This is a genomic window from Flavobacterium sp. NPDC079362, assembly GCF_050267765.1.
Taxonomy (GTDB): Bacteria; Bacteroidota; Bacteroidia; order Flavobacteriales; family Flavobacteriaceae; genus Flavobacterium; species Flavobacterium azizsancarii.
The window spans coordinates 1-57671 of the sequence record NZ_JBNNFM010000019.1; the positions used below are offsets into that span (position 1 = coordinate 1).

The following is a 57671-nucleotide window of genomic DNA, read 5'->3' on the forward strand; positions in this document are numbered from 1 at the left end:
ATCATATAATGAAGAATAGGGACTAAACTGAATTTGTTGCTGTTGAATTAACATCTAAAAAGCCTTATGATTACACCCAAAAGATACAAAAAAAAAGAGTAGAAAACTTTTAGCTTCTACTCCTTTAATTAAAAATTATTCCTGAAAAGGACTTTTTCAGTGCCCTCATTTATTTATTCGGGCTTTTTTTGTTTTAATAACTTCTTGTCCTCACTTAGATTTACAAGATCAATCAAGAATTTATATTTAAAGCTTACACCAGAAGAGTGTTTTTTTTTAAAGTTCATTTGCATATTTTGTCATCTCGACAAAGGAGAGATCACAAAAGAAACTCGACGAAGATTGGCGAATATTTGAACGGAAATACTACCGTGATCTCTCCTTCGTCGAGATGACAAAGAATGTGGTTACTTTGTGTAAATAAAGACACCATAACTCTTTTTTAATCCTTAAAATCTGTGGCTAAAAACTCAGCTCTAAACTTCATAAAAAAAATCCCCGAATAATTATTTATTACTCAGGGACTTTAATTAAAATTTCAACTTATTATTTTTTCTTCTCTATAATAGGAAAATTTCTTGCACGCATTAAAGCGTCAGACTTAGGAGCTCTTCCTCTAAAGTTTTCATAAGCTTTCTCCTGATCAATAGTATTTCCTACACTAAAAATATCATCATAAAGTCGTTTTGCAACTTCTTTATCATAAGGTCCTTTTCCTTCAGTAAAAGCCTCATAAGCATCTGCATTAATAACATCTGCCCATAAATAGCTATAGTATCCGGCAGCATATCCATCTCCGGAGAAAATATGTCCGAATTGAGGAATTCTATGACGCATTACAATTTCTGATGGCATATGAAGTGCATCTAAAGTCTCTTTTTCGAATTTATGAGGATCAATAGTTTCTGTTGCCAAGTGAAGTTTCATATCAATTAATGAACTTGAAATTGTTTCTACAGTTGAGAAACCTTCATTAAAATTAGCCGCTTTTTCAATTCTGTCTACCAAAGATTGTGGCAACGGTTGATTTGTTTTGTAATGCAAAGCAAACTTATTCAATACCTCAGGAGTAGCCAGCCAGTGCTCTAACAATTGTGACGGAAACTCTACATAATCTCTCGCAACATTAGTTCCTGATAAACTAGGATACGTTACATTAGAACATAAACCATGAAGCGCATGTCCAAATTCATGAAACAAAGTTGTAGCGTCTTCCCAGGAAATTAAAACTGGCTCATTTGCAGTACCTTTTATAAAATTACAGTTATTAGATACGATAGTAAGAACTTCGCCATCCATTTTTTGCTGATCACGGTAAGCATTCATCCATGCACCAGAACGCTTTCCTGCACGTGCATAAGGATCAAAATACCACAATCCTACAACTTTACCTGTAATCTTATTAATTACCTCCCAAACACGTACATCCGGATGATATACAGGAACGTTTGTAATTTGTTTGAAACTTAAATTAAACAATTCACCGGCAACCCAAAACATACCTTCACGTAAGTTTTCTAATTGCAAATAAGGCTTCACTTCGTTTTGATCTAAATCGTATTTTGCTTTTCTAACTTTTTCAGCATAGAAACGATAATCCCAAGGCTGAATTTTAAATTTACCACCTTCAGCATCTACAATTTTCTGCATTTCGGCAACATCCTGATGCACTTTTTCTACAGCAGGCTCCCATACTGACAACATTAAATCTAATGTTTTCTTAGGATCTTTTGCCATTTTGTTCGACAAACTCCAATCAGCAAAAGTAGGAAAACCTAATAGTTTTGCTTTTTCAGTACGTAATTGCAAAATAGTAACAAGAGTTGAATTGTTATCATTTGCATTACCATTATCACCACGTTTCACGAAAATATCAAATGCTTTTTCTCTTAAATCCCTACGAGTAGAAAAAGTCAAAAATGGCTCAATAGACGAACGTGTATTTGCAACACATCCCATAACATCTAATTTTCTGCTTTTTGCCTCAGCAATTGCTGCATTTTTTACTTCAGCCGGCAAACCATCAAAATCACTTTCTACGTTTAATGCTACATATTGATTGTGCTCTTCTGCTAATAAATTTTGACTAAATTTCGTAAAAAGACTTGCCAGTTCCTGATTGATCTTAGCAACTTTTTCTTTGTCTTTTTCATTCAATTTAGCACCTTCACGAACAAAATCAGTATAATACAACCAAATTAAACGTTGCTGCTCGCTCGTTAGTTTCTTGCTTTCTTTTGAGTTGTACAAAGTTTCTATTCTGGTAAATAGTTTTTTGTTTTGTAAAACTTTGTCATTGAACGCAGATAATTTTGGAGACATTTCTGTTTCTACAGCATCGAATTCCGGAGTGCTTAATGTAGAACCATAAATCCCGTAAACAGTATAAATTCGAGACATTGTTTTACCTGAGCGCTCTAAAGCCGCAATCGTATTATCAAAAGTTGGTGCTTTTGTACTATTTGCAATAGCATCAACCTCGTTTAGTTTTTCCTGAATCGCAAATTGAAGCGCAGGCTTAAAATCCGATACTTTGTACTCATTAAATGCAGGAACTCCTCCGTAAGGTCCTGTCCATTTTTTAAGCAATGGATTGCTGGAATTAGTTTGTGCGTTTGCCGCAAATAAAGTTGTTCCCATGAGAAAAATTGTCATTAATTTTTTCATTATCATTAATTTGATTTTTAATAGAATATTGTTCCAAATGTAACTAAAAATCAGCATTCGAAAGAAAATTTTAACTTTCAAATCAACCTCAAATCCAAGTTTAATTTAAAGCTATCCTTTAGAAGTTATATAGAAATAGTTTAAATTTGGCACATCATTTACCACTCACATGTTTAAAACCCGAAAAGAAATTGTTTTTGTAGTTCTGGCAGGCATCTTTATCACTAATGCTGTTGTCGCTGAACTTATTGGCGGAAAATTAATTCAAGTTGGCCCGTTTGTAATGAGTATTGGTATTTTGCCCTGGCCGGTAGTTTTTTTAACTACGGATTTGATCAATGAATATTTTGGAGAAAAAGGTGTTAAAAAATTATCTTTTATAACAGCCTGTTTAATAGCATACGCTTTTTTAATATTGTTTATGGCTATTGTAATTCCAGCCGCAAAAGGAATTAGTCCTGTAAATGACGAACAATTTCAAGCCGTATTCGGACAAAGTATGTGGATCATTATTGGTAGTTTGATTGCATTTATGGTATCTCAGCTAATCGATGTCTGGATATTTTGGTTCTTTAAACGACGTACCGGAGAAAGAAAAATATGGCTTAGAACCACAGGATCAACTGTAATCTCGCAATTATTTGATTCTTTTATTGTTCTTGGTATTGCATTTTGGTTACCGGGGAAAATTAATTTTGACACCTTTCTTTCGTCAGCTTTAATTGGATATATTTTTAAATTATCAATAGCCATCTTATTGACTCCGCTAATTTATGCAGGACATCATATGATTAAAAAATATCTAGAAAAAGATAATGTTTCAGAGCAAAAAGAAGATGTTAACGAATGAAAAAAGAAAATATAATCTTGCTATCAATTTTACTATCATTAAGCATTTTTAGCTGTAATAAAAATGATCGGGAAAAATTACTAAAATCTACCAGCACAATTTCCGAAAAGATAAAAGACATATCAAAAAATACAGTAGAAACGATAACGGCAGTTAAAGATTCTATTGCAAAGACGATATTGCCAAACAAAATAAAAAATGATAAAAGTATTACCGGAGAAGCCAGCATTACAAAAGACAGTACAGAAATAGGAACTTTAAACAATGAAAAGATAAGAGGCTTTAGCTACTTTAGAAAACTACTTTCGACTTGTAAAACAGGTGAAACATTAACCCAAAAAGAATTAATCGAAAATCATAACATTCCAAAAGAAGGTGTCAAACTGATAAAAAGCATTACGAAAACTGCTGAAGATGAAATTGACATCAAATGGAAATCTACCTGGTTTATTGAAAAAGTATCAGATGCCAAGTTCACGGATGCACGAATGAAAATCAAATTCGAAGCCAATAAAATGTATACATCAGGAAAAGCAATCGGAATTAAATACAATAAAAAGATCTATAATGATCTAATCATCATAGGAACTTCGGCATACATTCCTTCGGTAAAAGGGTATCATTGGAAAATAGGAAAATAATGGAAAACGAAAATTTAATTCGATGCGGCTGGTGTTCTTCCAGCGATTTATACAAAAAATACCATGACGAAGAATGGGGCATTCCTGTTTATGATGATGCATCTTTGTTTGAATTTCTAATTCTAGAAACTTTTCAGGCAGGTTTAAGCTGGATTACTATTTTAAACAAAAGGGAAAATTTCAGGGTAGCTTTTGATCATTTCGATTATAAAAAAATAGCCAATTATACTGAAGAAAAAATCGAGTCCTTATTGCAAGACTCTGGGATTATTCGAAATAAACTTAAAATTCGTGCAACCATTTCAAATGCACATGCTTTTATGAAAGTGCAAGACGAATTTGGGAGTTTCTCTGATTATATTTGGAAATTCACGAACGGAAAACCCATCAATAACAATCCAAAATCCCTAAAAGATGTTCCTGCCACTACTCCACTTTCAGACGAGATCAGTAAAGATTTAAAAAAACGAGGTTTTAAATTCGTAGGTTCAACCGTAATTTACGCACATATGCAAGCCACCGGAATGGTCAATGATCATATTGAAGATTGCTTTACCCGAAAGGAAAAATAGTCTCATTCACAGTCTCCATTTTTAGTTTTTCAAAAACTTGAAACCTGAAAATTGAAACTTTTAAACAAAATTACATATATTTGCTTCACACTTTAGGGGTGTCTACTAATAAGTAGGCTGAGATTTTACCCTCTGAACCTGATCTAGTTCATACTAGCGTAGGGAAAAGTAAGATGACTTCTGCGCGCATTTTTATGCGCAATTGTAGCCATTCCTAAGGTACCTATTCAATACAGTGAATTTTTACGGTAACCTAAAAACTTAAGGAATGGAACTAAAAATCAACCAACAAATCAAACAATTCAATGCTGAATCGCTAAGCGTTCAGTCATTGCTCGATCTCGAAATTCCACACAAACAAAACGGAATCGCCGTTGCCATTAATAATACCGTTGTTCCAAAAACCAATTGGAACCAACATCTTGTGCGCGAAACTGACGAAATTCTTATTATTTCAGCAACGCAGGGAGGATAAAACTAAAATCCCAATTCAATCCCGATAACCATCGGGACCAAATTCCAACTGATATACAAAACGTAGACGCACTGCTGTGCGTCTCTACGGAAAACCTGAAACCTTAAACAAGAAAAACTTTTAAACTTCTCCATATGACTAACGAAGAAAAAATTTCCAGAACTCCTTTTCCAAACTCCAAAAAAATATATGTAAAAGGTGAAATTCACCCAATAGAAGTTGCCATGCGCGAAGTTATTCTTAGCGATACAAAACTCTCTAATGGCGGAATCGAAAAAAATCCACCGGTAACTATTTACGATACTTCTGGCCCATACACAGATCCAAACATCGAAATTGATATTCGTAAAGGATTACCACGCTTACGCGAAAGTTGGATCCTCAATAGAAATGACGTAGAAATTCTAAATGAAATATCTTCAGATTACGGTCAAACCAGATTGAAAGATGAAAGTTTAAATCACCTTAGATTCGAATATTTACATCAGCCAAAAAAAGCTAAAAATGGTGCGAACGTTACCCAATTGTATTACGCAAAACAAGGCATTATAACTCCGGAAATGGAATATATTGCAATTCGCGAAAACCAACGCATCGAACTTTTGAACGAGCAGACTAAAGCGATGAAATGCCAACACAGCGGACATAGCTTTGGTGCAAATACTCCAAAAAGTAAAATCACTCCGGAATTTGTTCGCAGCGAAGTTGCTTGCGGAAGAGCGATTATCCCAAACAACATCAACCATCCCGAAAGTGAACCCATGATTGTTGGACGTAATTTTCTGGTAAAGATAAATGCCAATATCGGGAATAGTGCTGTAACTTCAAGCATCGAGGAAGAAGTCGAAAAAGCTGTTTGGGCTTGCCGTTGGGGCGCAGACACGATTATGGATTTATCTACGGGAAAAAATATTCATGAAACCCGAGAATGGATTATACGTAATTCACCGGTTCCAATTGGTACGGTTCCTATTTATCAAGCTTTAGAAAAAGTAAAAGGAATCGCCGAAGATTTAACCTGGGAAGTTTTCCGAGATACTTTAATCGAACAGGCAGAACAAGGCGTTTCGTATTTCACTATTCATGCCGGAGTTTTATTGCGCTATATACATTTAACTGCTGATCGTGTTACCGGAATCGTTTCTCGTGGCGGATCAATCATGGCAAAATGGTGTTTATTTCATCATAAAGAAAACTTTTTATATACCCATTTCGAAGAAATCTGCGAAATCATGAAACAATATGATGTCGCTTTTTCTTTGGGCGATGGTTTGCGTCCGGGCTCTATTGCAGATGCTAACGATGCTGCACAATTTGCCGAATTAGAAACATTGGGAGAACTGACAAAAATCGCATGGAAACATGATGTTCAGGTTTTTATTGAAGGTCCTGGTCACGTACCAATGCACATGATCAAAGAAAACATGGACAAACAATTAGAACATTGCCATGAAGCTCCGTTTTATACTTTAGGCCCTTTAACTACTGATATTGCCCCAGGTTACGATCATATTACATCTGCCATTGGAGCTGCAATGATTGGCTGGTATGGTTGCGCAATGTTGTGCTATGTCACGCCAAAAGAACATCTGGGCTTACCCAACAAAAAAGATGTAAAAGATGGCGTGATCACTTATAAAATATCTGCTCATGCTGCTGATTTAGCCAAAGGTCATCCGGGAGCACAATATCGTGATAACGCCTTGAGTAAAGCACGTTTCGAATTTCGTTGGGAAGATCAGTTTAATCTATCCTTAGATCCAGATACAGCCAGAGAATTTCATGATGAAACTCTTCCTGCTGATGGTGCAAAAGTGGCTCATTTCTGCTCAATGTGCGGACCTAAATTCTGTTCTATGAAAATATCTCAGGAAATACGCGATGTCGCTGCTGCCGAAAAAGGGATGCAGGAGAAATCAGAAGAGTTTATTGAGCAAGGGAAAGAAATTTATATTTAGGAAGAGAGAATTGATTAGAGAGAAAAGAATAAAGAAAATAGAATAAAGAAAATAGAACAAAGAGAATAGAACAAAGAGAATAGAACAAAGAGAAAAGAATAAAGACTATGATTGTAATTACAAATCCTTCTGCTATTGCAAATGAAATCAGCATTATAGATTCTTTGTTTGAAGAAGGATTGTCTTTGCTTCATGTTAGGAAACCTTATTTTTCTGAGATTGAGATGGCGGAATTTATCCATCAGATAAAACTTGACTTTCGTTCTAATCTAGTTTTGCACAATCATCACCAATTAGCTGAAAATTTTGAAATTTACAGGGTACACTTTTCTGAAAAAGAAAGGAAAAATAATTTAACAATGAGTCATAACAGAAGGACATCTTCGACATCAACACATTCCATAGAAGATTTCAATGCCTTGGAAGAGAATTTTGATTACGCTTTTCTAAGTCCTGTTTTTACAAGTATTTCTAAAGAGAACTACCATCCAGGAGAAAACCTTTTTGAAGCTTTAAAATCACGAAAAAATCATCAAACTAAAGTTGTCGCTTTAGGCGGAATTGATTCTGAAAATATCCAAAAAACACTTGAAAATGGTTTTGATGATGTTGCACTTTTAGGAAGTATCTGGAATAACGAAAATCCAATAAAACAATTCAAATTATGTCAAAAAATCGCCCATTCGTAGTCAGTATAGCAGGTTTTGACCCAACTGGTGGCGCAGGTGTTTTGGCAGATATCAAAACATTTGAACAGCATGAGGTTACTGGATTTGCCATTATAACAGGCAATACCATTCAGACTGAAAATGAATTTCATGCTATTGAATGGACAGATTTAAACTTTGTAATTCGTTCGATTGATACTTTATTTCAAAACTATAAAATTGCAACTGTAAAAATTGGGATTGTTCCCTCATTACATTATCTTAACCAAATTCTTTCGAGAATAAAAACACTTTCTCCCGACGTTAAAATTGTTTGGGATCCGGTTTTAAAATCGACTACAAAATTCGAATTCATGAATATGGAAGATCAACTGGATTTAAATACAATTTTATCCAAAATAGATTTGATCACTCCTAATTATAATGAAATCGAAGTTTTATTTCCAGGTTTTATTCCAGATCATCTTGGATTGCAAAATGAAATTCAAACAAACATTTTATTAAAAGGCGGACACAATCTTTCTGAAATTGGAACTGACCGTTTATTCCTGAAAAATGAAGTTGTTGATTTACTGCCTTCTGACAATAACTGTTTTGAAAAACATGGTTCCGGTTGTGTATTATCATCAGCAATTTCCGCCAATCTGGCATTGAATCAAAATATAAAAGAGGCCTGCAAAAATGCCAAAACCTATATCGAAAAATACCTGAGTTCAACTTCAACTTTAATCGGATATCATTATGTACCATAAACTGCAATACATTTCACAAGGAAAAACAATCGAAGAACAATTGTATAATATTCATCAGGCACTTGACGCAGGATGCGATTGGATACAAATGCGATTCAAAGATCAAACTGCCAAAGATACTTTTGCTTTAGCTGAAGCTGTAAAATTTTTATGCGACGAATATCTGGCGAATTTCATTATAAACGACAATCTTTATCTCGCTCAGCAAATTGCCGCTGACGGGGTACATTTAGGATTATCAGACATGAGAATCGATGAAGCAAGAGCAATTTTAGGCAATACGAAAATTATTGGCGCAACTGCAAATACATTTGAAGACATTGAAAATCACGTCAAAAATGGTTGCGATTATATTGGATTGGGACCTTTTCAATTTACTAATACTAAAGAAAAATTAAGTCCAATTTTAGGTCTGTCAGGTTATCACGAAATTCTTCAAAAACTAATAACCAATAAAATACAGATTCCTGTTTATGCCATTGGAGGAATTACTTTAGAAGATATAAATCCCTTAATGGAAACCGGAATTCATGGTATTGCAGTATCGGGAATGATCACCAATAGCAATAAAAAAAAGAAATTAATTCAACAACTAAACGAAAAGTTATATGCAAACGTCATTGTTTAAAATTGGAGATAAAACCTTAACCTCCCGCCTATTTTTAGGAACCGGGAAATTTGGTTCTAATCGTGAAATGGAAGAAGCCATTTTAGCATCAGGAAGTGAATTAGTTACCGTTGCTCTAAAACGCATCGATTTAGAAACTGAAACCGATGCTATTTTATCGCATCTACAACATCCAAACATTCATTTATTACCTAATACATCTGGTGCAAGAAATGCAAAAGAAGCTGTTTTTGCCGCTCAATTAGCCAGAGAAGCTTTAGAAACAAATTGGCTGAAACTAGAAATTCATCCGGATCCAAAATACTTAATGCCGGACCCAATTGAAACGCTGAAAGCAACAGAAGAATTGGCTAAACTTGGCTTTTTTGTTTTACCATACATACATGCTGATCCTGTTTTGTGCAAACACTTAGAGAACGCAGGAACTTCGGCCGTGATGCCGCTAGGTTCACCAATTGGAAGCAATAAAGGTTTGAAAACTATCGATTTTCTAGAAATTATTATCGAACAAAGCAATGTTCCTGTAATTATAGATGCCGGAATTGGTGCACCGTCTGATGCTGCAAAAGCAATGGAAATTGGTGCCGATGCTGTTTTGGTCAATACTGCAATTGCCGTCGCCGGAAATCCAAAATTAATGGCAGAAGCTTTTAAGGAGGCTGTCATTGCTGGTAGAAAAGCTTTTGAAGCTAAAATCGCTAATCAGCAGAATTATGCGGTTGCTTCTAGTCCTTTGATATCTTTTCTTTATGATTAAAATATTTAACCGCAAAGTTCGCAAGGTTTTTTCGCAAAGGCCGCCAAGCTTTGCGGACTTTTTAATCAGACGTAAAAAAGACAAAGCTTAGCGGCCTTTGCGTAATTCTTAGCGCTCTTTGCGGTAAAAAAAATCAATCCAATGAATACCTTTAAAGCCATTTTTCAGCAATACGATTGGGATTCCATTCAATCAAAAATATACCAGACTACATCAAAAGATGTAGAACGTTCTTTGTCTAAAACCAAACGCAATCTCAATGATTTTCTAGTTTTAATTTCTCCTGCTGCTCAAAATTATTTGGAGCAAATGGCTCAAGAATGCCATGAAATTACTAAAAAACGTTTCGGCAGAACCATTCAAATGTATGCGCCACTTTATCTAAGCAATGAATGCCAGAACATTTGCACATATTGCGGTTTTAGTTTAGACAATAAAATCAAACGAAAAACACTTTTAGATTCTGAAATAAAACTCGAAGTCGAAGCTTTAAAAAGTCTTGGCTTTGATCATGTTTTATTGGTAACCGGCGAAGCAAATTACACCGTAAATATTAATTATTTTCTGAATGCAATTGCCTTAATAAGAGAGCAATTTTCGATTATTTCGGTTGAAGTTCAGCCACTTTCAACCGAAGATTATGAACGTTTGCATGACGCCGGCGTGTATTCGGTTTTAGTGTATCAGGAAACCTATCATCAGGAAGTATACAAAAAATACCATACTAAAGGCAAAAAATCAAATTTCGATTATAGATTAGAAACTCCTGATAGAATTGGAACTGCAGGAATTCATAAAATAGGTTTAGGTGTTTTATTAGGTTTGGAAGACTGGCGTACCGATAGTTTCTTTAATGCTTTACATCTCGATTATCTTCAAAAGAAATATTGGCAGACCAAATATTCGGTTTCTTTTCCGAGACTTCGTCCGGCTGAAGGCATTATTGAACCTAACTTTATTATGGATGATAAAGATCTAACACAGCTTATTTGTGCGTATCGTTTGTGGAATGAAGATCTTGAAATTTCAATTTCGACAAGAGAAAATGAGAAATTCAGAAACAACATTATTCCAATTGGGGTAACGAGTATGAGCGCAGGATCTAAAACAAATCCAGGTGGTTATGTGGTTGATCAGCAATCTCTGGAACAATTTGAAATCAGCGATGAACGTTCCGCCAGAGAAATTGCACAAATTATAACAAACACAGGTTACGAACCTGTTTGGAAAGATTGGGACAAAATATACAGTCATAAAGTCGAAAGTTATAAAGTCTTAGAGTAAAATACTTTACTTTGATTCCGGCCTTTCTCTTGGACTTTTGATCTTCGACTTTACACTTTAAGACTTAAATTAAATGAGCATTATACAAGAATTTTTACGTTACAACAGACAAACAATCTTACCTGAAATTGGAGACGAAGGCCAGGAAAAACTGAAAAAAGCAAAAGTTTTGGTTATTGGCGCCGGTGGTTTGGGTTGTCCCATCTTGCAATATATAGCCACAGCTGGTGTCGGTTTTATTGGAATTATGGATTATGATACAATTGAAATTCACAATTTACACCGACAGATTTTATATACTGAAAAAGAAATTGGTCAGCAAAAAACTCTTGTTGCTACAGAAGTGGTTTCAAAACTAAATCCCTTAATAGAAGTACTCGCAATAACTGAAAAACTAACGATTGAAAATGCCAATCAAATTATTCAACAGTATGATATTGTTGTAGACGGTTCAGATAATTTTGCAACACGTTATTTAGTAAACGATACTTGTGTTACTTTGCAAAAACCATTGGTTTACGGGAGTATTTTAAAATTTGAAGGTCAGATTGCCGTTTTTAATCATAACGGAAGTAAAAATCTGCGTGACATATTTCCTGAAATGCCGGATCCAAAGGATGTTCCAAATTGCAATTTAAATGGTGTTTTGGGTACTTTGCCGGGAATTATAGGAACAATGATGGCGCACGAAACCCTAAAGTTAATTTTGGATCTACCTACTTTAAAAAATGAATTAGTACTTTTTAATACGCTGAATTATAGTTTTACAAAATTGAATTTTTAAAAAAAAATATATTTACAATAGAGTATAAATTACACTCCTTTATTTTTCTAAAATAGACATAAACTCTTCACGATCGATTTCCCGACAACCTAAACTCTCTAAATGTGGATTATAAACCTGACAATCTAAAAGTTTATAATTCTCTTTTTTTAAATAATTTGCCAAAGCTATAAAAGCAACTTTCGAAGCATTTGATACTTTCGAGAACATACTTTCGCCACAAAATACATGACCCAGATCGATTCCGTACAAACCTCCTACCAAAACCTCATCTTGCCAAACCTCAACAGATTTTGCAATTCCCTGCTGATTCAGTTTACAATAAGCATCGATCATTTCGTTTGAAATCCATGTTCCGTCCTGACCATCACGTTTTATGTTTTGGCAATTTGAAATCACAGCTTCAAAGTTTTGATTAAAAGTAATTTTAAACTGATTTCGATTCAGGATATTACGCATGCTTTTAGACACAATTAATTCATCTAAAAATAAAACCATTCTGGGATCCGGAGACCACCAAAGTATTGGATCTCCTTCATTAAACCAGGGGAAAATTCCACTTTTGTAAGCTAACTTCAATCGTTCCGGATCTAAATCGCCGCCAATGGCAAGAATACCTTCTTCATCGGCTTCTGAAACCGGGGGAAAAAACAAATCGTTGAATACGTAATACATCTTTTAAAATAAAAATTCCAATCCTGAGGCTTCGGGATAAATTCCAAATTACAAACACCTGACTTCTACAATCTTGTCATTTCGACGAAGGAGAAATCACACTAGCTGGTCAACAACAATTGTCTGTATTCTTTGACGAGTTTTGTGTGTGATTTCTCCCTTCGGTCGAAATGACATAAAATGCGTTGAGTTTCTAATACAAAAAATTCCAAACTCCAATTGCATATTTATGAATTGGAATTTGGAATTTGACTTTCTGACTTTAAACCTTTTTAGAAAGGTAAATCGTCCGGTTCGTCTTCGTTTAAGTTTGTAGCCGGAGCAAAAGTCTCTGCTGTAGGCATTGCCGGAGTCTGTCCAGGACCTTCTGGCGCTACTCTTTCGATTCTCCAACCTTGAATACTATTGAAATATCTGGTTTCTCCTTGTGGATTAACCCATTCTCTTCCTCTTAAATTGATAGAAACTTTTACTGCCTCACCTTGTTTGTAGCTACTTAATAAATCGCATTTATCTTGTGTAAATTCGATCAAAATATGCTGTGGATACTGCTCATCTGTGGTAACAACCAACTCTCTTTTTTTGAATGCAGCACTAACTTGTTGCTCTGGGTTCACCACTTTTACTTTTCCTGTAACTTCCATCTTCTTCTATATTAATTATTGTTTCTTTTCTATTTTTTTTGCTAAAAGCACTTTCCATGCCGATGAAATATCATCGTTATTCAAATATTTTTTAGCTTCTAAATGTAGCTTTTCCTGATCGTCGGAACTTAATACTCCTTTGACCGAAAAGTTTTCTTTCACAAATATACTAACTTCTTCTGTTGTAGGCAAGGCTTCAATGTTACCTAATTTCCCGAGATCATTTCCGTCAAAAACGGTGCTTTTCCTGATATAATTCGGGATTACATCTACTCCAACGCCTAATGTTGTCAAGGGTTTTGGGACTTCAAAAAGTCCCGCATTAGATCTTGAATACCAATTACTTCCTAATCTCGAAACCAGGTCTATTTTATGTTGATCGATAGCACCATTTTCATCTAAAACAGCTTCGTGAATATGAATTTTCACCACTTCACAAAGAATCAAATTCCCTGCTCCGCCCTGATCTCCTAACGGAATAATCTGCGTGACTTTGCACTCAAACTGCACGGGAGACTCTTTTACACGATACGGTTTTACAAAATCTGACGGAATTTGTGTTAATCCGGCTTTGATAAATTCGTTTACTCCTTCTCCATATTCAGTACTGGCTAATGATGTTTGCTGTACCATATCATAATTGACTACATTGATTACCACTTCGCGAGTTGCTTCGGCATTGATCAAAGTATGTTTTATGGTATTATCACGAACACGACGCGCTGGCGAAAAAACCAAAATTGGCGGATTGGCACTGAACACATTAAAAAAACTAAAAGGCGACAAATTCGGGATTCCTTTTGTACTTATTGTACTTGCAAAAGCAATAGGCCTTGGCCCAACTGCACTTTGCAGATAACCTTGCAGTTTTACCGTTGTAATTTCTTTAGGATCGATGCTAATCATAGAATTTTTCTTTTTAACCGAATCTCATTTCCGCAACTGCAAAAGTATAGAAATCGTTTCTGCCAAAGAAATAGTTTTAGATTTAAAAACAAAAAATCTTTAGAGGCTTACAAAATATTAAATGTGTTTATTTCGTTATATTTATACCTCAAAAAATATTTTATGTCTTTTTCCGAAAGAAGAAATACAACCCGGTGGATTATTGTTTTCATTTCCTTTTTAATCATTTCTTTGATTCTCTGGAACACTTATACTTTTTTTCAAATTTTTAAAAACGAAGAAAGACTTAAGATGAACCTTTGGGCCAATGCTCAAAAAACATTAGTGAATGCGGATGAGAATACTGATCTGGATTTACCTCTTGATATTTTAAACAACAATACATCTGTTCCTGTTATGCTCACGATGTACGACAAGGTGATTAGTTCTGTGAATGTTCCTGAAGAAATCCTTGCAGACAAAAAGAAATCTATGTCGTATTTAAAAAATCTAAAGAATGAAAACGAACCTATCATTATTGAATATGCTCCCGGAAAACATCAGCGAGTTTATTATGGAAATTCGGCTTTAATCAATAAGCTTAAATATTATCCGGTTGCGTTATTGCTGATTATATTTTTATTTGGTGCTTTAATTTATAACTTTTATAAAAGCACTAAAATGGCCACTCAAAACAAACTTTGGGCAGGAATGGCAAAAGAAACAGCGCACCAGATTGGGACGCCTTTATCTTCTTTAATAGGCTGGGTTGAGATTTTAAAGACTGAAGACATTGATCCATCCATAACAACAGAGATCGAAAAAGATATTGAACGTTTGCAGACTATCACAGATCGTTTTTCTAAAATTGGTTCTGTTCCTGTCTTAGAAGAACATGATATTATTGCCGAAACCCTGAATACTTATGAATATTTGCAATCTCGTTTTTCTAAACAAGTTGCTTTTTCTTATCACGGTTCAAAAGAACCAATATTAGTGATGATAAATCCAACATTGCACAGTTGGACGATCGAAAATTTAGTAAAAAATGCCATTGATGCCATGAAGGGAAAGGGAACCCTGGATCTTCAAATCGAACAGGATGCGCATCATGTAAAAATAAATGTAAAAGATTCCGGAACCGGAATTCCGAAGAGTCAATTCAAATCGATTTTTGAACCTGGTTTTACCACTAAAAAACGCGGCTGGGGATTAGGGCTTTCCTTAACCAAACGAATTGTTGAAGAATACCATGCCGGAAAAATAAAAGTGCTACATTCTGAAATTGGAAAAGGAACTACTTTTCAAATTTCATTAAATAAAAAAGTGCAGTAAAACAATTTACTGCACTTTTCCTATTTTTACTTTGTCAAATCAAGTAGATCCGAAACCCTTTATGTTCAATCAGGACTTGGCTTCGACTTCGCTCAGCCTGACATCCGTCAAAACAAAAATCTTACACTTACAAATTTGCCTGAATACTTTTAGCCAAAGCTTCAAATTCTTCTTTAGAAAGTGATACTTTATTATGAAAACGCATTTCATCCATTTCGTTTAACGGAATCAAATGAACGTGCGCATGGGGAACTTCTAATCCTACAACTGCCATACCTACTCTTTTGCAAGGAACGGTTTTCTCTATAGCAATTGCAATTTTCTTAGAAAACTTCATTAATCCTAAATACAACTCATCATCCATATCAAAAATCTTATCGATTTCTTGTTTTGGAATGCACAGCGTATGTCCTTTAGCATTTGGGTTTACATCTAAAAAAGCCAAATAATTATCGTCTTCAGCAATTTTATATGCAGGAATTTCTCCGTTTACTATTTTGGTAAATATGCTCATTGCGTAATCGTTAATTTGGTAAATCGTTTAATCGGTTAACCAATTAAACAAATAGACGGTTAAACTATTTAGTCTCTTGTAATTTCTAATATTTCAAATTTCAAAACTCCGTTTGGAACTGTGATTTCTGCTACTTCTCCAACAGATTTCCCTAGTAAACCTTTTCCAATAGGAGAAGTTACAGAGATTTTTCCCGTTTTCAAATCGGCTTCACTTTCCGCAACAAGCGTGTACTTCATTTCCATTCCGTTGCTTTGGTTCTTAATTTTCACATTAGAGAGTACCAATGCTTTCGAAACATCAAGTTGTGATTCGTCTATTAATCTTGCATTAGAATACACTTCTTCCATTTTAGAAATTCTCATTTCTAATAAACCTTGTGCTTCTTTTGCTGCATCATATTCGGCGTTTTCAGATAAATCACCTTTGTCTCTTGCTTCTGCTATATCTTGAGATGCCTTTGGTCGCATTACACTTTTTAAATGCTCCAACTCATCTTTTAATTTTTTTAATCCTTCTGCTGTATAATAAGATACTTTACTCATAACTTCGTCGTTTATATAAATACAAAAAATCCCATCGGGACGGGATTTTGTATTACAAATATACTATTATTTTTAATAGTACATAATTATATGTTAATCATATAAAAATCAAATCTAAATAAATTATTTTTGTTTCACTAATTCTTATTAAAATAATGAAAAAATTCTGGCTCTTAACCCTGTTTATTTCTGTGCTTTTCTCTTGTAGCGATAATAACTTAAGCAACAAAAATCCTAACATACCCAGTTATCCGGTTAACTTATCAATTGATATGAATCTACCTGCTTACTCTAATCTTAAGTTTGTGAGCAATGGTATTATAATTCCTAATTATGGTGCAAAAGGAATTATTATTTTTAATGCCGGAAGTGGTTATAATGCCTTTGATGCTGCGTGTCCTAATCAAGCCGTAAATTCATGCGTTGCAATGACAATAAACGGAATAAATGCTTTATGTTCTTGCGACAAATCAGAATATAGCTTGTTTACCGGACTTGGAGGTAAGGAATATCCATTGAAACAATATCGTGTCGAAGTAAGCGGAACCGTGATTCACGTTTATAATTAATATAAAAAAAGCCTGAAAAATTTAATTTTCAGGCTTTTTTTATATCACATATCCTTAAAACTTCAAAGTCAATCCTGCCAGGAAATTAATTCCTGCCTGCGGATAATAGGACGGATAAATATCCCACATTGCTCCGTTTGAAACATATTTTTTATCCAGAATATTATTTACTAAACCGGTAATCATAATTGATTTAAAAATAGATTTTGGTTTTATTTCGTAAGATATATTCAAATCGTTTACAAAGTAATCTGCTAGTTTAGCTGCAGGCAATTCGATATTGTTCATGTATTGTTCTCCAACATATTTTTGTAATAAAGAAATATGAAAATTCTCCATTGGACTATACACAATAATATTTCCGGCAATAACATTTGGCGAATAAGCAATATCCGTTGTTCCGTAGTATTGTCCTTCGACAGCAAGATCAACATTTTTATTACTGCTTAAAGTGAAGTTTGGTCTAAGAAGGAATTTTTCAGAAAGTTTTATTGTCGCATCAACTTCAAATCCTAAACGGTAACTTTTTTCAGTATTAGCACGTATTGGAGCTCCAACATCATCTAATCTTCCGGTTAAAATCAACTGATCTTTATAGCCCATATAGTAGAAATTAGAATTCAATTGAAATTTCTCTGAATTGAATCTCCAGCCTAATTCAAAATCATTTAATTTTTCAGGTTTCACATTTCCGCCTTCATAATCGGTTCTGTTAGGTTCACGATTAGCACGTGCGTAAGAAAAGTAAAGTGTGTTCTTTTGATTGATTTCGTAATTTAAACCTGCTTTTGGATTAAAGAAATTGAATGTATCATCAACTATTCCTGTTTCTTTACTATTGGCTTTATATTGTACTCTTCTGTATTGCAAATCACCGTAAAAACTTAATTTTTCAGTAAACTGATAATTTGCTTTTGCAAAAATATTTCCATCTGTTTTTGTCGAATAATCATCGTAATAATGATCTCCTAATTCAGACTGAGAAGCATATCTGGCCCAGATTACTTTTCCGTAATGATCGCCTTCGTATTTATTCCAGCCTCCGCCTAAGATAACGTCTAGTTTTTCGTCTTTATACTTTACTGAAAAAGTCGTTCCGTAGAAATCATTGTCTAACCATTTCTGACGAATTAAATCTGTTTCTGAAATAGTTCCAACCGGAGCTAAATTGTACTCAGACATAACAGCATCTTCTTTGTAGTTTTCAAAGTAACCTTTTCCTTTTGTATAATGAAGGGCTAAATTTGTGCTCCATTTATCAGAAAATGATTCGCTCCAATGCAACTGATAATGGTTCTGATCATAATTATCCGTTTCATTATCATAATAACGAATATTTCCTGCTTCGTCTGTATATTCTCCTGCAGAATTATAAGTACGATCTGAATTTAGTTTTTCAGCATCAATTCCGTTCCAGGATTGATATGTTTTTTGTGTTCCGCCAAAAACCAAGGCTTTAATTAAGGTAGTTTTTCCAACATACGTTCCTTGCAGAAAATAGGATTTCAGGTCTGAACTGGCGCGATCTACATAACCATCAGACTTAATGGTAGACAAACGTCCTGCCAACTCAAAATGATCGTTTAATAAACCTGTACTGAATTTTACCGTATTTTTATTTGAATTGAAACTACCATAAGAACTGGAAATTTCTCCTGTTGGTTTTGAAGCATAACTATCTGTAAGCATATTTAAACTCGCACCAAACGCTCCGGAACCATTTGTCGAAGTTCCTACACCGCGCTGTAACTGCAGACTTTCTACAGATGAGGCAAAATCCGGCATATTTACCCAAAATGTTCCCTGACTTTCAGAATCGTTATAAGGAATTCCGTTGATCGTTACGTTTACTCTTGTAGCATCACTACCACGAACTCTGATCCCGGTATACCCTATTCCGCCTCCCGCATCAGAAGTAGTAACAACAGATGGTAAATAATTCATTAGAACAGGGATATCCTGTCCGAGATTTCTAAATTTAATTTCTTTTTTATCCATATTACTAAATGTAACCGGAGTTTTTGCAGTAACACGAACTGCTGAAACTAACACATCATCAAGTTTATTGACTTTGGTTGAATCTTGTTCCTGTGAAATAGAAGAAAGAGAATAGAGGAAAGAAAATAGAATAAAGAAAATAGATTTGGTTCTGTCCATTTTTTGAACCTTAGAACCTTTGCAACTTAGTACCTCAGTACCTTTAATAATAGTTTTCATTCGTAAAGAATTACGAATAAAAGGGGGAATTATTCTTTGTTAAATTAATAAATGTTTCACGACAAAATATAGTGTGCACGCTAAAATTGTCGTTTATTTCCCTTAGCGACATTACTCGCTCAGGTTCGTTGGGTATGATCTCAGCTCGTTATTTAGAGCACCCCTTTGAGACAGTGCAAATGTAGTGTTAAAAAACAAATTCCAAAAATTAAATTCAAAATTCCAAAACTTCATTCTAAATACCTTATAATTAGAACTTTAACTTAAATCAGGTTTCTTACGAGATTGTTTTCTATCAGAAATATTCTTTTTGTCTTTGATTCGTTTTTTGATAACTGATTTGGGAATCTTAGTTGCTTTACGGACTTTAGGAACAAATAATCCTTTTTTGATTATTTCCAGAAAACGCTTTATGACAATATCTTTGTTTTTTAGCTGGCTCCTGTCTTCATCACAATTTAAGATAAGGATATTTTCCGTTGTCAAACGCGATGCAATATTAGTTAGCAAAAGCAATTTTTCTTCTTCAGATAAAGCTTGCGAAGTATTTAGATCAAAAGTCAAGACTACTTTTGACGAAACCTTGTTTACGTTTTGTCCGCCTGCACCACTACTTCTAACGGCTTTAAAACTTAACTCTGATATGATTTTTTCGATATCCATTATTGTGGTTGATGTGCTGCTTTTAATAAATCGTTTACTGTTTTCACCGGATTAAAAGTAATCAATGGTACTGCCACAAAAATGGTTAACCAATTTGCCATTGCACCATTCCATAATCCAGGCAATTCATAGCTTTTTACTATTTCTCCGTCAACACTTTTCTCCACTATAAAACCTGCTTTCTGATCTACAAATTGCAGTAAATCAAACTTCTCATTTTTATAATTTTTAATACCGCAAACCAAATCAACCGGATTAAAATGGGTTGCTTCGGCTAAAATGTCCTGCTGCTTTTTATTTGATAAATCGACCTGGGAAGTTTCTACTATCTGCAAGGAAACTCCGCCTTTAGAATTCCTTACCCAAAATGGGCCTCCCCCGGGTTCCCCTTCATTTTTTACCATTCCGCAAACCCTGATTGGTCTGTCTAACAATTCTTTTATCTTACTGATTTTGTTTTCAACAGTAAACTTATTAAAATCACTATTTAATTCAATGTTGAGCTTCTGCATTAAAAAAGCAACAATTTCTTCGATATTTTTTTCTTTTATTTCCTGCTTTTCAATAGCATTCAAATAACTAAAAACCTGTTGCTGTACTTCAAGCAAAACTCCTGCTAAAGCTTTTTTATATAACTCGATTTTATCAATATGATTTTGAATTACATTGTCTATATTTTTTATAAAAATAATATCTGAATCGAGTTCTTTCAAATTCTCAATTAGCGCTCCATGACCTCCGGGCCTAAATACCAAATTATTATTTTTATCTCTAATTGGTTTGTTTTTTTCATCTACAGAAATAGAATCTGTACTTTTATTTTGATAGGAATAACTAATATTTATCTGACTCCCTGATGCTTTTTCTACTTTTTTCTTAAGTACCTCAACTTCATTTTCAAATAGACTCTGATGTGCTTCTGAGACTGTAAAATGCAAATTAGAAACTTGATTTGATGTTGCATAATGCACACATTCATTCAAATGTTCTTCGATTGGGTTTGCTATATGTGTTTTATATTTATGAAATGGCAATACTGCTTTTGGCTTATTTGCAAAATCAAAATAATCTGGTGACAATAAAGTTTTTATAAAATAATAGTTTTTATAATCTCTGTCTAAAGTTTCAAAATCGGGATAAATTTCTCTAAGCTTTTTATCTATACTTTCAAAAAACGGAAATTTATCGAGCGCTACGATAAAAATAGACAGATTGCTGTCTTTTTTTCTATTGATGTAAGCGTTTATTGTTTCTTTTTCAATGTCGAAATCCTTCAGAAAAGCAGTTAAAAACTTAAACATTCTACTTGCTGCACCAGAGGCCGGCACAAACTTTTTTAGTTTAAGTTTCTCTTTCTGAAGATCAAAAAAATGAGCCTTTTCTTTGAATTCAGCTTCTGACAAACTCAAAATTCCGTTATTAATAGTTGCCGGACTTATTAAATTAGCTTTTGCAATTCCGTTTTTAAAAATTTCTAACTGACTCACTATTTTATCATAAGGAATTCCATGATTGTATATCTGAACAAAATCAGCTGACGAAATACCATGCTGTTTTGCAATCGACAAATTATCGATAATTGCTGTCGCTTTTGCCAAACGGCTTTCTTTATTACCTGAAAGTGTTATAAATGGCTTTTTTGCATCAATTAAAGATTGTTTAAAAACTGAAAAAACAGTTTCCCTGCCATCCGAAGTATCTCTGATATCGTCTTTTTCCCAAGGAACATCTATATCTGTAAGGAAAAACAAATCGTAATCATGTTCTAGTGCGGCTTCGTTTAAAAGTGGATCACAGAAACCATAATACATCTCAGAAAAAACTTTGGTAACCATTAAATTAGTATCAGAAAACAAATATTTTTTTGCTGAAGCAAGTTTTCTGTTTTCTAATGCAACCTGACCATAGGCAATAGGCATCATATCATCAGCAACACAAATATGCTGATTCTCTTCCCATTTTTCCTGCAAATAATCACGTGCAAATTCAGGAACCCATTCCGTCACATAATATTCTGCAAGTTGTTTTGCCAATGTCGTTTTTCCTGTACTTTCAGGACCAAACAAAGCAATTTTTATGATAGCTGTTTTTTGCTGTCTAAGATTTTTCTCCATTCTAAATAAGCTGAAATAGCCAAAATTGTAAAAATTAAATATTGTAGCGACAACATCCCTAAGCCGCGATACGCATAAAGAGGCACTACAATAATATCGCCAATAATCCAAAGTGTCCAGTTTTCGATTTTTTTCTTGGCCATGTACCACATTCCTGCAAAAAATATTCCTGACGAAATCATGTCTACATAATTGTCTTTGTGGATCTCGTAATCAAAATATTTATAAATTCCGAAAACTACAAAAACGGTTACAAAGAACAGTAAAATTCCGATTATTTTTTCATTAAAATTAGTTCTCGTAATCGGTAAATTATCTTCTAGAGCTCCTCCTTTTGACCACATATACCAACCGTAAATACTCATAATCGAGAAGTATCCATTAATAATCATATCACCAATATAACCCGCAATATATAATAGATAAACAGATATTACCGTGGCAATTAAACCTGTTGGATATACCCAAATATTTTCTTTTTTAGCAAACCAGACACTCAAAATTCCACAAACAAAAACTAAGAACTCTAAAGCAATATGCCATAAAGGAGCATTTTTGTAACTTTCAAGAAAAAAATCTATCATTGGATTTCGTCGTTTTTGGTTTGTTCTTATAGTGGCCGTAAAAGTAAAAGTTTTTTAATCCCGAAGAACTATTTTGAATAAATTATATTTGTACTAACGCTAAAACCAAATTATGATTGCAATTGAGGTGTTGGAAAAATATGGAGCCCTGAAAAAATCTTTCGATAAAAGTGAGATTATTTTTGAAGAAGGCAATCTTCCAACGCACTATTACCAAATTATTTCCGGCGAAATCAAAATGAGTAATTATAATGATGATGGCCGTGAATTTATTCAGGGTATTTTTTATAAAGACCAGTCTTTTGGTGAACCACCATTATTCTTAAATCAAAATTATCCGGCCAATGCTATTGCTGTTGAAAATTCAGAGGTTCTTTTATTGCCCAAAAATAAGTTCATGAAATTGCTGGAAGAAAATCCAAAAGTCAGCATTAAGATAATAGAGAATTTAGCGCAGCGATTGTATTATAAATCAGTTATGGCCGCCGAAATGTCTACGCAAGAACCGGAGCATCGGGTTTTAAAATTAATTGACCACGGAATTGCTTATTTTAATTTTAAAAAAGAGGAAAACGGTTACCTCATCAATTTTACCAGACAACAAATTGGAGACTTAACGGGTTTACGTGTTGAAACGGTGATCAGAACGATTAAATCTTTAGAAAAAAAGGGTGTTCTTAAAATTATAAACAGAAAAGTATACCGATAAAAAAGTTCTTGTTTTATGATTTTAATCATAAATAGGAGCTCTAAAGTGCTTGTACCTTTGTTACTCTAAAAACAAATATTATGACACTTTATCAAACAACATTCGAAAATTTCAATAAAAACTATATGGGTTCTGCAGCAATGGCTGTTATTGGTCAAAGCTGTTTAGGTGGCGCCGCTGCAATGTATATCCTTTCTCATGGAACCTCTATTGGACAAATGATTCAATTGGCAATTATCGTATTGGCTTGTGTTTTTGCCAACACTTCAATTTTAGCACAGATGAAACACAAAGTGGTTTTTAACCTTATTATTTTAAGTGCTTTATTAAGTGTTTTACTTATATTTCTGAATAGTTTTGTACTATGAGAAAACAAATAGAAAACAGAGCTGATATCTCATTTTTAGTCCATCAGTTTTATGCTAAAATAAGAGCCGATGAAGAAATTGGCTTTTATTTTAATACCATGATTAAGGATTGGGATGCCCATCTTGAAAAGCTGACTGATTTTTGGGAAACTAATCTATTTGCAGTAAAAAAATACAAAGGCAATCCGCATGCGGTACACAATGAAGTTGATGCTCATTTTGAGAGCAAAATTACCTCTAACGAATTTGGGATATGGCTGAACTATTGGTTCCAGACTCTTAACGAACATTTTGAAGGTGAGAATGTAGAAACGCTAAAACGTCGTGCCAGAAAAATGGGAACTTTTTTGTTTATGAGTATGTTTGAACACAGAAAGAAGATCGCGGAAGCCTCAACGGAATAAAACATTAACAAACTGTTTGTCATTTCGACGCAAGGAGAAATCACACTAGAAATTCGACAAAGATTAGTAAATTTAGGTACAGAATTACACGTGTGATTTCTCCCTTCGATCGAAATGACAAGATTGTGTTTTACCTAACTCGTCGAGTAATTTGGAATTTATTTATTGGGATTTAAAAAACCTGTTTTTCAAAAGCATACACTAAAGTAAAGTCCTGTCCTGAAGTATCTGATTTAATCTCTTTGTAATGCACATCAAAATCTACTACCAAATCATTAAAATGCAAACTTGCTTCTGTTTGATTTTTATCTAACGAAAAAGCATTTACTCTGATATGATCCTTGAAACTGATTCCTTTTTCGTTTCTGATTTTAAAGATCGCTTCTTTTGCTCCCCAAATTACAGTAAGCTCCTTAATATAATTGGTTGTGTTTTGAGTATTGAGATAACTATTTTCAGTATCTACAAATTTATCAGCGATTCTTAAGATTTTCTCACGTTGCAATTCCATGTCGATTCCTACGGTTTCGTCACTAATTATAATTGCTGCAAAATCGTGGGAATGTGTAATCGAAATATGATTGTGACAATTAAAATAAGGTTTCCCAAATTCGTCATAATGCATTTCGTGGTCTGTAAAACCCATTTCCTGTATCAACATACGAACGCTCAAAAAAGCACGCTGGTGCATTTGAGACTTCATTCCGTTAAGTCTTTGCTGCGTTTTTTCTTTTAACACTACTTTGCCCAATAACTCCTCAAATGATTCTGTTATGTGCCAAACTAAGATTTTGGTAGTTGCGTTGAATTGTATGGTTTGAAATAAAGGCATTCTTTTTTAATTATGAATTATGAGTTTTAAGTTATGAATTATTTTCCGGATTTGAAAACTGAACTTCTTATTTAACGTCTGGTGTTTCTAGCCCTGATGGGAGCGGCATCCTTTTTCTTCCGCGGCAGCGGAAGGAAAAGATATAGCGGACAGCAGGAAATAGCTCCTAACTTTTAATATCATCTTATAATAAGTAAATTATTTAGCTAAAGTTCAAAAGATTAAGAAATTAAACATTTCACAAATCTTATGGAAAGTAGTCAGAATTAAAAACCTATTCCGTAAATTTGCAAAAATTTTACAATTACAAATATACTATAAATGAGTACTACAACTACGCCTTTTGTGGCTTTCAAAGTAAAAGACATCTCTCTAGCGGCTTGGGGAAGAAAAGAAATTGAATTAGCTGAAGCTGAAATGCCAGGTTTAATGGCTCTTCGCGCTGAATATAAAGACGAACAACCTCTTGCAGGTGCTCGTATCGCAGGATGTTTGCACATGACTATCCAGACTGCAGTTTTGATCGAAACTTTAATCGCTCTTGGTGCAGAGGTTACTTGGTCTTCTTGTAACATTTTCTCTACTCAGGATCAGGCTGCTGCTGCTATTGCTGCTGCAGGAATTCAGGTTTATGCATGGAAAGGTCTTGATGAGCAATCATTTGACTGGTGTATTGAGCAAACTTTATTCTTTGGTGAAGACAGAAAACCATTGAACATGATCTTAGATGATGGTGGAGATTTAACAAACATGGTTATTGATCGTTTCCCGGAATTGGTTCCTGGAATCAAAGGATTGTCTGAAGAAACTACAACTGGAGTTCACAGACTTTACGAAAGAGTAAAAGCCGGAACTTTGCCAATGCCTGCAATCAACATTAATGACTCTGTTACTAAATCTAAATTTGATAACAAATACGGTTGTAAAGAATCTGCAGTAGATGCTGTTCGTCGTGCTACTGACTTAATGTTAGCTGGTAAAAGAGTTATCGTTTGCGGATACGGTGATGTTGGAAAAGGAACTGCTGCTTCTTTCAGAGGTGCAGGATCTATTGTAACAGTTACTGAAATTGACCCAATTTGTGCTTTACAAGCTGCAATGGACGGTTATGAAGTTAAAAAATTAAACACTGTTGTTGCTAATGCTGATATCATCATTACAACTACAGGAAATAAAGATATCGTTCTTGGATCTCATTTCGAACAAATGAAAGACAAAACTGTTGTTTGTAACATTGGGCACTTTGATAACGAAATTGATATGGCTTGGTTGAACAAAACTCACGGTGCATCTAAAATCGAAATCAAACCACAAGTTGACAAATATACTATCGCTGGAAAAGACATCATCATTCTTGCTGAAGGTCGTTTGGTAAACCTTGGTTGTGCTACAGGTCACCCAAGTTTTGTAATGAGTAACTCATTTACCAACCAAACTCTTGCTCAAATCGAATTATGGAAAAACAGTGCGGCTTACAACAATGACGTTTATATGTTACCTAAACATTTAGATGAAAAAGTTGCTGCTTTGCACCTTGCTAAATTAGGAGTTGAATTGGAAACTTTACGTGACGATCAGGCTGCTTATATTGGTGTTTCGGTTGAAGGTCCATTCAAACCAGAGTATTACAGATACTAATCTATTTTAGATTGTAGATAAACGATCTAAGATTTTAGATTTATAGAAACCCTTGCAGAAATGTGAGGGTTTTTTATTTCAACTCTGTCTTGTCCAGAATCAACAAATCGTTTATTTTTACAAATAAACACATTTCTTACAAAAAAATATATTTTTAAAAAATAAGTTCTTAATTTTAAAAATAAAAACAAGTCCCTATTTATCAAACACATAAACCTTGTAATCTTGAAAAAAACATCTTATTTGTTCCTCTACTTGTTTTTATTTAGCCTCCCGCAAATTATTTTTTCTCAGGAAAAGAAACCCAAAGTCGTTTTAGTTTTAAGTGGTGGTGGTGCAAAAGGAATTGCACATATTCCGCTTTTACAAAAACTAGATTCTTTGCACATTGTTCCTGATCTTATTGTTGGGAATAGTATGGGCAGTATTATAGGTGGCTTGTATGCTATGGGATATTCTGGTGATAGCATCGAAAAATTAACCAAAAACATTATCTGGGATAAATTGCTTGGCGGAGGTCAGTCTTTAAAATCTGCCAGTGTAGAAGAAAAAAGAGAATTTCAGCGATACTTAGTTGGAATAGGTGTTAAGGACAAAAAACTAAACAGCGTTGGCTCTCTTTTGAATGATCAAAATTTAAGAGAACTTCTTTCTGAATTAACTTATCCTGTATACAATATTAAAGATTTTGACAGCCTGCCAATACCATTTAGAGCCATGGCTACCGATTTGTCTGAAGGAAAAGAGGTCGTTTTAAGCAAAGGCAGTCTTGCTTATGCCATGAGAGCGAGTATGTCGCTGCCCGCTATTTTCAAGCCCATGGCCTACGAAAAAACAGTATTGGTTGATGGCGGTGTTATGAATAATTTCCCTACAGATGTTGCCAAACAAATGGGCGCGGATATTATCATTGGCAGTGATGTTGGGGGCGGATTGGAACCAATAGATAAACTGAACAATCTTGTGACTATATTGACCCAAACCAGTATGTTTCCTAGTAATATCAAAAATCCTGAAAACCGAAAACTCTGCACGATCTTGGTCGATCATTTGCCAAACTTGCGTTTTTCTACTGCTGATTTTGCAGATAGCAAAGAAATCTACAAAGACGGTAAAATTGCCACAACAGAAAACCTTCCGGCTTTAATCGCATTATCCCAACAATTAAAAGGATTTAAGCAACGAACTCATCAATTGCCTAACATACCCGGAGATTTTACTCTTGACACAATTGTTTACAAAAGAATCAGTCCGGAAAATCTTGCTCTGGTATTGGGAAGAATAAATCTTAAAACAAATATAAAATATACCACCAAAGATTTAATAGCGGGCATTAACAGAGCCATGGGTACGAATCTTTTTGACGAGATCTCGCACAGTTTTTTCATCAAAGATGGCGACAAGCTTGGGGTAACAATAATTGGATATGAGCGTGCCAAAAACCAACTCAACACATCATTACATTACGATACTTACAGAGGTGTTGGAATCATTTTTAATTACACCGCCAGAAATGTTCTTGCCAGAGCATCCCGGCTTCTTGCAACAATAGATATTGCAGAGCAGCCAAAAGCAAGAATTAATTTTCAGAAAAATTTTGGAAAAAACAGAGACTGGTGGTGGGCATCTGAAATGTACGGGGCTTTTTTAAGGCAAGAAATTTATATCAATGGCAAAGCCTCAGATAACATTCTTTATAACTCTTTTGAGTTCAATAATGAAATCAATAGAAACATAAATTCCCTTAAAAGTTATTTTGGTTATGGCTTAAATTATCACTACACCAATTTAAAGCCTAAATACAACAGAGAATACAATCCTAACTCAATCAATATCAAGGATTACTCTTTAAACAGCATAGAAGTAAACATGCATTATTCATATAATAATATGGATAAAGTTTTCTTTGCTGAACATGGAACAATTATAAAGGCAAATGTAACCCGATCATTGTTATCAGATGTCTACACTTCTTTTAATGATCCAGATAAAACAACTACCTCAGGCGCAACTAATGGATATACAAAACTTGGTTTTAGTTTTGAAAAAAGAGCGCTCATAAATAAGAAGATTACAGGAATCATTGGTTTTGATTCTTATTTTATTTTTCAGGACAGACTTAAGGACAGTCAAATCTCATTTTCGGAACTTGGGTATGCTTCAAAATATTTCTTAGGAGGAATTATACCGAGTTCTGGCAGTAATCGTTTTTCTTTTCCCGGCCTGAAAGAAGACGAACTCAATGTTACACAATATATAGGCTTAAATCTTGCCTCTCAAATAAATCTTATGGGAAAAATATATCTGACTCCTCATTTTAATATTGCAACTGTAGGTTTTGACGCTTTTGACGAATACATTAAGGATGCATTTAGTCCTAAAGGAAAGTGGGACAATAACATTGAACCAAGCCTTGTATTATCCGGAGGAGCCGCTATTTCTTATCAGTCCATTTTAGGCCCAATTCATTTTGATACTTCCTGGATTAATAATATAGACAAAGTGAGATTATTTTTTAGTGTCGGATTCTCATTCAATCCTTAAAAACGATAAGCCTCAAAAAATCGACAAATTTAGTTATTCATCACGCCAAATCAGAAATCTTTGATCGTTAATCTTCAATCTAAAATCTCCTGACTTAATGACATTGGCTCCTATGCCTCATGCTCACGCAAACCAATAACATCATTTTAATCAGATATTATATATGTTTCTTAAGTTTAAGTTTTACTTTTGAAATTCAAATCCCCAATATCTAAAACCTAATTATGAGAACACGCCTATTTTTAATGTTAATAATATTGTTGCCTTTTTTTACTAATGCTCAATCTAGTCTGCAAAGGCAAATGCAAGCATCAAATTCAATGGTGCGACAACAAAATCAAATGTTTTTGCAACAACAGCAACAACAACGTATGATGGCAAGCATGATGAACAACATCGAAACAAAAGAATCCAAATTAGCCAAGGAAGAAAAAAAATTCAAAAAAATTCAGGAAAAAATAAAACAAAAAGAAGCTGACTTAACGACAAAAAACGATGAATTAAAAAGTCTTGAAATTAGCTCACAAAACAATAATTCTGACATTATAAGAGATATTGAAAAAGCTAAAAAAGAAGTTGCAAAGTCTGAAGAAAAAATAAGTAAATCTAAAACAGCTATTGAAAAAAGTTCGAATAAAATTCAGGATTTGCAAAACCAGATACTAGCCGATAAAATCAAAAAAGCAGAATTAGAGAAACAACACGAAGAAGAGAAGAAATTAAAAGAAGAGGAAAAAAGATTAAAGGAAGAGGAAAAAGCAAAAAAACAACAAGAAAAGCAAGACAAGAAAAAATAAAAATCTCTTTCTATAATTCACACAATAAAAATATGATCGAAAAAGTTTTATGTGACCTACATGGTTCAAAAGATATGTCTTTTGCCTGCATTCATATTGCAATGGCAATAGACAAAAAAGAAAAAGTTGGCTTTTTTTATTCAGAAGCCGAAGAAGATCTTCCTGAAATTGCCTGGTGTGGCGCATGCGAGCAATGGTTATTGGATAACGGAGAAGAATGGACTGACGTTTTTCAGGCTAATGCCGATTTTAAAATATTATGTTCAGATTGTTTTGAAGAAGCAAAAAACAATGAACCAGAGATTCATCTAAGATAAATATGATTTCTACAAAAAACTTTACATCATTACCCAATAGAAATTCATTACAAAGCATCTGTAAAGCAATCTCAGTTCTAGATGCTATTATTTGTCCCGAATGGGAATATCGATATTATTCGTACAACTCTAAATGGGGAGAAGGTGAAGAATATTGCGAAATGAGGTATGGATCCGGAGATTTAATGAATATTCTATTTCTTGAAAACAATTGTGTAATAAATGGTTTTGCTCACGAATTTCAACACAATCAAAAAAGTGACCTGACTAAAAACTTACCTGAAATTTATAATGATTTTATTTTTGGTGAACCTGTTGCTTCTTTCGGTACTACATTTTGTTTGTGGACAAATCAAACGGGAAATTGGGAAACCGGAATAATCGAAGATTATAATGACAATTCAGAAGAATTGCTTTCTGTTTTTGACAACACCCCACAAACTTATATTGACTGGGCAACCGAATATTTTGAAGATTCTTATAAGGAAACCGGAATTCCGTTAGAAACTGTTACCAAAATTTATCAAGGTCAAATCTTGACAAAAGAAATGGTATTATCTATTGTTGACGAAATTGAAGATTGGCAATTGCTGGAAGACGATTTAAAGGAAATAGATTATGAATACGATTTTAAATAAAATTCTTTTAAGTAATAAATGTCTTGGTAAGCAAAGAAAAATTAAAGTAAAACCCGAAATTATACAATTACGCTTTAGTTCTTTATAATAAAATAGCAGACTTTAATTATGACAAAAGAAGATTTTAAAATCAATCTGGAAAAAGCTCTTAAAGGACTTCTTGATTTTACTCAGGAAATGGTAACGAACAAATTACCTCACGATTATAAATTCATAATTAAAACCAATTGTTCTTACGATGGGAATGAATTAGAAAATGATGAAGAAATTTATCCTGATGATAAAATCAATGAAACAAATTCAATTAATCCTGCTACAAAATCTACTGCAATTGATTATCTATGGCGCAATGGCAAAGTTCCGCAATGGATCAATGTTCAGGTTAGTAGTTGTGATGCTAATTTTAGTTACATAACATTAGAATGCTGCGGAAGATATTCGGCTTTTCTAAATCACAAAGATGGTCCTTTTCGTGGTTCAGGCCCTAGTATTCCCTATCGTTATTATGATTCAAATACTGAAAAACTTCTTCATAAAGTAGATTTAAATACGATTAATAAATCTTAAACCATGTGGTACGATAAATATACTTTCTACAAAAAACAAAAAAGATTAATAGATGAATATCCTGAAATAAACCTTCAGCAAATATGGAGTAATAAACTTCCAACTGACTTTTTCTTGCCTGATGAATTACTTGAATTATTACAATTTTCTAACGGAGGAGGAATAATAAACGGAAACCGCGACTTTGGCTATTTCTCATTAATTGATATGAGAAACTATTATTTTGATTACAAACTTTCAAAATATACACCATTATTTTTACCTGTTGCATTTAATGGAGGTGGGATATTTTATGCCTATGATTTTAGAGATCCAAAAAACATTCGTATTGTTGCTGCAGACGCAGGAGATTTAGAATATGAAAGTTCAATCGTTATTGGAGAGACGCTGGATGAAGTTTTAAGCAAAACAAATGATATTATTGAAGAATTGGACAAAATTCGCACCCCGATTTTATTTACAGAAGATGAAAAACAAATAATTGAACTTCGTAAACAGCTTGCTTATTTAAACGCAAATCGAAATAGTATTGACACCAAAAGTTATTTATTAGCAAAACGAAAACTCGAAAGCCAAATTAAACAATTAAGGTTTTTCATATAAAGTTTATAATGCTAATTTCTAATAACACCCCCATTCTCTTGATTTCATCTCAATAAAACTAACTTTGTAAAAACGCTAACCATGAAAAACTTTTTCTTTTTAGGTATTGCCATTATGTTCGAAATTATTGCCACTTCGGCCTTAAAGAAATCAGAGCAATTTACACAGCTGATCCCAAGTATAATAACAATTGTGGGATATTTTGCTGCATTTTACTTTTTGAGTTTTGCTATTAGAACCATTCCGGTTGGGATTGCTTATGCCATTTGGTCCGGCGTTGGAATTGTTTTAATTACTATTATTGGTGCTGTTTTCTTTAAGCAAATACCAGATTTACCTGCTATTATAGGACTAGCTTTGATTATGGCTGGTGTTATTGTAATTAATGTTTTTTCTAAAACTACAGCGCATTAAACTGTAAATAAATCGTTCCAAATTTTAAGTTTCAAGCCAAAGCAACCTGAAAAAATAAGACATCAATTCTCAACTTATTCATTTCAAATATAAAACAATGGATTTCAAAAAAGCTACTATTTCAGACTTAAAAGAAATGCAGGAAATGTATATCGAAACCATTCAATGGATTTGCAAAAACGATTACAATCCGTTGCAAATTAATGCCTGGGTTTCCGGACTTAATGACACTGAACGCTGGCTGAAGGTTATACACAGTCAATATGTTTTACTGGCTCTTGTCGATGATAAAATTGTGGGGTACGGAACTTTGAAAGATGGAAATTATATTGATTTTTTCTGTGTTCACAAAGATTTTCAACGACAGGGAATTGCGGATAAAATATTCAGCGAATTAGAAATTGAAGCCAAAAAAGAAAACGCAAAAACAATCTCTGCAGACGTAAGCATAACGGCAAAACCATTTTTTGAGAAAAAAGGTTTTAATACAAAAGCCGAACAAAAAAACATACGATTGGGCGTTGAGCTTATCAACTATAAAATGGAAAAGGAACTCAAAAAGTAAAAACAGGTTCAGTTTCAGGGTTCAAGTTGTTGGAGAACCTGAAACCTGAAATAAAAAAACTAATCAAAAAACTTCCGCAAGTTTCGGATTTTATCCTCGCAAAACCCTGTCGATATTTGCATTATAAAAATGAATGAAAATGAACACACAGGAAAACATCAATTATAATCGCATTGCCGATGCGATCGATTATATCAAAGCCAACTTTAAGGATCAGCCTAACTTAGATGAGGTTGCCGAAAAAGTGCATTTAAGTCCGTTTCACTTTCAGCGCTTGTTTACGGAATGGGCAGGAACAAGTCCGAAGAAATTTTTGCAATATATAAGTGTCGAACACGCCAAAAAAATCCTCAAAGAAAATAATAAAACTACATTGTCTGATGCCGCTTTTGATACCGGACTATCGGGAACAAGCCGTTTGCATGATTTATTTGTAAATATCGAAGGCATGACGCCGGCTGAATATAAAAATGGCGGTAAAAACTTAGCCATTAATTTCAGTTTTGCCGAAAGTCCGTTTGGTAATATTATAGTGGCTTCGACCAATAAGGGGGTTTGTTTTATGGCTTTCGCAGAAGATGAAGAAACAGGATTTCAAGATCTGAAAAACAAATTTCCAAATGCAGCATTCTTACGAAAACTAGACTTATTGCAGCAAAACGCTTTATTTATTTTTCAGAATGACTGGAGCAAATTATCTGAAATTAAATTGCACTTAAAAGGAACTGACTTTCAATTGAAAGTTTGGGAAACACTGCTTAAGATTCCAATGGGACAACTTTCTACTTATGGATCAATCGCACACCAAATCGAGAAACCAAATGCTTCCCGTGCTGTTGGAACTGCCATTGGGAGTAATCCTGTAGCATTTCTGATTCCGTGTCATCGTGTGATTCAATCTTCCGGAACCTTTGGCGGTTATATGTGGGGAAACACCCGTAAAACAGCTATTATTGGCTGGGAAGGTGTTCAAACTAATTCAGATCTCTAAAACTAATCTCATGCAAAATATACAATCAAAAATTGCTTCTCAAAACTGGGAAAGCATCACTGAATCTATGCACGAAAGCGGATTTGTCATTATTCCAAATCTGCTGGATAACGAACAATGCGAAGATTTAAAATTCGATTATGATAACCCGGCTTTATACCGAAAAACGGTTGTAATGGAGCGTTATCGTTTTGGTCTGGGCGAATATAAATATTTTAATTATCCGTTGCCTGATTTAATCCAGACGATCCGGACTTCTATCTATCCTAAACTGTCTCTTATTGCAAATGCGTGGATGAAAGCGCTGAATATAAATACTATTTTTCCTGAAACGCATGAAAAATTACTCGAACAATGTCACGCCAATAATCAGTTTAAAGCAACTGTTTTAATCTTAAAATATGGTAAAAGTGGCTTTAATACTTTACATCAGGATTTATATGGCGATGTTTATTTCCCCATTCAGATCGTGCTTTTTCTAAATGAACCTGACGAGGATTTTGCCGGTGGCGAATTTGTTTTAACAGAACAAACGCCCAGAGCACAATCTAAAGCGATTGTTTTGAAACCTAAAAAAGGAGATGTTCTGATTTTTACCACCAATTTCAGACCTGTAAAAGGTACAAAAGGGTATTATCGGGTAAATATGAAACATGGTGTGAGCGAAATTCATTCCGGCGAACGACATACGTTGGGAATTATTTTTCATGATGCGTTAAGTTAAGGCACAAAGGTGCTGAGGTACTAAGGCACAAAGGTTTTAACACACAGTATATCTGTAGAGACGCACCGCAGTGCGTCTAACGTCACGTAATTAATCTATGAGAACAATCTTTGCGTAGACGCACTGCGGTGCGTCTCTACAGGATAAAAATTACGGTAAAATATAATACATAATTTTTTTCACGCAGATTTAGCAGATATGGCAGATTTTTTAATCATTTTAATCCTTTTAATCGGTGGCAAAAAAACTTTACAAACATTATGATTGAGCACAATAAGATTTCCGATTCAGATCTCCGAATTAAAATTAAAAATTCGGAAATTTGTTTTGGGGGAAACCGAAAACTAAAAATTTACGGAACACTAAAATGTTCTTCGGGTAAAAGAATGAAACGTGAAAATCGTGTCTTCTTTTTATCTGAAAATGAAGCCAGACAAAATGGTTTCAGACCTTGCGGACATTGTATGAAAACCGAATATCAAAACTGGAAAAATGGACTTATTTAATCCCGAAACTGACGAGACGACTAATCTGCTTCCTAAAGACGGAACTGTAAATTATTACGGTAAACTTTTTTCAAGAGAAAATGCCAATCACTATTTGGATGTATTATTAAATAATATTGAATGGAAAAACGATGAAGCTATCATCTTTGGAAAATTAATTATTACGAAACGAAAAGTAGCATGGTATGGCGATTCAGGTTTTGAATATACGTATTCGAATACGACAAAAAAAGCGCTTCCGTGGACGAAGGAATTATTAGAACTAAAAGCTGTTATTGAAGAAAAAACAGGAGAAACCTTCAACTCTTGTTTACTTAATCTGTATCATTCCGGTGATGAAGGAATGGCCTGGCACAGCGATGCCGAAAAAGACCTAAAAAAGAATGGTGCTATTGGTTCTGTAAGTTTTGGTGCTGAAAGAAAGTTTGCTTTTAAACATAAAGACTCTAAAGAAACTGTTGCGTTAATATTAGAACACGGCAGTTTATTGGTTATGAAAGATACTACTCAAACACATTGGTTACATCGCTTACCGCCAACAAAAACAACTTCTAAACCAAGAGTAAATTTGACTTTTAGAACGATTGTTTCTCAATAAAAATTTTATTTAACCATTAAGAGATTAAGGAAGATTAAGAATTCTGACTTCAATGAATCTGAATATCTTAATGGTAAATTTAAAAAACTCTAATAAGTTTTACCATCCCTGATTCAAACCATTTTTAAGGACTTCTTCATATTTATCTTTATCAAAGACATATAAATTTGGAGCTTTATGTGCGACGTTGCTTTTCTTTTCTTCCAATTTATTGAGAATTCCAATGTTGTTAATCTTGCGCAAAAAGTTCCTTCTGTCCAATTTTTTATCCAAAATGGTCTCATACAATTTCTGAAGTTCAGGCATGGTAAATTTTTCGGGTAATAAATTGTAACCAATTGGCATTAAATTCAATTCGATTCGGAGCGTATGCAGCGCTTTATCCAAAATTTCTTTGTGATCTAAAATAAGTTCAGGAACTTCTTTATGGTCAATCCATTCAATGCTTCCCTTATTATTTTCCTTTTGTGGAATCGCTTTTAGAAAATCAACCAAGGCATAATACCCAATAGTTACAAAACGCTGTGTAAACCATTTTCTGGCTTTTTCCGGAATTTTAAGATGTTCTAAAATTTTATTTTCAAAATGCTTATCATTTCGTTTTACACGTCCAAACGTAGCAAATTGTCTTAGAAAAATTCCTTCAATTCCTGTACGTTTATTTAAAACAGTAACCGCCGCGGTATCAATATCCTGATCAATGGGAACAAAACCGCCTGGTAATGACCACTTGTCTTCATAAGGAGTTTTAATTAATAAAACTTTCAGCTGATTATCATGAAAACCAAAAATGACACAATCTATAGAAAGTCCGGGTTGGTAATTTTCGTTATTTTCTAGTATTCCTTTCGCCATTCAATTTTTATTAATTACAATTTCTTATCTCAGGGATCACGCAATTTAATTCATTTTAATAAAATTGAGACTCTTTTTTAAAATTCGCATGCAATATTATTGAAAAACAAAAAACCAACAGCAGAAGTGTGTAAATCACAATTTTTACTTAAAATTAAAATCGAATTAAAAAAATAAGTACATTGCGTCATAATAACACATTAAGCGCTTAACTTGTTGTTTCTACAACAAAAAAGCATCTTCAAAAAGAAACTTTAAAGAAGATAACAAACTCAAAAACAGCTTAATATTGTAATTACTGTAACAAAAAATAAAGAAAGACGTCTATTCTTATATAGCACATATAAATTGATATAAACATGAGAATTCCTAATCCAGAAAAACGAAACAAGGGGCTTATTAAAAAAATATGTTTCTCTTTTGGATTTGTTTCTAAAACTGACCTTTTAGAAGCTTCTTTAAAATATAGTGAAGAACAGGAAAGGATTTTCAATGAAATGATTACTATAAGTGAAGCGAAAGATAAAAAAATAAAACGCGAAGCATTTGATAAAGCATTATTTGCATCCTATAAAGGAATTGGCGCTATGGATTTTATAAATACTGTTCTGAAATAATTCTTAAAATATCCTTCTACAACATACTGAACCTTGCTACAAAGCGAGGTTTTTTTATTTGGTCTCATTTTTAAATTTTCAATTGTCAATAAAATAATACCATTTTAATAAGAATATTAAATTTAATATCGGTAAAGTATTGTCAAAATTCTATATTTTTGCCCATTGACAAATATAAGATTATACTTATGTTAATTATTTAAAATATTAAAAACACAGCGATGGAAAATCTAATTCAATCAGAGAATTATAAAATTCAAAAGCCTGCCGAATGGGCTTCCAATACAAATGACGGTCAACTTATTGAATACATTAAAGAATCAGATTTTGCAACTAAGCAAATAGACGAAGGGCGTGATTATTGCTATTTTTTAGATAAAATCTATTACACCAGTGATGAAGAAAATAGTGAATATGCCTGCGTAGCTTATACTCTAAACGAACCTGCAAATCTGGAAAATGCCTCTGTAATGGATGTCGTGGTCGAAGAAAATGAAACTTATATCATACATAGAATAAGCGTTTTGAGAGAAGGTGTTTTGATTAATAAAATTCCTGATACTAAAATTAAAGTTCTTGATAGCGAAAACCAAAGTGATGGCGGGGTTTTGAGCAGTAATAAAAAAATCAATATTACCATAAAAGATTTACGCCTTTATGATGTTTTGATCATGGAGGATTCGAGAGTGAAGGTCTTTACGGAACGTGACTTTTTACGCAAGGAATTTTCTAAGTTTGTTTGGGTAAGTCCAAGTACTTATTGGGCTTACGGAAGTTATAATTATACTTTTATCAATGACCGTAAAAACAGGATTGCTTACAAAAAAACTTTTTTCAGAGATGAGGATGGGAATGTATTGGCTCCGGAAATCAACTATTTAGAGAAAGGTGAAAAGTTTACTATTGAAAAAGAAAACTATATCAACTTTGTAGATACTAATCGCGAGATTGCTCCTTTTATAGATTTTGCTACTGATAGTAACTGGGCCGATTTGTCTAATTATATTTCTCCGTTATATGAAGAGGTTTATAATAAATCATTTTTACAGGAATTTGCCCCAAACTTGGTTGAAAAAATAGATGCTATTACTAACAAAGATGAGCAATTGCAATTTGCCATTGATTATGTACAAAATCATGTTTACTATGTTTTTAATGCGGATGAGATGAACGGTCATAAACCGCAGGAACCATCTGTAACATATCAGAATAAACAGGGAGATTGTAAAGCAAAATGCGTTTTACTGAAGGTAATCCTGGATTATATCAAGGTTGATTCGTCTGTGGTTTTGGTGAATTTTAATACTGATCATTACCTGAAATATTATTTGCCCTCTTTACTTACTTTTAATCATGTAATAGTAAAAATCGATTATAAAGAGCAAACGTATTTTATTGATGCAACGAGTCGCGATGAATTTGGATTGATAGAAAATCGTGGGTTCATTTATTTCATGCACTATCTTGAGGTTAAACCAAATCAGGATTTGCAAATAAAAAGTTCTCATCGATTCCCATATTATGGTATCAATGAAAAAGCTGATTTTAACATTGAAAAAAACATCGGTAAACTTACCTTAACGACGACTTACAAAGGAAATCGTGCTAATTATATGCGCAAGTATTTTAAGAACACCAACAAAAGAGAAATCATAGACAGCTGGAATAATTTCTTTTTTTATACATTGAATTACAACAATGACAGGAACGGAACTGACGTTCGAAATATATTCAAAGATACAACGATCGAAACGTTAAGCGATGACAAAAAACTGAACGAGTATACGATTCAATACAAAGCTACGATTGAAGATCCGTATTTTGCAGACGCACAAAAAAATCGTTTTGTCATGTATTTTGACCGCAATGTGATTAAAAATAATGCAAGGGACTTTTTGCACACAGATATCACGTTCTGGCATAATTTTGATAATGAAAAATATGAAATCAATCTTTATACAGACCAAAGAATCGATGTAGAAGAAAAATTTACGGTTCAGGAAAGCACAATCAAAAATCCATACTTTGATTATACAAGCCGCAAAAAAATCACAAAAAATGGCGCATCGGTTTACATCGATTTTAAACCATTGGTAAATTTAGAAATTCCGCCAGCTGATTTTGAAGAATTCAGAAATGCACATCACGAAGTTGCAGATAGTAATTTTGGACTGGGAATCGATATTATAGAACAGGGTTTTATGAATTTAATGAAGTTTAATTTCAAGAAACTGGTAAAGTAACTACAATAAAAAATCGACAGTCTGGACGTAAATATTGTTACTTAATTTTGAACACGAATTTCACTAATTGACACTAAATAGTTTGTGAAATTCGTGTTTTGTTTTGCACTTTGTCTGCACTATATAATAAAAAACGGGGCTAAAATTTAGCCCCGTTTTTGTTATTGTGAATTGTTGTTGCGATAATTTTCAACATATAGAAACATAGATTTGTATTATTTAAAAAAAAGTTTCTACTAGTTTAAAAAAATTTAAAGCAATTCAAAATCAGATTTCAATTTGATATCTGCTGATGATGCTCCAATCATTACTTCGAAGTCTCCTGCTTCTGCAATAAATTCTAATTTATCATTGTAGAAAGAAAGTTTCTCTTTGTCGATTGTAAATTCGATTGTTTTAGATTCTCCCACATTTAATTTAACCTTTTGGAAATCTCTTAATTCTAAAACTGGTCTTACAACAGATCCAAATTTATCTTTTAAGTACAATTGCACTACTTCTTCTCCGGCTACTTTTCCAACATTTGATAATTGGAAAGAAACTTTGATTGTTTCATTATTTTTCATCTTAGTCGAAGACAGTTTCAAATCAGAATAATTGAATTTGCTATAACTCAAACCATATCCGAAAGGAAATTTAGGGGAGTTTTTCAGATCAATATAAGCTGAAACATAATTTTTTGAATCCTCATCTTTAGCTGGTCTTCCTGTACTGTAATGATTGTAATAAATTGGCACTTGCCCTACTTCTCTAGGAAAAGTCATTGGCAATTTTCCAGAAGGATTATAATCTCCAAATAATACATTTGCGATTGCATTTCCTGCTTCTGTACCCAACCACCAGGTATATACAATTGCCGGAACATTATCAGCCGTCCAGTTAAAAATTAAAGGTCTTCCGGCATTTACCAAAACTACAACCGGTTTTCCGGTAGCCTGAATTGCTTTTACCAAATCTTCCTGAACACCCGGCAAATGCAGGTTGCTTCGGCTTTTTGCTTCACCGCTCATGTCGCGGCTTTCGCCAATACTCAAAATAACAACATCCGCTTGTTTCGCAGTAGCGACTGCTTCAGCAAAACCATCTTTGTTATCTCCATCGACTTCACAACCTTTGGCGTAAAGCAACTTGGTATTTTTACCTACTTTATTTTGTAAACCGTCCCATTGCGAAACTACCCATTTATTGTAGTCTACCTCTGGTAATTCTACAGACCAAAATCCCATGTTTTCTTTATACTCCTTTACCATTGGACCAATGAAAGCAATTGTTTTCAGGTTTTTAGAAAGTGGTAAAGTTTCATTTTCATTCTTTAATAAAACGATACTTTTTTGTGCTACATCTAGAGCTGCTTTTCTATGCTCAGGATTATTCAACGCTTTATCGGCTCTCTTTTGATCTGAATATCGGTAAGGATCATCAAATAAACCCAATTCAAATTTCTTGCGAAGAATTCTTTTTACTGCATCATCAATCAAATCAACAGAAACTTTTCCTTCTTTAACCAATTCGGCTAAATGATATCTGTAGGCATTACTTTCCATATCCATATCACTTCCGGCTGTAATGGCAGAAAGCGCAGCAGCTTTAAGATCTTTTGAATATCCGTGTGCTACCATTTCTCCTATCGAACCCCAATCTGACACTACAAATCCCTGAAAGTCCCATTTTCCTTTCAAAATATCACGTTGTAAATGTGCATTTCCTGTCGCCGGAATTCCGTTTAAGTCATTAAATGAATTCATAAAAGTAGCTGCACCGGCATCAAGAGCCGCTTTGAATGGTGGCAAATAGGTTTCCCACAACATTCTTTCGCTCATGTCTACAGAGTTGTAATCTCTTCCGCCAACAGCTGCACCATAAGCTGCAAAGTGTTTGACGCAAGCCATAACTGAGTTTAAATCGCCCAGTTTGTTTCCCTGAAATCCTTTTACTCTTGCATACGCAATTTTAGATCCCAGATATGTATCTTCTCCGGCACCTTCCATAACTCTTCCCCAACGCGGGTCACGGCCAATATCTACCATTGGTGCAAATGTCCAGTGTATTCCGCTTGCAGAAGCTTCTGTAGCAGCAACTCTGGCTGCCAGTTCAATTGCTGTTAAATCCCAACTTGCAGCTTCGGCTAACGGAATTGGAAAAGTGGTTTTGTAACCGTGAATAACATCCTGACCAAATAACAACGGGATTTTTAGTCGGGATTGCATCGCCAATTCCTGATATTGTCTGGTGTATTTTGTTCCAATAATATTTAACATCGAACCTACAATTCCTGCCTTTATCTCGGCTTGTTTGTTTGGATTAATGGTAATTGGTCCTGTTGCAGAATTATCTCCTGTGTACTGATTAAGCTGACCTATTTTTTCTTCTATGGTCATTTTCTTCAATAGAGCATTTACTTTCTGGTCTATTGTTTCTTGTTGGGCGACGGCAAAAAAAGACACCATCAACAAGGTAAATGTGGTTAGTTTTTTCATTCTCATTTAATTAATTTCTATATAAACTGGTAAGTGATCTGATGGATATTTTAAATCCTTGGAGTCACTTAAAACTGCATGCTTTTGTACCGTAAGCCCGCTATTTTTAGAAATAAAAATATAATCTAATAATAAGGTTACTGGTTCATTATGTTTAAAATCATTGAATGTCCCTGATGGTCCAAAAGGTTTTTCTTTAGAAACATCTTTGGTATCATCCATTACTTTTTTTATGGTTACAATTTGTTTTGTATCCGGTTCTGAATTAAAATCTCCCATCAGAAAAACAGGATATTTTTTTTTGTTTATTTCGGCTATTTTCGAAAGAACCAGTTCTACTCCTTTTACTCTTGCTACTTCGCCCATGTGATCGAGGTGAAGATTAAAAACCCAAAACGTTTTTTTTGTTTTCACATCTTTAAACAATGCATAAGTACAAATTCTATTACAGGCTGCATCCCAACCTCTTGAAACTACGTTGGGTGTTTCTGACAACCAAAACGTATTGGATTGTTCTACCTGAAAACGGTCTTTTTTATAGTAAATCGTACAGGCTTCTCCTTTTCCGTCTTCTTCTCTGCCTATCCCGAATTTGTTATAATTTGGCAAAGCCAAAGCGATGTCTGTAACCTGATTGGGAGTTGCTTCCTGGACTCCAAAAATATCGGGACTGTAAAATTGAATTTGCGATGCAAAATAATCTTTTCTGTTTGGCCAGGCATTTTCTCCATCTGAAGCAACATCTAAACGAATGTTGTAGGACATAATTTTTACATTCTGACCATAAAATGACGCATTGACAAAAAGCAGCATTACTACTAAAAAAAATGAATTTCTCTTTTTCATGTTAAAAATTTTAATCCGGTAAAGCTAGCATTTCACTAGCCTTAATGAAAAAAAAGAATGTTAATTATGTACTCTTCGACAATCAATATTAGATATATCATAAAAATTTGTTTTTAGTGCTGCCATGTTGCCACAAGTACAAGATAAACACGAATCTTACTAATTTTCACTAATTAGTTTGTGAAATTCGTGTTCATAATTAGTACTATTTGTTTCCACACGTTAGACTTTTGTAACGTATTTATTTTTTTGAATTTGATTTTTTAGCTTCTGAAAAATCCAAATAATTAAGATTAAAACCTCCTTTTTCAAACACTACCTTGATTTTGTTTGTGCCTGCATTCAAATCAATACCTGACAAGACAACAGTTTTCCATTTTTCATTTCCTCCTGTTGTAGGAAGTGTAATTGTTTCAGATCTCTTTCCGCTTTCAGTTTCCAGATAAAGTTTCCCTTCTGAATTTTCACTTGAGTAACGAATGGCAACTTTGTATCTGTTTTGTTTAGCAACTTCGGTAGTAAACTGTAACCATTCTCCATCTTCGATAAATGAAACCTGGTAATCATTTGATCCGGTATCTTTGCAGGATAAAATATCAACACCATCATTTCTCATGGTATTTCCTTTATTCCACTCATCAAATTTTCCGGTTTCTACTCTGTAATTGATAAAATCTTTATCCAGATATGCGTAACCATTTGTTCCGAGATCATATTGAGTTGCGGCAATTTTTCCCGGAATCAAATGTTTCTTGTAAGGTTTAGTATCGTTAGTTTGTACTTGTCTGAACATTGCATCGATTACATCCGGTTTAACGGTTAGGTTTTCCATTTTATAATTGTCTGCCATTTTCATCAATGTTTTTTTCGCAAAATCAGCAGTCGGTTTTTGTCCGCCATCTTTCCAATACTTTAATAAAACATCATATTCCGGAATTTTAGTTACTGAAGTTACACCGGCAATATTTTCGATTTTTTTCATTGGCCAGAATGCCCATCCAATATTATTGCTTTCTACTAATGTCAATGCATCTTTGAACCAGACATTTGAGTTTTCTCCACTTTCTCCCAACCAAATCGGCACATTGTATTGTGTTCTGTAATCCAGCATTTTCTGGATTGATTCTTTGGTATTATAGTTCCAGTATTTATGAAAGCTCAACGCCATATTTTCATCCCATAACGGGAAAATTCCGTTGTAATTATTTCCCCAGCAATTTCCTTCAATAAAAATTAAATGGTTCGTATCGACTTCGCGAATTGCTTTTGTAACCTGTACCAGTAATTCCCTCAATGGTCCGTTTGAGTTTTCATCACAACCATTTTTATTGGTTCCGATAAAATTCCAGTTGGGTTCATTGATGATATCATAGGCACCAATCCAGGGATTGTCTCTGTAACGAGAAGCTAATTTTTTCCATAATGCAATCATTTTTTTCTGATTGGCTTCGCTTTCCCAAAGAGATGGTTTTGTATTATCGTAATCAGAGATTGCAGCATCATTTCCTTGCCCGCCCGGAGCAGCATGCAAATCTAAAATCAGATAGATCTTATTTTCAGCACACCATTTCAAAAGATTATCTGTCATTGTAAAACCTTCTTCGATCCAGGTTATTTCGCCATTCTTTTCTTCCTGAATAGATGGCGTGTACAAATTATAATGCATTGGCAAACGAATCGAATTGAAACCCCATGCTGCAAGCGAATCAACATCACGCTTTGTGAGTCCGTTTGCTTTATAAGCGGCATAAAACTCTTTTGTCCCTTGTGCTCCAATAACTTCTTCTATCTTTTGTTTGATGACATATTGCGGACTTGCAAAAGGTTGTGTCTGCATCATATAACCCTCCTGCACCATCCAGCCGCCAATTCCAAGACCTCTTAGTATTATATTTTTGCCGTTGCCATCCACAATATTTTGTCCGTCCCTGTGCAGGAATCCCTGCCCAAAAGCGGTAATTGAAAGCAATAATTGTAATGTGATAATTAATTTTTTCATGCTGCTTTTTAAACTTAAATATTTATTTCAAGAGAAAATCTATTTTTAAAATCTGCAAGTTCAATGATTATTTACAAGTTCATTTTAAAATTTCAACGTCTTATTTCATTAATCTTAACTCTAATATTCCAGAGTTTGCATAGCATGCGCCGGTATTCTGATAGTTGTTTTTGCAGTTCCGCTTGTTATGCTGTAAACCACTTCTTTATCTGATGAATTCATTATAATTGTAGCAATTTTTCCGTCTGTATTTTTAAACGATGTACTTAGCAGGTTTTTATCGCTAAGGGTTGCTTCGATTCGTTTTGCATTTGGTCTGATAAATTTAGATAAGTGACCTATATAATAATACATTGGCGTAAATATCAATTCATCTTTTTCAGTGTCTCCGTGAATTGGGGCAAAACAAAAATTCCCCACATGATTTGGTCCTCCGTTTTGATCTAGCAGGATATTCCAATCTGTCCACGCGACAGTTCCATTGTTGAAATCATTGATCATATTAAGTCCGTAACGTTCTGCATTTCCCCAAAACTGAAACTTGGTGGCATCAAATTTTTCGATACAGCCTTCAGTAAAGATTAAATTTTTGTCAGGAAAAGCTTTGTGTACTTCTGCTACTGATTCGAATTTTGGTGTTCCGCCATTCCAGGTTTCATACCAGTGAAATCCAATTCCCCAGGCATATTTTGAAACTTCAGGATCTGAGAAAACAAGATTCGCTCTTGTTACTAACATGTCTCCGCGATTATGATCCCAGATAATTATTTTTTTAGCTCCCAGATTTTCTTTTTCTAAAGTTGGTCCCAAAAAGTTTTTCAAAAAATCTCTTTCTGCTTCGGGTGTATAAATACAGGATTCCCATCTTTGAGTCGCCATTGGCTCATTTTGAATGGTTAATCCCCAAATTGGAATTCCTTCTTTTTCATATGCTTTTATAAATTTAGCATAATAGTTTGCCCACGACTGAGCAAATTCAGGCAATAAAACGCCGCCGTGCAAAATATCATTATTGTCTTTCATGAAAGCTGGGGGACTCCATGGACTAACAAATAAGGTTAATTTTCCGCCGGCTGTTTCAATTGCTTTTTTGATTAATGGAATTCTATATTTTCTATCATGATCAATATTGAAGGTTTTCAGCTCTTTGTCTCCTTCCTGAACATAGGTATAACTTTCGCTGCTAAAATCGCAACTGTGAATATTGGTTCTGGCTAAAGAATAGCCAATACCTTTCTTTTTATCATAGTATGCGGTTAGAAATTTTTGTTGATTTTTTGGAGATAATTTGGCAAAAACTTCGGCACTTGCGTCTGTAATTGCTCCGCCAATTCCCAAAAAAGTCTGGTACGTTTTTGCCGGATCTACAATAATAGAAACTGTTGAGTTTGTTTGTTGTGAAGTTGAGATTAAATCATTTGATAATGATAATCTTAAATTGGTGTTTTCAGCAGTAGTATAAACGTTAATTTTTGAATTCGATTTGGATTTTCCAACACCGGATTGGGCTATAGCTGATGAAAAACAACTTAATTGCAGAATTAATATTGGAATTATTAAGTTTTTATGGGTTGATTTCATTGTGTTTTAGATACTATTAAAAAAAATAAGGGCTAAATAAATAGCCCTTAACTACTAAACAAAATATTAATAAACTAAAGTTTGTATGGCGTGTGCCGGTATTTTCACTACTGTTTTTTGAGTAGCAATTATTAAATTATAAGTTATTTCATTGTCTGTATGATTCATGACAACTGTTGACATTGTACCATCTGTATTCAAAAATGAAGTACTTTGCAAATAGCTTCTGCTTACTGCAGTACTTACACGAACAGCATTTGGACGTATGAATTTTGAAAAATGTCCGATATAATAATAAGACGGTGTATAGATTAATTCTCCCGTTGTGGTGTCTGCGTGTATTGGGGCAAAACAGAAATTACCAACGTGATTAGGACCTCCGTATTGGTCTAAAAGGATGTTCCAATCTGTCCAGCCAACGGTTCCGTTATTAAAATCATTGATCATCGAAGTTCCGTATCTTTCGGCATTTGGCCAAAATTGATATCTGGCAGCATCAAATTTCTCTACACATCCTTCTGTAAACATTAGTTTTTTATCCGGATATGCTTCGTGAACTCTTGCTACATTTTCAAACAATGGCTGCGCGCCTGTCCAGGTTTCATACCAGTGAAATCCAATTCCCCAAACATATTTTGAAGCCTCCGGATCTGAGAATATAACATTTGCTCTTTGTACCATTAAATCACGATTGTGATCCCAGGCAATAATTTTTATTCTTTCTAAACCTTCTTTTTTAAGAGTTGGTCCTAAATAATTTTTAAGAAAATCTCTTTCCTCTTCTGCTGTATACAAACAAGATTCCCAGGTTTGCGTTGCCATTGGTTCATTTTGTACTGAAGTTCCCCACATTGGAATTCCTTCTTTTTCATATGCCTTAATAAATTTGACATACATATTTGCCCAAGGCTGATAAAACTCAGGAAGCAGTGTACCGCCCTTTAGTACATTTTTATTGCTTTTCATAAAAGCATTTGGTGACCATGGAGTTGCATAAGTAACTAATTTTCCTCCGGCAGTTTTGATGGCTTGCTTTATTAACGGAATGCGATATTGCCTATCATGTTCAATCGAGAAAGTTTTTAAATCCTTATCGCCTTCTTCAATATAAGAATAACTCGCACTACTAAAATCTGAACTTTGAATCGTGGTTCTTAGTAATGAGTAGCCAATTCCTTTTTGAGTATCGTAATAAGCATTTAAAAATTCTGTTTGTTTTTCTTTTGATAGTTTAGCAAAAATTTCGGCACTTGCGTCAGTAACAGCTCCTCCAATTCCCATAAAAGTCTGGAATCTTTTTGATGGCTCAACAAAAACAGAAACCTCAGTTTCTACTGGTTGTTTTGATGCTGTAAAAGATAAATTATCTGTAGGGGTTAACCTTAATTTTGTATTATCAGCAGTGGTATACACTGTGATCTTTTTATTGGTTGTAGTAAATGCTTGTTGTTGCTTCTGATTTTTCTGCTGTGCAAAAACAGCTAGAGAAAAACACAAACAAGTAATAATAAAGCCGTTTTTTTTCATTGTATCTGTTTTAATAATTAAAACTTTTTTGCAAATAATTGATTTAAAAAATAGCCCAATATCCTGGTGAACATGGGCTATTTGGCAACCAAACTTAACTTAACTTAAACTTCCTTTTGTATTTCTGTTTTTAGAAAGACCGGGACTGTAATCCCAGCCTTAAAAAACAAAAACTATTTTTTATTCTTATAGATTAATTGTAACCTGGATTTTGAACCATTTTAGTGTTATTGAATTCACTGTAAGGTATTGGCCAAAGTTCATTTTTATTAGCAGTAAATCCTTTAAAAGCAAGCTTAGATGCTGCTTCTCCAGTTCTTACTAAGTCATACCAACGGTGTCCTTCTCCTGCAAGTTCTAATCTTCTTTCAGCCAGAATAGCCGGAATTGAAACTGGTACAGATGGCAAACCAACTCTGTTTCTAACAGCATCTAAAAGTGCCTGAGCTCTTGCTCCTGTTCCTCCTAAAGCTTCTGCTTCCATTAAATATGTATCAGCTAAACGAATGATGTAAGTATTAATTCCAAAGTTCAATGCTCCCTCAGAAGTTCCTATATCACTATTAACCGGTGAGTATTTGATAAAATGGTATCCTGTTTCCTGGTAACTTGGATCATATGTCATGTTACCTGCTGCTTGTTGCGCCGCTGCATCAAAAATTGTAGATGCAAAACGAGGATCTGTTTTTAAAGTATTCCCCAAATCACTTGTAATAACCATAAATCCCCATCCGTTGATATAATCAGGAATTCCTGCTGCTATACCTGCTGGTGTTCTTTTAAAGTTACGCATTCCGCTTAACTGGCTTACAAGGTTCCCTTCGTCATCACCTCTTTCAAAATTATCCCATTTTGTGTTTCCTTCACTTGAATAACTAATTTCGAAAATTGATTCTGTATTGAACTCATTTTTGTGATTCCATAAATCCGAAAACTTATCCAACAATTTATATCCGTAGCTGCTTGTTGATCCTGGTGTACCATTCACTTTAGCTAATTCTGCAGCAGCTTCTGTTTTTTTGTTATCATATAAATATACCTTTCCTAAAAGTGCCGTTGCAGCACCTTTTGAAAAACGACCTAACTCATCAGGAGCTAAAGTAATTGGTAAATCTGCAATTGCTTCTGTCAAATCTTTTTCGATTTGTGCATAAACCATTGCTGGAGTTGCTTGTACTGTTACTGAAATTTCTTCTCTTGTATATGGCGTTAATTTTAACGGAACATGTCCAAAAAGTCTCACTAAATCAAAATAGTAATAAGCGCGTAATGCTTTAACCTCTGCCATGAAACGTGCTTTTTTAGCAGCATCCATATCAATTTCCGGTAATTTTACGACCATGATGTTACATCTTGCAACTCCCTGAAAATAATTTGACCATACTGCCGGCGGAATGTTAGTAGGACTTACTGTATAATTATTCATAACCTGAAGTCCTGGCTGATCTGCATTATTACCACCTCCTGCATAAAAATCATCAGATGCAGAATTAAGTAATAACAATGGTGCATTTTCCATCGCTCCGGCATATTTTCCTAATTTATCATAAGCAGCTATTAATCCGGAGTAAGCATCTTTTTCAGTTTTATAAAAATCTTTTTCCAGAACAACTCCATCTCCTTTTACTTCCAGCTTTTCATCGTTATCACACGATGCAAGTGACAACACTGTCGCCAATGCTATAAATGAATGTTTAAAACTTATAAGTTTCATAATATTTTATTTTTTAATTAAAATTGTAAATTAACTCCCAACATGTATGTCTTAGCCTGAGGATAGAAACCTCTATCTACACCTTGCACATTGTTTACACCTGCAGTAGTCGCTCCTCCAATTTCAGGATCAAAACCAGTATATTTTGTAATTGTAAACAAGTTTTCACCTGTTACATAAAGTCTAACTTTTTGTAATGAAATACTTTCTATCCATTCTTTTGGGAATGAATATCCAAACTGAATTGTTTTGAATCTAAAGAAATCACCATTTTGTAAATGAAAAGTTGACGGGTTGTTAAAGTTATTATTTGTATCAGCATTAGTAACTCTAGGATATGTATTTGAAGTTCCTTCTCCTGTCCAACGTCCTAAAACTTCTGTTTGATAGTTAGCATTCAAAACATCTAACCTTCTTAATCCCTGATAAATTTTATTTCCACCTGCTCCCTGACCAAAAACTAATAAGTCAAATCCACGGTAATCTAAGTTCAATGTTAAACCGTAAGTAAATTTAGGTAATGAACTTCCTAAGAACGTTCTGTCATCTGCTGTAATTTTACCATCACCATTAAGGTCTTCCCAACGGAAATCTCCTGGTTTAGCATTTGGCTGAATTATCGCGCCTGTCGAACTTTTGTAAGAATCAATTTCTGCCTGATTCTGAAAGATACCAGCTGTTTTAAATCCGTAGAATGAGTTGTAAGCATGACCTACCTGAGTTCTGTTGATTTCATAAGTTGTAGATTGAACTTTTTCAGTACCTACTACAAAGTCAACTCCTTTGTCGATGTATGTCACTTCGTTTTGGATATAAGAGAAGTTACCATTTACAGAAAGGTTCAATGCTCCAATTTTTTTACGGTATCCCAGTTCAATATCAAAACCTTTGTTTTGCATATCAGCTAAGTTTGCATAAGTATCTCCTGTAACTCCTACAAATCCAGGAATTGGCACTTTCATAATAATACCAGATGTTTTTTTGTTGAAAAAATCCACGCTTAAATTAAAGTCATGAAATAAAGTAGTTTCAAAACCAATATTTGCTTGTTTTGTTTCTTCCCATTTTAAGTCAGGATTAGGAATTGCATTTGGACTTTGTCCAGGAATTGGCAATCCATCAGCACCAACAGTATAATTTCTTTGGATTCCGATAGTAGACAAGTATAAGAAATCTGGTGAAGAGTCATTACCAGTTACACCATAACCTCCTCTAATTTTCAATGTGTTTACAACATTGTTATCTTTCCAGAATTCTTCTTTTGATGGTACCCAACCTAACGAAGCAGAAGGGAAAGTTCCGTATTTATGCGTTGGTCCAAATCTTGTAGAACCATCACGGCGAATAATACCTGAAACAATATATTTTTCTTTGTAATCATAGTTTACTCTTGAAAACACTGATTGTACTCTGTGTTCTACAGCTTGGCTATTATAAGCATTTGCAATTTTGTCTTTAATTGGAATATCAACATTAAAAGATGCATCTTTATGATTTGTAGCAGGAACGCCTCTGTAAGTAATATCGTTACCAGAAGTAATATTGTCTACATAAGTACCAACTCCTAATAAAACATTGAAATGGTGTTCTCCAATTTTTTTATCATAGTTTAATGTGTTTTCCCAGTTCCAGCTAAATGATCTTTTGTAAGATCTGAAAAGCTCATTAGTATTTTTTACTGTAGCATTATTCAAGTAAGATACCGGAGTAAAATTGTCAGATCCGTAAAAAGCTAATTTTCCACCAGCCACTGATTTAAATTTTAATCCTTTTAATACTTCTGCTTCAACATAAATGTTTCCAACAAAATTATCAGCAAAATCATTATTACCTAATCTTGTTTGTGCATAAGCAAGAGGGTTTGTATTCTCCTGAATAACATTAGTAGAAATACCATAATAATTACCATTTGCATCTTTAAGAGCATTTGCAGGAAATGTTTTGTAAACATCAGGATTAGTCTCAATAACCGGAGTTAATGGATCTAAGTTGATTGCTGAAGCTAATGGCCCGCCAAATTCATTATTTGTATTACCAATACCAATAGTTTTTTCGTGAGAATAACCTAAAGTTTGTCCAACTTTAATATAATTTCCAATTTTATGAGTAGAGTTTAATCGGATATTTTTTCTGTTGTAATTAGAAATTTCCGGTGTAACGATACCTTCCTGGTCGATTAAACCAAAAGACATATAAAAAGTAGATACATCATTACCTCCACTAAGACTTAATTCCTGAGAAGTACGTTGAGCATGTTTATCAAAAATAACATCTTGCCAATCTGTTCCTTTTCCAAATCCTGCAACCTGAGCAGGAGTATATTTTGGAGCTTGTCCAGCATTTACAGCAGACTCGTTCATAATCATTGCATACTGAGAGCCATTAAGTAAATCTAATTTTTTTGCTGGAGCCGAAGTTCCTGAAAAACCATTATAATTTACATTGATCTTTCCTGCTTTTCCTTTTTTGGTAGTAACAAGGATTACCCCAGCCGCAGCACGAGAACCGTAAATAGCACCCGAAGCACCATCTTTTAATACCTCGATAGACTCAATATCAGACTGGTTCAAATAACCTATACCTCCATTGTCTACTACTACACCATCAACAACCCATAAAGGATCATTATTATTCAAGGTAGTAAAACCACGAACACGTATTGTAGAAGCAGATCCCGGTTGTCCTGCATTTGAAGCAATAGATACCCCTGAAACTCTACCTTGTAAAGCTTGCTCTACTCTTGTAATAGGAAGGTTTTCTAAATCCTTTGCTTTAACGCTGGAAATAGCACCTGTTACTACACTTCTTTTTTGAGTACCGTATCCTACCACTACAACCTCATTTAAACTTTGAGATTCAGGTCTCAATTTGATTTCAAGTTTTGTTCTTCCGCTTATTGCTTCTTGTACAGTAACGTATCCAACAAAGCTGATGCTTAAAGTTCCATTAGAAGGAGCAGTAATCTGAAATTTACCATCAAAGTCAGAAGCTGTCGCTTTGCTCGTGCCTTTAATTAAAATTGTAGCCCCAGGGACGGGCATTCCACTTTCATCATTAATTGTCCCGGTTACCGTAACATCTTGAGCCATTGCGATAACTGAAAACAGTAGAGACGAAACACAAAAAATAAGTAATTTTGTTAATTTCATTTTTCTAAAAATTTTGGTTAATTAATTAGTAATTTGATGCAATAATAAAGTTAAATTTTTACTATCAACAATAAAAATTCATTACAAAAACACATCAAAGCGTAATTTAATACTCTACAAAAACACATCAAATTATTTTTAATACCTCTAATTATCAATATTTTATACAAAATAATATATTGTTATAAAAATGTTAAGTAAAAAAATAAACACTACATTTATAAAATAATACCAAATTGATCATTTATTCAAAATAATTGCATGAAAACACAACATTGCAAATAATTAATTAAAAATTAAAACCCTTTATAAAACATTTCTAATAAAAATACATTCCAAATTTTATGAAATTCATAAATTCAATTTTAATACCATTTATATACATTTTCTTACATACACCTGTTTGTGCCCAGGTTAAAGGCATAGGAATACCAAGTATCAAAAACTATAAAAGGTCTGATTATCGAGGCGGAACCCAAAATTGGAGCATTGATCAGGATAAAAATGGCAATATGTACTTTGCCAACAATAATGGACTTATACAATTTGATGGCACAAGCTGGCACAAATATTCTCTTCCATCCCAAAATGAAATAAGGAGTTTAAAAATAGATTCGTCAGGTAAAATCTTTGTGGGAGGAAATAATGAATTTGGTTATTTTCAAAATGATACAAAAGGAATTTTAAAGTACCATTCCTTATCCGATATGATAGATAAGAAGGACAAACAAAATATAAACTTAATATGGAGAATTCATCTTTTTAATGGAGAAGTGATTTTTCAATCTTTTACAAAAGTATTTTTCCTCAAAAATAATAAGCTGCGATTTATAAATGCGCCTTCAAAATTTCAGTTTTCTTTTTTAGTAAATAACCGCCTTTATTTTCAGGATAAATCATTGGGAATTCTGGAATATAAAAACAAAAAACTCAAACAAATACAGGGAACAACATTTTTTAATGATAAAGAAATTTGGTCCGTATTCCCGCTTCCTAACAACAAAATGCTTTTAGCAACCTTAGAGAAAGGTCTTTTTATATCTGACAATACTACTGTAAAACCATGGGAAACTGAAGCAAATGCTTTTATTAAGAAAAACACATCCCTTGGCGGCTCTATGATAAAAGGTAAATTTATTGTGCTTAATTCTGTTTTAGACGGCGTTATAGTCTGTGATCTCAATGGTAAAATAATTCAACATTTAAATCGTCAAAAAGGCCTTCAGAACAATACTATACTTACCTCTTTTATTGATAATAAGGACAACATCTGGTTGGGGCTTGACAACGGAATTACCTTTGTTAATGAGAATTCTCCTTTTTCTTATTTTGACTATAGTTATAATATAGGTACTGTATATGCATCGACAGTTTTTAATGGAAATTTGTATGTAGCAACAAATCAGGGATTATTTTATCATTCCTGGAATACACCATTTAAAGACAGTCCGTTTACCAGAGTCGAAGGAACGATTTCGCAAGCATGGAATATTCAGGTAATAAACAACGTACTTATTTGTGCCAGCAACAGCGGGGCGTTAGTTATTGATCATAATAAGGTATCTAAAAAACTGGATTCAAGAGGATATTTTGGATTTAAGACAATACCTAATCACGAAGGCTATATTATAGGAGAAAGCTATAATGGTTTTAGTATTTTTAAAAAATCAGCAGACGGATTCGAATATTCACATCAGGTTGCAGGGTTTGATGAAACAACAAATACTTTTTCGATCGAACTGGACCAAGACTATTTATGGCTTAAGAAAGACCCTTTTTTATACCAAATGAAATTATCCGGAGATTTAAAAAAGTTTGATTATATAAAAAAGCATAAAAACATTTCAGGAGCCTATACCGGAATCGGAAGCTTGCAGAACATCAATAATATAGTTTATTTTCAAACAAAAAACCATTTTTTCAGGTTCTCCAGAGAGCAGGGAACATTTTTTGAAGACAAAAAAATAACAGCTCTTTTTAATGGAATACCAGCCATAACAACTCTGATCGAAGATTCTCAGGGAAATTTATGGTATGCCCACAACGAATCTTTAGGTGTTTTAACGAAAAATCAAAACGGAACCTTTACCAAAAAACAGGCGCCGTTTTCAAATTTATCCGGTAATCTGGTCAATAACTATATTTCTGTAAACACGATAGATCCTGAAAATATTTTTATAGGACAAACGGACGGATTAACACATTACGACTCTAAATTTCCGAACTCATTTATAACAAAACCTAAAGTATTTATAGAAAGTTTTACTTTTCCGGGAGATACCATCTTAACAGGTAACATACCTGAAAATCATCAGATATACACGGTTCCTTACAGCTCGAACCATGTTAAGTTTACTTTTTCATCACCTACATATGAAAATCAGGAAAACGTGACGTACTCCTATAAACTGGAACCTTTTGAAGAAAATTGGCGTGCCTGGTCGACGCTATCAATAAAAGAATACACCAACTTAAGGGAAGGTACTTATGCAATGAAACTCAAAGCCAAAAATAGTTATGGTGTCGAATCTAATATTTCAGAAATCACCTTTACAGTTTCACCTCCGTGGTACAGGCATTTTTTAGCGTACCTTGTTTACTTCATTTTACTTATTACAGCGATATATATCATTTCGAATAGAATTAAGCTCAAAATCAGAAAAAACAGGTATTACGAAACGATTGAACAAAGAAGATTATATCTTGAAAAAGAATCGAAAATACGCCATGAACAACATGAACTTGAAAAGGAGATTGAAAAACTAAAGAATGATAAACTGCAGATAAAAATTCTGGCAAAAGACAAAGAATTGGTAAACAACTCTTTGCAAGTCGTAAAGAAAAACAAAATTCTAAACGGTATCATTTACAAATTGAAAGATATTGATACGAATATTTTAGATGATTCTACCAAATTCGAATTCAACAAATTACATAAAAGTATTGTAAAGGAAGTCAACACAGATAAGAGCTGGAAAGATCTGGAGAAACACATCAAAAACGTACATTTTGAATTCTTAAAACGATTAAAAGAAAAGTACCCTACAATTTCGCCACGAGAACTCGATTTATCCACTTACTTATTAATGAATATGTCTACAAAAGAAATAGCCGAAATTATGAATATTTCAACCGGAGGTGTTGAACTGGCGCGTTATCGATTAAGGAAAAAACTAGGCTTAAACAAAAAAGAAAACCTTATTGGTTTCCTGATGAGTATTTAAATTAAAAAGCCATTCGCTAACGAATGGCTTTTTGTTATTTTATGTATTGCAATATTCTTTCCAGGGCCATTCCTCTGGAACCTTTTATTAGAATTGTATTTTCATTAAAGTGAATTGTTTCTAAATATTCTGTAAAAGAATCAAACGTTTCAAAAAACTGGAGATTCTTTTTAGAAATTCTATTTTCATAAAATGATTTCCCGATCAGATAACAAATAGAATTATCCTGAGCAGCTAAAGAATCAACAAGTATTTTATGCTCCTGATGACTTTCATTTCCCAATTCAAACATGTCGCCCAAAATCATGATTTTATTCTGATTTTCTAATTGCAAAAAATTAGTTATTGCCACGGCCATACTGCTTGGATTTGCATTATAGGCGTCTAAAATAATTTGATTCGATTCAATTCTTAACAATTGCGACCTGTTATTCTCCGGTATATAGTTTTCGATCGCATGTTTAATGTCATTTTCATCAACTTTAAAATAATGTCCTATTGCAACTGCTGCATTGATATTATTAGCATTGTAAAGACCAATTAAATGCGATTCTATACTAAAATTATCATATTCTATAACTACAAAAGGATTTGCCTGAATTTTTCTGATATTTGTATTGGCTTCATTATTATTTACTCCGAAAGTAAATAGTTTAATACCCGCAGATTTCTCCATCTGAATGGGATCTTCAAGGTTTACAAAGGCTATTTTATCATTGTTTGCCAGAAATCGGTACATCTCGCTTTTCCCTTCAATTACACCTTCAACACCGCCAAAACCTTCTAAATGCGCTTTACCAAAATTGGTGATATAGCCATAATCAGGCTGGGCAATTTCGCATAAAAATTCAATTTCTTTTTTATGATTGGCCCCCATTTCAACAATTCCAATTTCCGTTTCCTCCGTAAAAGACAACAAAGTCAACGGCACGCCAATATGATTGTTTAGATTTCCTATGGTAGCCTTAGTATTGTATTTTTTGGCCAAAACAACATTAATAAGTTCTTTGGTTGTTGTTTTTCCGTTACTTCCTGTCAAAGCTATTATAGGTAATTTTAAATAGGAACGATGAAATTTTGCTAATGCCTGCAACGTTTCCAAACTATTTTCAACAAGAATGGTTCTTTCATCAATAGCATAAGACGCATTATCAATAATAACAAATGAAGCCCCTAATTCCAGCGCAGAAACAGCAAAGGTATTGGCATCGAAATTTTCGCCTTTAATAGCAAAAAACATAGAATCCTTTTCAATTTTTCTTGTATCAATTGAAACTGATTTGCACTTCAAAAATAAGTTATGAATGTCCTGAATATTCATTTAAAAAAATATTTACATTTTATAAAATTAACCATAAAAAAATTCCAAATTCCAAAATCTGAATGTTTTCAGTATGGAATTTGGAATTTTTTTTTTGGTTTTCTGAAATTTAGTTTCTAGGT

General features: G+C 33.8%; 53 protein-coding genes and 1 riboswitch (1 of these 54 running past the window's edge). Of the genes, 32 read left to right on the forward strand and 21 right to left on the reverse strand.

The annotated features are described in order from the left end of the window. Positions 1-546: 546 nt before the first annotated feature. Complete coding sequence (locus ACQKCJ_RS15805; protein WP_427402399.1) at positions 547-2667, reverse strand: M3 family metallopeptidase; 2121 nt, start codon at positions 2665-2667, stop codon at positions 547-549. A gap of 169 nt (positions 2668-2836) precedes the next feature. Here ACQKCJ_RS15805 and ACQKCJ_RS15810 point away from each other — a divergent pair, with 169 nt between their 5' ends. From ACQKCJ_RS15810 to ACQKCJ_RS15860, 11 genes are all read left to right on the forward strand, one after another. Continuing rightward, positions 2837-3517: a queuosine precursor transporter gene (locus tag ACQKCJ_RS15810; protein WP_271337004.1), complete on the forward strand. Its 681-nt coding sequence runs from the start codon at positions 2837-2839 to the stop codon at positions 3515-3517. After that, the gene (locus ACQKCJ_RS15815; protein ID WP_271337005.1) at positions 3514-4158 is read left to right on the forward strand and encodes a hypothetical protein; all 645 of its coding nucleotides are present in this window, start codon (positions 3514-3516) and stop codon (positions 4156-4158) included. Before ACQKCJ_RS15810 ends, ACQKCJ_RS15815 begins: the two co-directional genes overlap by 4 nt. Beyond that, entirely contained in the window at positions 4158-4730 is a 573-nt protein-coding gene (locus tag ACQKCJ_RS15820) for a DNA-3-methyladenine glycosylase I (protein WP_427402400.1), read from the forward strand. Before ACQKCJ_RS15815 ends, ACQKCJ_RS15820 begins: the two co-directional genes overlap by 1 nt. A gap of 84 nt (positions 4731-4814) precedes the next feature. Continuing rightward, positions 4815-4912: riboswitch (TPP riboswitch) on the forward strand. An 86-nt stretch (positions 4913-4998) separates the two neighbouring features. Next, on the forward strand, positions 4999-5205 hold the full coding sequence (thiS, locus tag ACQKCJ_RS15825; RefSeq protein ID WP_271337007.1) for a sulfur carrier protein ThiS: 207 nt from the start codon (positions 4999-5001) through the stop codon (positions 5203-5205). A 134-nt stretch (positions 5206-5339) separates the two neighbouring features. Then, complete coding sequence (gene thiC / locus ACQKCJ_RS15830; protein ID WP_427402401.1) at positions 5340-7163, forward strand: phosphomethylpyrimidine synthase ThiC; 1824 nt, start codon at positions 5340-5342, stop codon at positions 7161-7163. Between the two features lie 107 nt (positions 7164-7270). Beyond that, positions 7271-7852, forward strand: a complete 582-nt coding sequence (locus ACQKCJ_RS15835; RefSeq protein WP_271337009.1) for a thiamine phosphate synthase — start codon at positions 7271-7273, stop codon at positions 7850-7852. After that, complete coding sequence (locus tag ACQKCJ_RS15840; RefSeq protein WP_271337010.1) at positions 7828-8583, forward strand: hydroxymethylpyrimidine/phosphomethylpyrimidine kinase; 756 nt, start codon at positions 7828-7830, stop codon at positions 8581-8583. Before ACQKCJ_RS15835 ends, ACQKCJ_RS15840 begins: the two co-directional genes overlap by 25 nt. Beyond that, positions 8573-9211: a thiamine phosphate synthase gene (locus tag ACQKCJ_RS15845; protein ID WP_427402402.1), complete on the forward strand. Its 639-nt coding sequence runs from the start codon at positions 8573-8575 to the stop codon at positions 9209-9211. The genes ACQKCJ_RS15840 and ACQKCJ_RS15845 overlap by 11 nt, the downstream gene beginning before the upstream one ends. After that, complete coding sequence (locus ACQKCJ_RS15850) at positions 9192-9968, forward strand: thiazole synthase (protein ID WP_271337012.1); 777 nt, start codon at positions 9192-9194, stop codon at positions 9966-9968. The genes ACQKCJ_RS15845 and ACQKCJ_RS15850 overlap by 20 nt, the downstream gene beginning before the upstream one ends. Before the next feature lie 141 nt (positions 9969-10109). Beyond that, entirely contained in the window at positions 10110-11252 is a 1143-nt protein-coding gene (gene thiH / locus ACQKCJ_RS15855; protein WP_271337013.1) for a 2-iminoacetate synthase ThiH, read from the forward strand. Between the two features lie 73 nt (positions 11253-11325). Continuing rightward, positions 11326-12036 (forward strand): HesA/MoeB/ThiF family protein, encoded by a 711-nt coding sequence (locus ACQKCJ_RS15860; RefSeq protein ID WP_271337014.1) that lies wholly within the window; start codon positions 11326-11328, stop codon positions 12034-12036. A gap of 39 nt (positions 12037-12075) precedes the next feature. Here the strand turns inward: ACQKCJ_RS15860 and aat are convergent, their stop codons facing one another. The 3 genes from aat to ACQKCJ_RS15875 all read right to left on the reverse strand — a co-directional run bounded on the left by aat (position 12076) and on the right by ACQKCJ_RS15875 (position 14261). Further along, the gene (aat, locus tag ACQKCJ_RS15865; protein WP_427402403.1) at positions 12076-12711 is read right to left on the reverse strand and encodes a leucyl/phenylalanyl-tRNA--protein transferase; all 636 of its coding nucleotides are present in this window, start codon (positions 12709-12711) and stop codon (positions 12076-12078) included. A gap of 272 nt (positions 12712-12983) precedes the next feature. Further along, the gene (locus tag ACQKCJ_RS15870; protein ID WP_271337016.1) at positions 12984-13355 is read right to left on the reverse strand and encodes a DUF3127 domain-containing protein; all 372 of its coding nucleotides are present in this window, start codon (positions 13353-13355) and stop codon (positions 12984-12986) included. Between the two features lie 15 nt (positions 13356-13370). Next, positions 13371-14261 carry a flavin reductase family protein gene (locus ACQKCJ_RS15875; RefSeq protein WP_271337017.1) on the reverse strand — a complete coding sequence of 297 codons (891 nt, stop codon included), beginning with the start codon at positions 14259-14261 and terminating at the stop codon, positions 13371-13373. 162 nt (positions 14262-14423) lie between these two features. Between ACQKCJ_RS15875 and ACQKCJ_RS15880 the strand changes: the two genes are divergently transcribed. Then, positions 14424-15575, forward strand: coding sequence for a sensor histidine kinase (locus ACQKCJ_RS15880; protein WP_271337018.1), 1152 nt, complete (start codon positions 14424-14426; stop codon positions 15573-15575). 127 nt (positions 15576-15702) lie between these two features. Here ACQKCJ_RS15880 and ACQKCJ_RS15885 read toward each other — a convergent pair whose 3' ends face one another. Next, complete coding sequence (locus ACQKCJ_RS15885; RefSeq protein WP_271337019.1) at positions 15703-16089, reverse strand: HIT family protein; 387 nt, start codon at positions 16087-16089, stop codon at positions 15703-15705. A 68-nt stretch (positions 16090-16157) separates the two neighbouring features. Then, on the reverse strand, positions 16158-16634 hold the full coding sequence (gene greA, locus ACQKCJ_RS15890; protein WP_039111852.1) for a transcription elongation factor GreA: 477 nt from the start codon (positions 16632-16634) through the stop codon (positions 16158-16160). 155 nt (positions 16635-16789) lie between these two features. Here greA and ACQKCJ_RS15895 point away from each other — a divergent pair, with 155 nt between their 5' ends. Further along, a complete protein-coding gene (locus ACQKCJ_RS15895; RefSeq protein ID WP_271337020.1) occupies positions 16790-17203 on the forward strand; it encodes a Rieske (2Fe-2S) protein in 414 nt (137 codons plus the stop codon). Between the two features lie 54 nt (positions 17204-17257). On the opposite strand, the gene ACQKCJ_RS15900 is transcribed toward ACQKCJ_RS15895, so the two are convergent. The 4 genes from ACQKCJ_RS15900 to pnuC form a co-directional block, all read right to left on the reverse strand. Continuing rightward, entirely contained in the window at positions 17258-19420 is a 2163-nt protein-coding gene (locus tag ACQKCJ_RS15900) for a TonB-dependent receptor (protein ID WP_271337021.1), read from the reverse strand. Positions 19421-19678: 258 nt separating this feature from the next. Further along, on the reverse strand, positions 19679-20083 hold the full coding sequence (gene arfB / locus ACQKCJ_RS15905) for an alternative ribosome rescue aminoacyl-tRNA hydrolase ArfB (RefSeq protein ID WP_271337022.1): 405 nt from the start codon (positions 20081-20083) through the stop codon (positions 19679-19681). Beyond that, a complete protein-coding gene (locus ACQKCJ_RS15910) occupies positions 20083-22197 on the reverse strand; it encodes a DUF4301 family protein (RefSeq protein WP_271337023.1) in 2115 nt (704 codons plus the stop codon). Before ACQKCJ_RS15910 ends, arfB begins: the two co-directional genes overlap by 1 nt. After that, positions 22158-22781, reverse strand: coding sequence for a nicotinamide riboside transporter PnuC (gene pnuC, locus ACQKCJ_RS15915; protein ID WP_271337024.1), 624 nt, complete (start codon positions 22779-22781; stop codon positions 22158-22160). Before pnuC ends, ACQKCJ_RS15910 begins: the two co-directional genes overlap by 40 nt. Positions 22782-22893: 112 nt before the next feature. Here pnuC and ACQKCJ_RS15920 point away from each other — a divergent pair, with 112 nt between their 5' ends. The 3 genes from ACQKCJ_RS15920 (at position 22894) to ACQKCJ_RS15930 (ending at position 24262) form a co-directional block, all read left to right on the forward strand. Further along, positions 22894-23490 carry a Crp/Fnr family transcriptional regulator gene (locus tag ACQKCJ_RS15920; RefSeq protein ID WP_271337025.1) on the forward strand — a complete coding sequence of 199 codons (597 nt, stop codon included), beginning with the start codon at positions 22894-22896 and terminating at the stop codon, positions 23488-23490. Between the two features lie 80 nt (positions 23491-23570). Next, entirely contained in the window at positions 23571-23858 is a 288-nt protein-coding gene (locus tag ACQKCJ_RS15925; protein ID WP_133523218.1) for a hypothetical protein, read from the forward strand. After that, on the forward strand, positions 23855-24262 hold the full coding sequence (locus tag ACQKCJ_RS15930) for a group III truncated hemoglobin (protein WP_271337026.1): 408 nt from the start codon (positions 23855-23857) through the stop codon (positions 24260-24262). Before ACQKCJ_RS15925 ends, ACQKCJ_RS15930 begins: the two co-directional genes overlap by 4 nt. Before the next feature lie 172 nt (positions 24263-24434). Here the strand turns inward: ACQKCJ_RS15930 and ACQKCJ_RS15935 are convergent, their stop codons facing one another. After that, complete coding sequence (locus tag ACQKCJ_RS15935) at positions 24435-25094, reverse strand: 4'-phosphopantetheinyl transferase family protein (RefSeq protein ID WP_271337027.1); 660 nt, start codon at positions 25092-25094, stop codon at positions 24435-24437. Between the two features lie 321 nt (positions 25095-25415). Here ACQKCJ_RS15935 and ahcY point away from each other — a divergent pair, with 321 nt between their 5' ends. From ahcY to ACQKCJ_RS16000, 13 genes are all read left to right on the forward strand, one after another. Further along, on the forward strand, positions 25416-26732 hold the full coding sequence (ahcY, locus tag ACQKCJ_RS15940; protein ID WP_427402404.1) for an adenosylhomocysteinase: 1317 nt from the start codon (positions 25416-25418) through the stop codon (positions 26730-26732). Between the two features lie 225 nt (positions 26733-26957). Further along, positions 26958-29276, forward strand: a complete 2319-nt coding sequence (locus tag ACQKCJ_RS15945) for a patatin-like phospholipase family protein (protein WP_427402405.1) — start codon at positions 26958-26960, stop codon at positions 29274-29276. Between the two features lie 245 nt (positions 29277-29521). Continuing rightward, complete coding sequence (locus ACQKCJ_RS15950; protein ID WP_427402406.1) at positions 29522-30073, forward strand: hypothetical protein; 552 nt, start codon at positions 29522-29524, stop codon at positions 30071-30073. 32 nt (positions 30074-30105) lie between these two features. Then, positions 30106-30390 carry a hypothetical protein gene (locus tag ACQKCJ_RS15955; protein ID WP_427402407.1) on the forward strand — a complete coding sequence of 95 codons (285 nt, stop codon included), beginning with the start codon at positions 30106-30108 and terminating at the stop codon, positions 30388-30390. A 2-nt stretch (positions 30391-30392) separates the two neighbouring features. Further along, positions 30393-31028, forward strand: a complete 636-nt coding sequence (locus ACQKCJ_RS15960) for a hypothetical protein (protein ID WP_271337032.1) — start codon at positions 30393-30395, stop codon at positions 31026-31028. Between the two features lie 108 nt (positions 31029-31136). Next, on the forward strand, positions 31137-31595 hold the full coding sequence (locus ACQKCJ_RS15965) for a hypothetical protein (protein ID WP_427402408.1): 459 nt from the start codon (positions 31137-31139) through the stop codon (positions 31593-31595). A 3-nt stretch (positions 31596-31598) separates the two neighbouring features. Beyond that, positions 31599-32198 carry an SMI1/KNR4 family protein gene (locus ACQKCJ_RS15970; protein ID WP_427402409.1) on the forward strand — a complete coding sequence of 200 codons (600 nt, stop codon included), beginning with the start codon at positions 31599-31601 and terminating at the stop codon, positions 32196-32198. Positions 32199-32279: 81 nt separating this feature from the next. Further along, positions 32280-32612 (forward strand): DMT family transporter, encoded by a 333-nt coding sequence (locus ACQKCJ_RS15975; RefSeq protein WP_271337035.1) that lies wholly within the window; start codon positions 32280-32282, stop codon positions 32610-32612. A 97-nt stretch (positions 32613-32709) separates the two neighbouring features. Beyond that, positions 32710-33177: a GNAT family N-acetyltransferase gene (locus ACQKCJ_RS15980; protein ID WP_271337036.1), complete on the forward strand. Its 468-nt coding sequence runs from the start codon at positions 32710-32712 to the stop codon at positions 33175-33177. A 139-nt stretch (positions 33178-33316) separates the two neighbouring features. After that, positions 33317-34168, forward strand: a complete 852-nt coding sequence (locus ACQKCJ_RS15985; protein ID WP_271337056.1) for a bifunctional helix-turn-helix domain-containing protein/methylated-DNA--[protein]-cysteine S-methyltransferase — start codon at positions 33317-33319, stop codon at positions 34166-34168. Positions 34169-34178: 10 nt separating this feature from the next. After that, a complete protein-coding gene (locus ACQKCJ_RS15990; protein WP_271337037.1) occupies positions 34179-34892 on the forward strand; it encodes a 2OG-Fe(II) oxygenase in 714 nt (237 codons plus the stop codon). A 260-nt stretch (positions 34893-35152) separates the two neighbouring features. Further along, positions 35153-35398: an Ada metal-binding domain-containing protein gene (locus ACQKCJ_RS15995; protein ID WP_271337038.1), complete on the forward strand. Its 246-nt coding sequence runs from the start codon at positions 35153-35155 to the stop codon at positions 35396-35398. Beyond that, a complete protein-coding gene (locus ACQKCJ_RS16000) occupies positions 35385-35996 on the forward strand; it encodes an alpha-ketoglutarate-dependent dioxygenase AlkB family protein (protein ID WP_271337039.1) in 612 nt (203 codons plus the stop codon). The genes ACQKCJ_RS15995 and ACQKCJ_RS16000 overlap by 14 nt, the downstream gene beginning before the upstream one ends. 99 nt (positions 35997-36095) lie before the next feature. Here the strand turns inward: ACQKCJ_RS16000 and ACQKCJ_RS16005 are convergent, their stop codons facing one another. After that, positions 36096-36851: an NUDIX hydrolase gene (locus tag ACQKCJ_RS16005; RefSeq protein ID WP_271337040.1), complete on the reverse strand. Its 756-nt coding sequence runs from the start codon at positions 36849-36851 to the stop codon at positions 36096-36098. 359 nt (positions 36852-37210) lie between these two features. Here ACQKCJ_RS16005 and ACQKCJ_RS16010 point away from each other — a divergent pair, with 359 nt between their 5' ends. Continuing rightward, positions 37211-37468 (forward strand): hypothetical protein, encoded by a 258-nt coding sequence (locus ACQKCJ_RS16010; RefSeq protein ID WP_271337041.1) that lies wholly within the window; start codon positions 37211-37213, stop codon positions 37466-37468. Positions 37469-37689: 221 nt separating this feature from the next. Beyond that, positions 37690-39711 carry a DUF3857 domain-containing protein gene (locus ACQKCJ_RS16015; protein ID WP_271337042.1) on the forward strand — a complete coding sequence of 674 codons (2022 nt, stop codon included), beginning with the start codon at positions 37690-37692 and terminating at the stop codon, positions 39709-39711. Between the two features lie 251 nt (positions 39712-39962). On the opposite strand, the gene ACQKCJ_RS16020 is transcribed toward ACQKCJ_RS16015, so the two are convergent. The 7 genes from ACQKCJ_RS16020 to ACQKCJ_RS16050 form a co-directional block, all read right to left on the reverse strand. After that, positions 39963-42188, reverse strand: coding sequence for a glycoside hydrolase family 3 N-terminal domain-containing protein (locus tag ACQKCJ_RS16020; protein ID WP_427402410.1), 2226 nt, complete (start codon positions 42186-42188; stop codon positions 39963-39965). 6 nt (positions 42189-42194) lie between these two features. Beyond that, positions 42195-43034, reverse strand: a complete 840-nt coding sequence (locus ACQKCJ_RS16025; RefSeq protein WP_427402411.1) for an endonuclease/exonuclease/phosphatase family protein — start codon at positions 43032-43034, stop codon at positions 42195-42197. Between the two features lie 241 nt (positions 43035-43275). Then, positions 43276-45033, reverse strand: a complete 1758-nt coding sequence (locus ACQKCJ_RS16030; RefSeq protein ID WP_427402412.1) for a cellulase family glycosylhydrolase — start codon at positions 45031-45033, stop codon at positions 43276-43278. 120 nt (positions 45034-45153) lie between these two features. Beyond that, positions 45154-46614: a glycoside hydrolase family 30 protein gene (locus tag ACQKCJ_RS16035; protein ID WP_271337046.1), complete on the reverse strand. Its 1461-nt coding sequence runs from the start codon at positions 46612-46614 to the stop codon at positions 45154-45156. Between the two features lie 66 nt (positions 46615-46680). Beyond that, complete coding sequence (locus ACQKCJ_RS16040) at positions 46681-48141, reverse strand: glycoside hydrolase family 30 protein (RefSeq protein ID WP_271337047.1); 1461 nt, start codon at positions 48139-48141, stop codon at positions 46681-46683. Between the two features lie 193 nt (positions 48142-48334). Further along, positions 48335-49855, reverse strand: coding sequence for a RagB/SusD family nutrient uptake outer membrane protein (locus tag ACQKCJ_RS16045; RefSeq protein WP_271337048.1), 1521 nt, complete (start codon positions 49853-49855; stop codon positions 48335-48337). 17 nt (positions 49856-49872) lie between these two features. After that, the gene (locus ACQKCJ_RS16050; RefSeq protein WP_271337049.1) at positions 49873-53004 is read right to left on the reverse strand and encodes a SusC/RagA family TonB-linked outer membrane protein; all 3132 of its coding nucleotides are present in this window, start codon (positions 53002-53004) and stop codon (positions 49873-49875) included. Positions 53005-53348: 344 nt separating this feature from the next. On the opposite strand from ACQKCJ_RS16050, the gene ACQKCJ_RS16055 reads away from it, so the two are divergent. Next, positions 53349-56228: a helix-turn-helix and ligand-binding sensor domain-containing protein gene (locus ACQKCJ_RS16055; RefSeq protein ID WP_271337050.1), complete on the forward strand. Its 2880-nt coding sequence runs from the start codon at positions 53349-53351 to the stop codon at positions 56226-56228. Between the two features lie 34 nt (positions 56229-56262). Here the strand turns inward: ACQKCJ_RS16055 and ACQKCJ_RS16060 are convergent, their stop codons facing one another. Next, positions 56263-57549: a UDP-N-acetylmuramoyl-tripeptide--D-alanyl-D-alanine ligase gene (locus ACQKCJ_RS16060; RefSeq protein ID WP_427402413.1), complete on the reverse strand. Its 1287-nt coding sequence runs from the start codon at positions 57547-57549 to the stop codon at positions 56263-56265. A gap of 109 nt (positions 57550-57658) precedes the next feature. After that, positions 57659-57671, reverse strand: partial view of a gliding motility lipoprotein GldJ gene (gene gldJ / locus ACQKCJ_RS16065; protein ID WP_271337057.1) — the end only. The gene runs 1673 nt beyond the window's last position; only the last 13 of its 1686 coding nucleotides appear in the window; its start codon lies off the right edge, out of view; its stop codon occupies positions 57659-57661.

Bases quoted from the DNA above. Each gene is read 5' to 3' on its own strand.
- ACQKCJ_RS15805 (WP_427402399.1), bottom strand. From the start codon at position 2,667: ATGAAAAAATTAATGACAATTTTTCTCATGGGAACAACTTTATTTGCG.
- ACQKCJ_RS15810 (WP_271337004.1), top strand. From the start codon at position 2,837: ATGTTTAAAACCCGAAAAGAAATTGTTTTTGTAGTTCTGGCAGGCATC.
- ACQKCJ_RS15815 (WP_271337005.1), top strand. From the start codon at position 3,514: ATGAAAAAAGAAAATATAATCTTGCTATCAATTTTACTATCATTAAGC.
- ACQKCJ_RS15820 (WP_427402400.1), top strand. From the start codon at position 4,158: ATGGAAAACGAAAATTTAATTCGATGCGGCTGGTGTTCTTCCAGCGAT.
- thiS (WP_271337007.1), top strand. From the start codon at position 4,999: ATGGAACTAAAAATCAACCAACAAATCAAACAATTCAATGCTGAATCG.
- thiC (WP_427402401.1), top strand. From the start codon at position 5,340: ATGACTAACGAAGAAAAAATTTCCAGAACTCCTTTTCCAAACTCCAAA.
- ACQKCJ_RS15835 (WP_271337009.1), top strand. From the start codon at position 7,271: ATGATTGTAATTACAAATCCTTCTGCTATTGCAAATGAAATCAGCATT.
- ACQKCJ_RS15840 (WP_271337010.1), top strand. From the start codon at position 7,828: ATGTCAAAAAATCGCCCATTCGTAGTCAGTATAGCAGGTTTTGACCCA.
- ACQKCJ_RS15845 (WP_427402402.1), top strand. From the start codon at position 8,573: ATGTACCATAAACTGCAATACATTTCACAAGGAAAAACAATCGAAGAA.
- ACQKCJ_RS15850 (WP_271337012.1), top strand. From the start codon at position 9,192: ATGCAAACGTCATTGTTTAAAATTGGAGATAAAACCTTAACCTCCCGC.
- thiH (WP_271337013.1), top strand. From the start codon at position 10,110: ATGAATACCTTTAAAGCCATTTTTCAGCAATACGATTGGGATTCCATT.
- ACQKCJ_RS15860 (WP_271337014.1), top strand. From the start codon at position 11,326: ATGAGCATTATACAAGAATTTTTACGTTACAACAGACAAACAATCTTA.
- aat (WP_427402403.1), bottom strand. From the start codon at position 12,711: ATGTATTACGTATTCAACGATTTGTTTTTTCCCCCGGTTTCAGAAGCC.
- ACQKCJ_RS15870 (WP_271337016.1), bottom strand. From the start codon at position 13,355: ATGGAAGTTACAGGAAAAGTAAAAGTGGTGAACCCAGAGCAACAAGTT.
- ACQKCJ_RS15875 (WP_271337017.1), bottom strand. From the start codon at position 14,261: ATGATTAGCATCGATCCTAAAGAAATTACAACGGTAAAACTGCAAGGT.
- ACQKCJ_RS15880 (WP_271337018.1), top strand. From the start codon at position 14,424: ATGTCTTTTTCCGAAAGAAGAAATACAACCCGGTGGATTATTGTTTTC.
- ACQKCJ_RS15885 (WP_271337019.1), bottom strand. From the start codon at position 16,089: ATGAGCATATTTACCAAAATAGTAAACGGAGAAATTCCTGCATATAAA.
- greA (WP_039111852.1), bottom strand. From the start codon at position 16,634: ATGAGTAAAGTATCTTATTATACAGCAGAAGGATTAAAAAAATTAAAA.
- ACQKCJ_RS15895 (WP_271337020.1), top strand. From the start codon at position 16,790: ATGAAAAAATTCTGGCTCTTAACCCTGTTTATTTCTGTGCTTTTCTCT.
- ACQKCJ_RS15900 (WP_271337021.1), bottom strand. From the start codon at position 19,420: ATGAAAACTATTATTAAAGGTACTGAGGTACTAAGTTGCAAAGGTTCT.
- arfB (WP_271337022.1), bottom strand. From the start codon at position 20,083: ATGGATATCGAAAAAATCATATCAGAGTTAAGTTTTAAAGCCGTTAGA.
- ACQKCJ_RS15910 (WP_271337023.1), bottom strand. From the start codon at position 22,197: ATGGAGAAAAATCTTAGACAGCAAAAAACAGCTATCATAAAAATTGCT.
- pnuC (WP_271337024.1), bottom strand. From the start codon at position 22,781: ATGATAGATTTTTTTCTTGAAAGTTACAAAAATGCTCCTTTATGGCAT.
- ACQKCJ_RS15920 (WP_271337025.1), top strand. From the start codon at position 22,894: ATGATTGCAATTGAGGTGTTGGAAAAATATGGAGCCCTGAAAAAATCT.
- ACQKCJ_RS15925 (WP_133523218.1), top strand. From the start codon at position 23,571: ATGACACTTTATCAAACAACATTCGAAAATTTCAATAAAAACTATATG.
- ACQKCJ_RS15930 (WP_271337026.1), top strand. From the start codon at position 23,855: ATGAGAAAACAAATAGAAAACAGAGCTGATATCTCATTTTTAGTCCAT.
- ACQKCJ_RS15935 (WP_271337027.1), bottom strand. From the start codon at position 25,094: ATGCCTTTATTTCAAACCATACAATTCAACGCAACTACCAAAATCTTA.
- ahcY (WP_427402404.1), top strand. From the start codon at position 25,416: ATGAGTACTACAACTACGCCTTTTGTGGCTTTCAAAGTAAAAGACATC.
- ACQKCJ_RS15950 (WP_427402406.1), top strand. From the start codon at position 29,522: ATGTTAATAATATTGTTGCCTTTTTTTACTAATGCTCAATCTAGTCTG.
- ACQKCJ_RS15955 (WP_427402407.1), top strand. From the start codon at position 30,106: ATGATCGAAAAAGTTTTATGTGACCTACATGGTTCAAAAGATATGTCT.
- ACQKCJ_RS15960 (WP_271337032.1), top strand. From the start codon at position 30,393: ATGATTTCTACAAAAAACTTTACATCATTACCCAATAGAAATTCATTA.
- ACQKCJ_RS15965 (WP_427402408.1), top strand. From the start codon at position 31,137: ATGACAAAAGAAGATTTTAAAATCAATCTGGAAAAAGCTCTTAAAGGA.
- ACQKCJ_RS15970 (WP_427402409.1), top strand. From the start codon at position 31,599: ATGTGGTACGATAAATATACTTTCTACAAAAAACAAAAAAGATTAATA.
- ACQKCJ_RS15975 (WP_271337035.1), top strand. From the start codon at position 32,280: ATGAAAAACTTTTTCTTTTTAGGTATTGCCATTATGTTCGAAATTATT.
- ACQKCJ_RS15980 (WP_271337036.1), top strand. From the start codon at position 32,710: ATGGATTTCAAAAAAGCTACTATTTCAGACTTAAAAGAAATGCAGGAA.
- ACQKCJ_RS15985 (WP_271337056.1), top strand. From the start codon at position 33,317: ATGAACACACAGGAAAACATCAATTATAATCGCATTGCCGATGCGATC.
- ACQKCJ_RS15990 (WP_271337037.1), top strand. From the start codon at position 34,179: ATGCAAAATATACAATCAAAAATTGCTTCTCAAAACTGGGAAAGCATC.
- ACQKCJ_RS15995 (WP_271337038.1), top strand. From the start codon at position 35,153: ATGATTGAGCACAATAAGATTTCCGATTCAGATCTCCGAATTAAAATT.
- ACQKCJ_RS16000 (WP_271337039.1), top strand. From the start codon at position 35,385: ATGGACTTATTTAATCCCGAAACTGACGAGACGACTAATCTGCTTCCT.
- ACQKCJ_RS16005 (WP_271337040.1), bottom strand. From the start codon at position 36,851: ATGGCGAAAGGAATACTAGAAAATAACGAAAATTACCAACCCGGACTT.
- ACQKCJ_RS16010 (WP_271337041.1), top strand. From the start codon at position 37,211: ATGAGAATTCCTAATCCAGAAAAACGAAACAAGGGGCTTATTAAAAAA.
- ACQKCJ_RS16015 (WP_271337042.1), top strand. From the start codon at position 37,690: ATGGAAAATCTAATTCAATCAGAGAATTATAAAATTCAAAAGCCTGCC.
- ACQKCJ_RS16020 (WP_427402410.1), bottom strand. From the start codon at position 42,188: ATGAAAAAACTAACCACATTTACCTTGTTGATGGTGTCTTTTTTTGCC.
- ACQKCJ_RS16025 (WP_427402411.1), bottom strand. From the start codon at position 43,034: ATGAAAAAGAGAAATTCATTTTTTTTAGTAGTAATGCTGCTTTTTGTC.
- ACQKCJ_RS16030 (WP_427402412.1), bottom strand. From the start codon at position 45,033: ATGAAAAAATTAATTATCACATTACAATTATTGCTTTCAATTACCGCT.
- ACQKCJ_RS16035 (WP_271337046.1), bottom strand. From the start codon at position 46,614: ATGAAATCAACCCATAAAAACTTAATAATTCCAATATTAATTCTGCAA.
- ACQKCJ_RS16040 (WP_271337047.1), bottom strand. From the start codon at position 48,141: ATGAAAAAAAACGGCTTTATTATTACTTGTTTGTGTTTTTCTCTAGCT.
- ACQKCJ_RS16045 (WP_271337048.1), bottom strand. From the start codon at position 49,855: ATGAAACTTATAAGTTTTAAACATTCATTTATAGCATTGGCGACAGTG.
- ACQKCJ_RS16050 (WP_271337049.1), bottom strand. From the start codon at position 53,004: ATGAAATTAACAAAATTACTTATTTTTTGTGTTTCGTCTCTACTGTTT.
- ACQKCJ_RS16055 (WP_271337050.1), top strand. From the start codon at position 53,349: ATGAAATTCATAAATTCAATTTTAATACCATTTATATACATTTTCTTA.
- ACQKCJ_RS16060 (WP_427402413.1), bottom strand. From the start codon at position 57,549: ATGAATATTCAGGACATTCATAACTTATTTTTGAAGTGCAAATCAGTT.